Annotated in this window: 37 protein-coding genes, 1 tRNA gene, 1 rRNA gene and 2 pseudogenes (1 of these 41 running past the window's edge); 25 read left to right on the plus strand and 16 right to left on the minus strand. The window is 65.1% G+C overall.

Annotated elements, in window-relative coordinates:
• The 3 genes in view from THIMADRAFT_RS04235 to THIMADRAFT_RS04245 are tightly spaced (at most 53 nt apart) and all read right to left on the minus strand, a layout consistent with a single transcriptional unit that may run on beyond the window.
• Positions 1-2234: the 5' portion of an arylsulfatase gene (locus THIMADRAFT_RS04235; RefSeq protein WP_007191736.1), read on the minus strand. 142 nt of this gene lie to the left of the window's left edge; 2234 of the gene's 2376 nt are visible here — the first part of the coding sequence; its start codon is at positions 2232-2234; the stop codon falls past the left edge of the window.
• Positions 2235-2287: 53 nt separating this feature from the next.
• Positions 2288-3883, minus strand: coding sequence for an arylsulfatase (locus THIMADRAFT_RS04240; RefSeq protein WP_007191737.1), 1596 nt, complete (start codon positions 3881-3883; stop codon positions 2288-2290).
• A gap of 53 nt (positions 3884-3936) precedes the next feature.
• Entirely contained in the window at positions 3937-4923 is a 987-nt protein-coding gene (locus THIMADRAFT_RS04245; protein ID WP_007191738.1) for a SphA family protein, read from the minus strand.
• Positions 4924-5028: 105 nt separating this feature from the next.
• Between THIMADRAFT_RS04245 and THIMADRAFT_RS04250 the strand changes: the two genes are divergently transcribed.
• Positions 5029-6105, plus strand: a complete 1077-nt coding sequence (locus THIMADRAFT_RS04250) for a helix-turn-helix domain-containing protein (protein WP_007191739.1) — start codon at positions 5029-5031, stop codon at positions 6103-6105.
• Positions 6106-6619: 514 nt separating this feature from the next.
• Here THIMADRAFT_RS04250 and THIMADRAFT_RS28495 read toward each other — a convergent pair.
• The 3 genes and pseudogenes from THIMADRAFT_RS28495 to THIMADRAFT_RS28195 form a co-directional block, all read right to left on the minus strand.
• Positions 6620-8244: pseudogene (locus THIMADRAFT_RS28495) on the minus strand (phosphoketolase family protein); the annotation flags it as partial.
• Complete coding sequence (locus THIMADRAFT_RS04260) at positions 8238-9959, minus strand: SulP family inorganic anion transporter (RefSeq protein WP_007191742.1); 1722 nt, start codon at positions 9957-9959, stop codon at positions 8238-8240. The gene THIMADRAFT_RS04260 and the pseudogene THIMADRAFT_RS28495, both read right to left, overlap by 7 nt.
• Before the next feature lie 42 nt (positions 9960-10001).
• On the minus strand, positions 10002-10388 hold the full coding sequence (locus THIMADRAFT_RS28195) for a hypothetical protein (protein WP_199484204.1): 387 nt from the start codon (positions 10386-10388) through the stop codon (positions 10002-10004).
• Positions 10389-10942: 554 nt separating this feature from the next.
• Here THIMADRAFT_RS28195 and THIMADRAFT_RS04270 point away from each other — a divergent pair.
• From THIMADRAFT_RS04270 to THIMADRAFT_RS24420, 4 genes are read left to right on the plus strand one after another with little or no spacing between them, the layout of a single operon-like run.
• Complete coding sequence (locus tag THIMADRAFT_RS04270; protein ID WP_050799473.1) at positions 10943-12040, plus strand: ABC transporter permease; 1098 nt, start codon at positions 10943-10945, stop codon at positions 12038-12040.
• A gap of 31 nt (positions 12041-12071) precedes the next feature.
• Positions 12072-12881 carry an ABC transporter ATP-binding protein gene (locus tag THIMADRAFT_RS04275; RefSeq protein WP_007191745.1) on the plus strand — a complete coding sequence of 270 codons (810 nt, stop codon included), beginning with the start codon at positions 12072-12074 and terminating at the stop codon, positions 12879-12881.
• On the plus strand, positions 12878-13957 hold the full coding sequence (locus tag THIMADRAFT_RS04280) for an MlaD family protein (RefSeq protein ID WP_083829203.1): 1080 nt from the start codon (positions 12878-12880) through the stop codon (positions 13955-13957). The genes THIMADRAFT_RS04275 and THIMADRAFT_RS04280 overlap by 4 nt, the downstream gene beginning before the upstream one ends.
• Positions 13958-13980: 23 nt before the next feature.
• Positions 13981-14595: an ABC-type transport auxiliary lipoprotein family protein gene (locus tag THIMADRAFT_RS24420; RefSeq protein WP_158308357.1), complete on the plus strand. Its 615-nt coding sequence runs from the start codon at positions 13981-13983 to the stop codon at positions 14593-14595.
• A gap of 34 nt (positions 14596-14629) precedes the next feature.
• Here THIMADRAFT_RS24420 and THIMADRAFT_RS27375 read toward each other — a convergent pair whose 3' ends face one another.
• A complete protein-coding gene (locus tag THIMADRAFT_RS27375) occupies positions 14630-15502 on the minus strand; it encodes an HlyD family secretion protein (protein WP_007191748.1) in 873 nt (290 codons plus the stop codon).
• 45 nt (positions 15503-15547) lie between these two features.
• Entirely contained in the window at positions 15548-16540 is a 993-nt protein-coding gene (locus THIMADRAFT_RS04290) for an FUSC family protein (protein ID WP_007191749.1), read from the minus strand.
• 227 nt (positions 16541-16767) lie between these two features.
• Between THIMADRAFT_RS04290 and THIMADRAFT_RS04295 the strand changes: the two genes are divergently transcribed.
• Positions 16768-18438, plus strand: coding sequence for an amidohydrolase family protein (locus THIMADRAFT_RS04295; protein ID WP_007191750.1), 1671 nt, complete (start codon positions 16768-16770; stop codon positions 18436-18438).
• A 945-nt stretch (positions 18439-19383) separates the two neighbouring features.
• Positions 19384-19731, plus strand: a complete 348-nt coding sequence (locus THIMADRAFT_RS04300; RefSeq protein WP_007191751.1) for a M48 family metalloprotease — start codon at positions 19384-19386, stop codon at positions 19729-19731.
• Here THIMADRAFT_RS04300 and THIMADRAFT_RS04305 read toward each other — a convergent pair.
• A complete protein-coding gene (locus tag THIMADRAFT_RS04305; protein ID WP_199484205.1) occupies positions 19728-20159 on the minus strand; it encodes a winged helix-turn-helix transcriptional regulator in 432 nt (143 codons plus the stop codon). The genes THIMADRAFT_RS04300 and THIMADRAFT_RS04305 overlap by 4 nt on opposite strands.
• Positions 20160-20212: 53 nt before the next feature.
• Between THIMADRAFT_RS04305 and THIMADRAFT_RS04310 the strand changes: the two genes are divergently transcribed.
• Positions 20213-20449 (plus strand): thioredoxin family protein, encoded by a 237-nt coding sequence (locus THIMADRAFT_RS04310; protein WP_007191753.1) that lies wholly within the window; start codon positions 20213-20215, stop codon positions 20447-20449.
• 92 nt (positions 20450-20541) lie between these two features.
• On the opposite strand, the gene THIMADRAFT_RS04315 is transcribed toward THIMADRAFT_RS04310, so the two are convergent.
• Both THIMADRAFT_RS04315 and THIMADRAFT_RS04320 read right to left on the minus strand, forming a co-directional pair.
• Positions 20542-21411 carry a sulfurtransferase gene (locus THIMADRAFT_RS04315; RefSeq protein WP_007191754.1) on the minus strand — a complete coding sequence of 290 codons (870 nt, stop codon included), beginning with the start codon at positions 21409-21411 and terminating at the stop codon, positions 20542-20544.
• Between the two features lie 2 nt (positions 21412-21413).
• Positions 21414-22460: pseudogene (locus tag THIMADRAFT_RS04320) on the minus strand (homocysteine S-methyltransferase family protein); the annotation flags it as partial.
• Between the two features lie 72 nt (positions 22461-22532).
• Between THIMADRAFT_RS04320 and rlmH the strand changes: the two are divergent.
• The 12 genes from rlmH (at position 22533) to serB (ending at position 38757) form a co-directional block, all read left to right on the plus strand.
• Entirely contained in the window at positions 22533-23006 is a 474-nt protein-coding gene (rlmH, locus tag THIMADRAFT_RS04325) for a 23S rRNA (pseudouridine(1915)-N(3))-methyltransferase RlmH (protein ID WP_007191756.1), read from the plus strand.
• A gap of 97 nt (positions 23007-23103) precedes the next feature.
• Positions 23104-23757: a Maf family protein gene (locus THIMADRAFT_RS04330; RefSeq protein WP_007191757.1), complete on the plus strand. Its 654-nt coding sequence runs from the start codon at positions 23104-23106 to the stop codon at positions 23755-23757.
• A gap of 81 nt (positions 23758-23838) precedes the next feature.
• A complete protein-coding gene (rng, locus tag THIMADRAFT_RS04335; RefSeq protein WP_007191758.1) occupies positions 23839-25293 on the plus strand; it encodes a ribonuclease G in 1455 nt (484 codons plus the stop codon).
• 22 nt (positions 25294-25315) lie between these two features.
• A complete protein-coding gene (locus tag THIMADRAFT_RS04340; RefSeq protein ID WP_007191759.1) occupies positions 25316-29332 on the plus strand; it encodes a YhdP family protein in 4017 nt (1338 codons plus the stop codon).
• Positions 29333-29557: 225 nt separating this feature from the next.
• Positions 29558-30388 (plus strand): carbon-nitrogen hydrolase family protein, encoded by an 831-nt coding sequence (locus THIMADRAFT_RS04345; protein ID WP_040729803.1) that lies wholly within the window; start codon positions 29558-29560, stop codon positions 30386-30388.
• Between the two features lie 88 nt (positions 30389-30476).
• Complete coding sequence (tldD, locus tag THIMADRAFT_RS04350; protein ID WP_083829208.1) at positions 30477-31919, plus strand: metalloprotease TldD; 1443 nt, start codon at positions 30477-30479, stop codon at positions 31917-31919.
• Positions 31920-31994: 75 nt separating this feature from the next.
• On the plus strand, positions 31995-33344 hold the full coding sequence (pmbA, locus tag THIMADRAFT_RS04355; protein ID WP_007191762.1) for a metalloprotease PmbA: 1350 nt from the start codon (positions 31995-31997) through the stop codon (positions 33342-33344).
• Positions 33345-33429: 85 nt separating this feature from the next.
• Entirely contained in the window at positions 33430-33714 is a 285-nt protein-coding gene (locus tag THIMADRAFT_RS04360; RefSeq protein ID WP_007191763.1) for a hypothetical protein, read from the plus strand.
• A gap of 112 nt (positions 33715-33826) precedes the next feature.
• On the plus strand, positions 33827-35179 hold the full coding sequence (locus THIMADRAFT_RS04365; protein ID WP_007191764.1) for an NAD(P)/FAD-dependent oxidoreductase: 1353 nt from the start codon (positions 33827-33829) through the stop codon (positions 35177-35179).
• A gap of 35 nt (positions 35180-35214) precedes the next feature.
• Positions 35215-35943, plus strand: a complete 729-nt coding sequence (locus THIMADRAFT_RS04370; protein ID WP_040729806.1) for a DUF1365 domain-containing protein — start codon at positions 35215-35217, stop codon at positions 35941-35943.
• Positions 35943-37169: an SAM-dependent methyltransferase gene (locus THIMADRAFT_RS04375; RefSeq protein WP_007191766.1), complete on the plus strand. Its 1227-nt coding sequence runs from the start codon at positions 35943-35945 to the stop codon at positions 37167-37169. The genes THIMADRAFT_RS04370 and THIMADRAFT_RS04375 overlap by 1 nt, the downstream gene beginning before the upstream one ends.
• A gap of 319 nt (positions 37170-37488) precedes the next feature.
• Positions 37489-38757, plus strand: a complete 1269-nt coding sequence (gene serB, locus THIMADRAFT_RS04380; protein ID WP_007191767.1) for a phosphoserine phosphatase SerB — start codon at positions 37489-37491, stop codon at positions 38755-38757.
• A 145-nt stretch (positions 38758-38902) separates the two neighbouring features.
• Here serB and THIMADRAFT_RS04385 read toward each other — a convergent pair whose 3' ends face one another.
• Positions 38903-41686: a bifunctional diguanylate cyclase/phosphodiesterase gene (locus THIMADRAFT_RS04385; protein WP_007191768.1), complete on the minus strand. Its 2784-nt coding sequence runs from the start codon at positions 41684-41686 to the stop codon at positions 38903-38905.
• A gap of 249 nt (positions 41687-41935) precedes the next feature.
• Between THIMADRAFT_RS04385 and THIMADRAFT_RS04390 the strand changes: the two genes are divergently transcribed.
• On the plus strand, positions 41936-43267 hold the full coding sequence (locus THIMADRAFT_RS04390) for an MFS transporter (RefSeq protein WP_007191769.1): 1332 nt from the start codon (positions 41936-41938) through the stop codon (positions 43265-43267).
• 110 nt (positions 43268-43377) lie between these two features.
• Here THIMADRAFT_RS04390 and THIMADRAFT_RS04395 read toward each other — a convergent pair.
• Positions 43378-43454, minus strand: a tRNA-Pro gene (locus THIMADRAFT_RS04395).
• Positions 43455-43464: 10 nt separating this feature from the next.
• Positions 43465-44433, minus strand: coding sequence for a polyprenyl synthetase family protein (locus THIMADRAFT_RS04400; RefSeq protein WP_007191770.1), 969 nt, complete (start codon positions 44431-44433; stop codon positions 43465-43467).
• 262 nt (positions 44434-44695) lie between these two features.
• Here THIMADRAFT_RS04400 and rplU point away from each other — a divergent pair, with 262 nt between their 5' ends.
• The 4 genes from rplU (at position 44696) to proB (ending at position 47643) form a co-directional block, all read left to right on the plus strand.
• Positions 44696-45010 (plus strand): 50S ribosomal protein L21, encoded by a 315-nt coding sequence (gene rplU, locus THIMADRAFT_RS04405; protein ID WP_007191771.1) that lies wholly within the window; start codon positions 44696-44698, stop codon positions 45008-45010.
• Between the two features lie 13 nt (positions 45011-45023).
• Entirely contained in the window at positions 45024-45302 is a 279-nt protein-coding gene (gene rpmA, locus THIMADRAFT_RS04410) for a 50S ribosomal protein L27 (RefSeq protein ID WP_007191772.1), read from the plus strand.
• 91 nt (positions 45303-45393) lie between these two features.
• Positions 45394-46500: an Obg family GTPase CgtA gene (cgtA, locus tag THIMADRAFT_RS04415; RefSeq protein WP_007191773.1), complete on the plus strand. Its 1107-nt coding sequence runs from the start codon at positions 45394-45396 to the stop codon at positions 46498-46500.
• An 18-nt stretch (positions 46501-46518) separates the two neighbouring features.
• Positions 46519-47643 carry a glutamate 5-kinase gene (gene proB, locus THIMADRAFT_RS04420; RefSeq protein WP_007191774.1) on the plus strand — a complete coding sequence of 375 codons (1125 nt, stop codon included), beginning with the start codon at positions 46519-46521 and terminating at the stop codon, positions 47641-47643.
• A gap of 134 nt (positions 47644-47777) precedes the next feature.
• Here the strand turns inward: proB and THIMADRAFT_RS04425 are convergent, their stop codons facing one another.
• Both THIMADRAFT_RS04425 and rrf read right to left on the minus strand, forming a co-directional pair.
• Entirely contained in the window at positions 47778-48911 is a 1134-nt protein-coding gene (locus THIMADRAFT_RS04425) for a DegT/DnrJ/EryC1/StrS family aminotransferase (protein ID WP_007191775.1), read from the minus strand.
• Positions 48912-49094: 183 nt separating this feature from the next.
• Positions 49095-49210 (minus strand): 5S ribosomal RNA (rrf, locus tag THIMADRAFT_RS04430).

Genomic DNA, 49210 nt, shown 5'->3' on the forward strand with positions numbered 1-49210 from the left:
CGCGCCACCTCGGTGCGGGTGACCTCGGCGCCGTCGACGCGCAGGATCACCTCTGCCGCCGCGCCCGGCTTGGCGATGGTCGTGTCCACCTCGATGCGGTGTCGGCCCGCCGGGATCTTCTCGGCGCTGGCGACGCCGTAGCGCTCGATGACCAGCATGTTGTACTCGTAGACGAGCCGGCCCTGGTCCATGTACAGACTCAAGCCCCCGGAGGCGCCACCCAAGGCGTAGAGCACGCCCGAGGCGTTCTCCGGCAGGTCCGCGTCGATGACCACATGGGTGCTCTCGCGGCCGAGGCCGGGCGCGGTGAATTCAGGCATGCGCGTGGTGGTCGCGTCGAACTGCCAGCTGGTGTAGGGGGTCTTGATGCGGTCCTCCGGGTGGATGCGAAGCCAGATGCCGGCACCGATGGGGAAGGCCTTGTTCGCTTCCGCAACCTCGAGGAACTCCGCCTTCATCGCGGCAAGGCGCTGCGGTTCGCGGTCTGCCAGGTTCTCGGCTTGGGAGAAGTCTTTGCCCAGGTCATAGAGCTCCCAGACGTCCTCGCTCGAATCCCAGGTCGCAAGCCCCGGGCTGACCGTGAGCCAGGGCGTCAGGGGGCCGAAGGTGCCCGCGAACCAGCCGTCCTTGTAGAGACCACGGCTGCCGTTGTTGTCGAAGTACTGCTTGGTCTTGCGCCCCGGCGCGTCGGCATCGCTGAAGGTGTAGGCGAGGCTCACGCCGTCGATGGGGTCCTGCGCGAAGCCGTCGACGACCTCGGGCGGCGTGATTTCGAGGATGTCGTAGATGGTCGGGACGATGTCGTTGACATGGTGAAACTGGGAGCGCGGCGTCTTGTCCGCGGCGATACTGGCAGGCCAAGACACAGCCATGGGGTTGCGCGTGCCGCCAAAGTGGGAGGCGATCAGCTTGGTGTGTTGGAACGGCGTGCCTCCCGCCCAGGCCCAGCCAGCGTGGTACATGTTGTCGACCTTGGGTCCGCCGAGCGCGTCCAGGCCTCCGAGCTGATCGAGCGCGGCCAGGTGCTGGTCCAAGGTGTTGGGTATGTTGTTCTGCGCCAGCAGCTCGCTGATCGTGCCGTTCTGGCCCTCGGCGCTGGAGCCGTTGTCGCCGAAGATGTAGAAGACCAGGGTGTTGTCGCGGACACCGAGCCGGTCGAGCTCGTCGATGACCTTGCCGACCTGGACGTCCACATGCTCCACGAAGCCGGCGAAGACCTCCATCAGCCGTGTCTGGAAGGCGCGCTGGGACTCGGGGATGCTGTCCCAGCCCGGCATGCTCTCGGCGCGCGGCGTCAGTTGTGTGTCGGGCGGAATCCAGCCCAGAGCCTTCTGACGCTCGAAGGAGCGCTCGCGAAGCGCGTCCCAGCCGTCGTCGAATTGGCCCTTGTACTTGTCCGCCCATTCGCTGAAGACATGATGCGGCCCGTGCGCCGCGCCCGGCGCCCAGTACATGAAGAAGGGCTTGTCCGGGGCAAAGGCGCGGTGCTTGCGCAGCCAGGTGACGGCCTTCTCCGCCAGGTCTTCGCTTAGATGATAGGTCGCGTCGTGGGGCGGCTCGACGGGGTTGAAGTTCTCGACCAGCCGCGGCTCCCATTGCGAGGTCTCGCCGGCGAGGAAGCCGTAGAAGTAGTCAAAGCCGATGCCCTCGCCGGACGGCCAGAGGGTGAAAGGCCCCATGGCGGTCGTCTGGGTAGCCGGGGTGTTGTGCCACTTGCCGAAGGCCGCGGTCTTGTAGCCGTACTCGCCCAGCACCTTGGCCAGGGTCGCGGAGGTGCGCGGGATGACGCCGGTGTAGCCGTCCCAGTCCACCGCACGCTCGGCGATGGTGCCCGAGCCGACCCGCTGGTGATTGCGGCCGGTCAGCAGCGCGGCGCGCGTCGGCGAGCAGATGGCCGTGGTGTGGAAGGCATTGTAGCTGATGCCTTCGTTGGCCAAGCGGGAGAGTGTCGGCGTGTGGATGGGGCCGCCGTAGGTGTCCGGCAGGCCGAAACCGACGTCATCGAGCAGGATGATGAGGATGTTGGGCGCGTCCTCGGGCAGATGGCTCTGCTCGACTCGGCGCTGGTGCTTGCTCTCTTGCAGCGTCGGCCCGGCGATGCTAGCCGAGGGCGTCGGCGGGAAGGGCAGGACCGAGCCGTCGTCCGGCATGGACGCCGGATCGGCGGCCCTGGCGATCCCACCCGGTAGGGCAAGCGCGAGGGTCATGGCGAGGGAAGGCAACACGCGTTTCATGAATCGATTCTCCAATGAATGCAATACCGGCCAACGGCCGTGCGAGCGGGTGCCTATTGCCCGAGACCGATGTCCTTGGGCGGGTACTTCTTGAAGGTCGCCGCGTGCGCCTTCAGCTCGGCGGCCATGGAGGCGAGCCAGGCGTTCATGCGGTGCCCGACGGGATACTCCTCCTTGGGATCGATGTAGAGATTGAACAGCCAGGGGGCGATGCCGACGTCGCTGACCGTGGTCATGTCGATGTCGAGCCATTGCGCCTGGGTCTGCACCACCTTGAGGTGGATCTTGTACTCGTACATGCGCATGGCCATCAGATCCTGCTCGGACCAGATGTAGACCTTCTCGCGCCGTGAACGGCCGTCGTCGGCGAGCAGGAACGCGGTCTGGTCGATGCCGTCGATGTAGCGGTCCGTCGGGATGCTGTCACTGGCACCGGCGAGGGCCAGCGCGGTGTTGAATAGGTCCATCAGGTCGAACAGCTCATCGCTCTGCCGTCCGGGGGCGATGGTGCCCTGCCAATAGGCGATGCCGGGCACGCGCACGCCGCCCTCCCAGGCCGACGCCTTGGCGCCGCGAAAGGGGGTGTAACCGCTGTCCGGCCAAGCGTCGAGCTGGGGGCCGTTATCGGATGTGATGAAGACGAAGGTGTTCTCCAGCACCCCGGCATCGGCGAGCGCCTGCACGATCTCGCCGATGTAGGCATCGACCTCGACCACCGCGTCCTTGTAGGCATACTTGCTGCCGCTCTTGCCCTCGAACGCCTTCGACGGGAAGTTGTCGGCGTGGACCTTCATGAAGGCGTGCTCCAGGAAGAAGGGTTTGTCGGCCTTGGCCAGCTCCGCGATCTTGGCGACCGTGAAGTCCGTCAGGACCCGATCGGCCTCGGCCATGTCCTCGATGCTCCGGATCTGCGACACCTCCGTGGTCTCACCGCCCTTGAAGCCGTGGATCAGGGCCTCGCTGGCACCGGTCGCGCGCAGCATCGCAAGCCGCTCGGGGTTCAGCACCAGGTCCGGGTAGCGACGCTTGTCGAAGGCCTGAGAGAGCTCCTTCTGCGCCGGGTAGTAGCCGTAGTACTCATCGAAGCCGATATCCTGCGGCCGCATGCCCTCGGCCTCGCCGACGTGCCACTTGCCGGTGAGGACCGTCGTATAGCCGGCCTCGCCGAGCAGCTTGGGTAAGGAGATCTCGTCCGCCCAGGGATTCTTGGCCAGGGTGTCGCCGGCGAGGATCGGGCGGGTGAGTCCCGTGCGCACCGGCAGCCGCCCGGTGAGGATCGCCGAGCGGGTCGGGGTGCAGGTGGGCTGGGAATAGGTCGAGGTCAGCGTCAGCCCCTCTCCGGCCAGCCGGTCGATGTTGGGCGTCGCCGCGCCGATGGCCGCACCGCCCCCGTAGACACCGGGGTCGCCCCAGCCCATGTCGTCGATCACCAGCCAGACAATGTTGGGCGGCTGGCCGAAACGGGTGCGCAGGTCGGCGAGCTTCTTGGCGGTGGCCTGCTCCTGCTCCGGGAAGGACAGCGCCGGCTCCATGCTCTCGCTGGTGCGCACGGCCTTGCTCAGCGTGCTCGCGTGCGTCAGTGTCGCGGCGGCCGGCAGGAGCAGGCAGGCGGCCAGCAGGAAGCGTCTAATCAAGGGGGTCGGGTTCATCTTATGTCCTCGTTGATGGGTGAGATCGGGTGCCGTCGTGCGCCCTGCTCTGCTTATCGCGCGCCTGCGCCCGCGCTGTCCCGCTGCAGTGGGAGCGATAGCGTCAGAAAAACGGCGTCGCCTTCGACGCGATTCTGCGCCGCAAACTCGTGATACCAGCGCAGGTCCAGGCCCATGGTCCGGCCGGCGGCCTGGAACTGATAGCTGATCTCGGGCCCGAGCGCGGCGACGCGCCCCTTGAAGTCGCCCAGCAGATTGGAGCCGCTGTCGGCGGTGAGCTGCTGGTAGTAGTAGCCGGCCAGTCCGATCGCGAAACCCTTGGGCAGGTGCTGGCGGGCGCTCAGCTCCAGGTGCAGGTCGGTGCCGCTGCGGTAACCGGTGTCCGGGTTCTCGCCGTTGAAGGTCACCCCGAGCACCCCTGAGACCTCGCGGCCGGTCCCGAAGTTGGCCATGCTGAAGGCGCTGCCGACATCGAGCCCCCAACGGTTCGCGCCGATGTTGCTGATGCGCCCCACCTCGTAGGAGCCCGCCGGGATGAACAGCGAGCTGTAGAGGTTCCAGGCGCGGAACAGGTCGCCGTTGCGATGCTTCCAGCCCAGCGATGCCGCGAGGACCGGGTCGCCGAAATCGGTCACCCGGTCGGACTTGCCGAGGGCGTTCGGCAGCCCGGGCGGCGTCAGCGCCGACGCCGTCGCCTCGATCTCCACCCGGCCGTAGGGGATCAGGGCGCCGAGGGCGAGGCGCCCGCCGATCAGATCGAGATCGGTGATCCAGGTGAGCTGCAGGAGGTTGATCAGGGCCTCGGCCGAGACCCCTTGATTCACTCGGCCGCTGATCGGAACCAGCTCGCTGGAGCTCGCCGAATAGTCGTAGAGATCGTTGGTGACATACCAGCCGGGCTTCGGAATCAGGCCCGCGAGCGGCCCGCGCTTGCCGAGCAGGTACAGGGACTTGCCGCCCTCGGCGGCGCTGGCGCAAGCCCCCGCGAGGGCAAAGAGCAGGCCGGCGACGAGCGCGGAGGTGGGATGGGGCTTGGGCACGTAGGCGCTCCCGAAGGCCGGTTAATGAGCATGATCAATCAGCTCGCGGAGGCTAGGGTATAATTGCCGGTCTTCGCTATTCACTTTGCGCAAAGGTGGGCCGGCATGAGCGCAGCAGACAAGATCCCGGCGTCCCCGCCGTCCGGAAAGATCAGCGGATACACCGGGCTCGGCATCGTGGGCATCCAGGAGTGCGCGGACCCCTGCCACTGGGAACGGATCTCACAGCCCTGGGAACTGTTGGCCACACCGCTCGGCGCAGGCCCCTTCCACAACCGCAAGACCTTCCTCGCCACCCCCGACTGCATCCTGTATCACGAGTCCTTCGCCAGCCGGGTGAAGGCGCAGGCGCTCTCGCCTGAGGGGATGGTCGCCTTCGCGGTGGTGGTCCGCCCCGGCGCGCGGACCTCATGGTTCGGCCGGCCACTGCATGAGCGCGGCGTGCCCGTGACCTTGCCGGGCGGGGTCGAGGTGCTCCTGGAAGCCGGCCAGGAGCACATCATGCTGCTGATCCGCAAGACGCTGCTGCGCCGGCACCTGTCGGCGGAGGGTTACGCGGCGCTGGAGGCCGCCGCATTTGGCCGTCTGCTCCCGGCCGATGCCGAGACCCTGGGTGCACTGGCGGCCCGGCTCACGGGTCTGCTGACGCGCACCCATGGCGCGCCCGAGATGCTGCGTCATCCGGCTGTCATCGCCACCTTGGAGACCGAGCTGGTCACCGGACTCGCGCAGGTGCTGAGCCTGAGCGGGGGCGAGCCCCGTGCGCCCCTGTCGCTGCGCCGACGCGGATTCGATCGCGCCATCGCGTGCATCCGTCACGCGGATCTCGCCACGCTGGACACGGCGGCGCTCTGCGCCGCAGCTGCCGTCAGCGCGCGAACCCTGGAATACGCCTTTCGGGAGGAATTGGGCCTGTCGCCCGCGGCCTTCATCCGCAGGCTGCGCCTGCATGCGCTGCGCCGCGCCCTACTCGCTAGCGCCCTGGGTGAATCGACCGTCACCGAGCTGGCCTATCATCTCGGTTTCACGCAGCTCGGCCGCCTCGCCGGGACCTACCGGCGCACATTCGGAGAGGGCCCGTCAGCGACACTCGCCCGCCCCAATCGCGACGAAGCGCCACGACTGTGGGCGACACAGCCTGTGCAGACCGCCGATGGCACAGGCATCGCCGCCCGAGGATGAACGACTGCTGTTCATCTCGCCGCGGCGACTCGGGCGACGGCGCCTAGTCCTCGCTTCGGACGGGCCGCCGGCTTCTGAAGCCACGGGATCGACGTTCCGCTCCCGTCGTCGAACCCCTGTTCGGGATCAGTAAGCAGCGTTCGAGAGCGTTCGGTGGACGCTTGCGGTCCATGAGTGATACGTAGGCTTGTCACCTTTTAACCATAGTAAGGATCGCCGATGCGCTCTCATTTGATCCGCTCTTGGCCGACAGCGGACGCCAGGGCAGACATCCGGCATGGCCAGCCCGGATCAGCCTGAGAAATGTTCGCAGAATAAAGCGAGCGACAACAGCTGGCCCGGACGAAGCCGGCCTACATCGCAAATGCAGCCGGACGTCCTTCCGCAGACCCCGGTGGATCGGCTTCCGTGACCCACGCCGTTCGACTTGTGCTGGCGCGCAGTGATGACGACCGAGCCAACCGGCCACAACGGGCCGGTCCGGCTCGGCGTCACGTTCACAGACGCGGCCAGCTCAATAGGGCCACACCCAATCGTCGATCTCGGGCTTGTCGATGCCGTGCTCGTAGGCGTAGTTGCGGCACTCGATCTGCATATCACGGAGCTTCTCCTTGACATGCGCCCCGGCGACCTGGAGGCGCGGGACCCGGTTGATCACGTCGATGGCCAGGCTGAAGCGGTCGATCTCATTCTGGATCGCGAGCTCCATCGGGGTGTTGATGTTGCCCTTCTCCTTGTAGCCGCGCACGTGCAGGTTCCTGTGATTGGTGCGCCGGTAGGCGAGCCGGTGGATTAGCCAGGGATAGCCGTGGAAGTTGAAGATGATCGGCCGATCCTTGGTGAACAGGCTGTCGAAGTCGGCATCCGAGAGCCCGTGGGGGTGCTCGCCCGCGGGCTGGAGCTTGAAGAGGTCCACCACGTTGATGAACCGGATCTTGATGTCGTCGAAGTGCTCGCGCAGGAGCGCGGCGGCGGCCAGGGCCTCCTTGGTCGGGATGTCGCCGCAGCCCACCAGCACCGCGTCGGGCTCGCTGCCCTGGTCGTTGCTGGCCCATTCCCAGGTGCCGATGCCCTTGGTGCAGTGCTTGATGGCGGCGTCCATGTCCAGGTACTGCAGGTGGTTCTGCTTGTCGGCCACGATCACGTTGATGTCGTCGCGGCTCGGCAGGCAGTGGTTCACCGTCGAGAGCAGGGTGTTGACGTCCGGCGGCAGATAGATGCGCGTGACCTCCGGGTTCTTGTTCACCACCGCAGAGCCAGAGCTTCTTGCTGACCTCGTAGACCGCGTCGAGCTTGGTCGAAGTGTTCTCGTCCGGGCCGAAGATCCGGAAGTTGCCCATGTTCTTCGCCATGATGTCGCGCAGCAGCGCGCCGGATGGCTTGGTGTTCATGGCTCGGCTCTTGGCCGGCTCGGGCACCTCGAGCGCATAGTCCCGGAAGTCGGGCATGCGCAGGGCCCGGCGCAGAAGTCCGCCGTTGGTGTGGGGGTTGGCGCCCATGCGCAGGATGCCCTTGGGCGCCAGTGCCTTGAGCTCCGGGATCAGCCGGCCCGACTGGTCGAAGAGCTCCTCGGGTTTGTAGCTCCGCATCCAGTCCTCGAGCTGCCTGATGTGGGCTGGGTTGTTGCGCATCCCTGACAGGGATACCTGATGGGCACGCCAGAAGCCCTCGACCTTGTGGCCGTCGACCTCCTTCGGCCCGGTCCAACCCTAGGGGGTTCGCAGCACGATCATGGGCCAGTGGCAGCGGGTCGCCTTGCCGGAGCTGCGCGCCTCGTCCTGGAAGGCGCGGATCTCCGCGTAGCAGGCGTCCATGGTTGCCGCCATCTGCTGATGCATGGTCATCGGGTCGTCGCCCTCGACGCAGTGGGGGGTCCACCCGTAGCCGCGCATCAGCTCCGCCAGCTCCTCCTGAGGGATGCGCGAGAGCAGCGTCGGGTTGTTGATCTTGTAGCCGTTGAGATGAAGGATCGGCCAGGAAGATCGCCTCCTGCTCGTGGGCGTTGATGATCCGGTTGAGATGCACGCACATGAACGACAGGCCGGGGCTCGCGCCCCAGTGGCCGAGGAGCCGCTTCTTGATGTGCGCTTCCTTGAGGGGCTCGCGCAGCAGCGGATTGTCGAGCAGATAGATCATGCCCGCCGTTGCTCGAATGCGCGTATCGCCGATTTGACGGTCGGGTAGACGCGATCGGCAGTTAACTCACGACGCGCGTCGACCCAAGCGCCTTGAAAGGGTCGGTCCAGGCTGCGCTTGACGTTCGCGCTCGCGAGCACGACGCCGCGGGCGGCCAACTCTTCGCTCAGCCGATCGATGGCATCGATGGCCGTGCCGTCGACCACGTTGATGGAGCTCGCATCGATCACGACCCATTCCACGGGCGTCTTGGATGCGGCGATCAGCGCCAGCACCCGCTCGCGGAAGTAGTCGACGTTGTAGAACACCAGACTGGCCTCGAAGCGATACAGCAGCAGGCCGGGGATGGTCTTCGCCTCCGGGTAGTCGTCGATGTCGTGGAAGCCCTTCAGCCCCGGCACGCGGCCCAGCACGGCATCCACCGGCCGCGAGCTTTGCGCGAGCAGCTGCAGCAGGCTCAGGATCACGGCCAGCAGGACGCCGGGCAAGGCGCCGAGCACCAGCACGCCCAGGGTGGTGCCGACGGAGAAGGCCAGCTCGACGCGGCTGATCGAATAGAGCTTGCGCAGCATCGCACCATCGAACAGCCCCGCCGCGGCGACGATGATCACCGCCGCCAGCGCGGTCATCGGCACGAAGGCGAGCGGCGCGGTCAGAAAGAACAGCACCGCGAGCATGGCGCCGCCGGCGACGATGCCGACCAGCTGGGTCTTGCCGCCCATGGCGTCGTTGACCGCGGTGCGCGAATCCGCGCCGGTGACCGGGAAGCCCTGGGCCAGTGCGGAGGCGAGGTTGGCCGCGCCGAAGCCGAACAACTCGCGGTTGGGGTCGATCGGGTAGTGATTGCGCTGGGCGAAGCCCTTCGCGGTCAAGATACCGCTGGTGAAGCTCACCAAGACCAGGCCGGCCGCATCACGCAGGATCAGCGGGTAGTCCGTGGCCGGCAGCAGCGGGATGTGGAAGAATTCCGGCAGGCCCGCGGGCACCGCGCCGAGCACGGCGACGCCGTGCTGCTCCAGGCCGAGCGCCGCGGCCAGTGCGATGCCGACGACGACCACGACCAAGGCCCCCGGCAGCCGCGGCGCGAAACGGCGCAGTGCCAGCAGCCCGACCAGCGAGCCGAGCCCCAGGAGCAGCGTCGGCAGATGGGCCGTGGGCAGGCGTTCGACGTGCTCGGCCAGCTTGCCGAGGAAGTCCGGCGCCTGGACCGAATAGCCGAACAGCTTGTCGAGCTGACCGACGATGATGAGCACAGCGATCCCGTTCATGAAGCCGACCAGGATCGGCTGCGACAGGAAGCGTGCGATGAAGCCGAGCCGCGCCGTGCCCGCCAGCAGATAGATGATGCCGGCGCCCAGGGTCATGGCGGTCACCAGCGCCAAGTAGCGCTCTGTGTCGCCGCCGGCGAGCGGTGCGAGAGCGGCGGCCATCAGCATGCAGGTGGCGGCGTCCGGCCCGGTCATCAGCTGTCGCGATGAGCCGAACAGGGCGTAGGCGAACAGCGGGAAGATCGCCGAGTACATGCCGATCACCGCCGGCACGCCGGCGATGTCGGCATAGGCGATCCCCACCGGCAGCGCGACGGCCGCCACCGACAGGCCCGCCGCGATGTCGCCGGGCAGCCAGGCGACGCGGTAGCGGGACAAGCTCTCGACGCCGGGAGCGACCCGGCCGACGACACGGCGAATCCGACCCGGCGGCTGCTCGGCGTCAGTCATGTTTCGGTCTCCGGGATGTCTGCAAGGATGATCAAAGGTTTCTCAACCGGCCGCGCCGGGGCGCTTGCCCGCCTGCTCGTTATCCAGCGCCTTTTTCGTGATGCTTTGAATCACCAGGTTGAAGATGGCCACCTGCCCCTTGCTTGGCGTGTGCTGGTGATAGCGCCACAGGAAATCGCGGGCCGCCTCGTCCTTGCTGGGCACCTTGAAGCCGGTGACCGTGCAGCCCTGCGGGTTCATCGCGCCGAGCACATGGTTGATGGTCTGCGTTTGTGGAGGTGACAGGTGCGATGGTTGCCTTGCTCGCCCGGAAGTCGGAGCGCCGATCCGGGCAGCAGCGATGCGCGGGTTAGGCGGCGACCTTGGCGGCCTGGGCAACGCCGTGCGCCGCATGCCACCCCTTAGAGAAACCGCTGATACCAAACACATATCAAGCCTTCCACAATCCGGTCGGTGGTGAAATCCAGGTAAGAGGTCTTCTGCATGTCACCCGGTAACGGCGAAAAAGTAGAGTGGCGCTTGGCATCACACAACCGTCCCGAAAGGGACTCTACCTTTCCGTCTCGATCCGACTTACGCTCGCCTGTTTAAGCAGATTTCCGGAGATCACCCCGTCTACGGGGGACGATTCGGGTCGAGGAATGCAGCGCGCCTCTGCGCGTGCTGAGGCAATGAGGTCGTGCAGCAGGGCGCGCCGCCAGCCGGGTGCAACACCGGCGATGCCGGCTAAGATCTCCAACGAATTGCAACGAGCGACGCCCGCTGGGGGTCGGACGGTATCGACAGCAACGGGCTCCTAGCCCGGCGCGAACAGATCCGCCGAGATTCGCCGGCTGCGCGCGCGCGGTGGTCGATGACCCGGATGGTCGGCGTATGCGCTTGCCCGGGTACGTCGCCCTCGGCTTTATCGACCTCCATCGTCTGGCACTTCCTGAATGACAACCCTGGAAATCAGATTGTGAGGAGACCCGGGTTTGGCCGCCATGAGCGATGATTCGATCAAGACTGAAGATCTCTCGTTCGCGCTGGAGGGTCGCCTCACGGCGTCGAACATCGGTCCGATTTGGGCCGAAGCGGCGCAAACCCTGGAACGCAACCCGGATCGGCGGGTTGTCGTGGATGCGTCGCGCTTGGACTACGTCGACAATACCGGCATCGCACTGCTGTTCGATCTGAAGCGACGGCGGCGACCGAAAGGTGCCGAGATCGAAATACAGGGCCTGGCGCCGAACCTCGCGACACTGGTTCCCGACGATGACCCGGAGGACCTCAGCGGCGCGGCGCCGCAGGCGCCGTCTGTCGGTCTGTTCGAGCAGATCGGTCGCGCGACGGAGCAGCAGATCACCTATACGCAGCGGATGCTCGCGTTCCTCGGCGACTGCGGCGCGGCCTTTCTGCTGGCAACCCGTCGCCGCGGTGTCGTCCGCTGGAGCGAGACGCTGAGCGTGGCCACCGAGGCCGGTGCCAACGCGGTGCCCATCGTGCTCCTGATTGGTTTCCTGATGGGGGTGATCATCGCCTTCGAGATCGGGCTGGTCGCACGGCAATTCGGCGCGGTCATCTTCGTCGTCGATGGTGTGGGCGTTGCCATGTTGCGCGAACTCGGGCCGCTGATGACCGCCATCGTCTTCGCCGGGCGCACCGGGGCCGCCTTCGCCGCCCAGATCGGCACCCAGAAGGTCAACGAGGAGATCAACGCCATTCTCACCTTCGGTCTCGACCCGATCCATTTCCTGGTCTTGCCGCGACTGCTGGCGGCGGTGCTCGTGGTGCCGCTGCTGACGGTGTTCGCCGATGTCGTCGGGTTGTTCGGCGGCGCGCTTGTGTTGGTCAGCTTCGACATCGGCTTCGTCCAGTTCTACAACCACCTGCTCGGCGCCGTCGGCATGAACGATCTCCTGGTGGGTCTTCTGAAGGCCGCGGTGTTCGGGTTTGCGATCGCTGCCATCGGCTGCGAGCGCGGGCTGTCCACGGGTGCCGGAGCGACCTCGGTGGGCCTCTCGGCAACGAGCGCGGTCGTGACCAGCATCGTGTGGGTCGTCGTGCTCGACGGCCTGTTCACCGTGCTGCTGTCCGGTTGACCGGCAGATGATGACGGCAGGTCAAGCAACGATGGCGCCGGCTGAAGCCGCCACCGCGGTCCACGCCGAGCCGGCAATCAGCGTGCGCAACCTGCGCATGGGCTACGGCACCAAGGTGCTGCTGGATAAAGCATCCTTCGATGTGCAGCGGGGGGAGATCGTGGTGATCCTCGGCGGCTCGGGTTGCGGCAAGTCGAGCCTGATGAAGAACATCATCGGCCTCTACCCACCCATGGCGGGTGATGTGCTGATCGCCGGGGACAGTATCGTCAGCGCGCGCCCAGCGGATAAGGCGCGTATCCAGCGCAAGCTCGGGATCATGTACCAGAGCGGCGCACTGTTCGGGTCGCTGACGGTGCTGGAGAACGTCCGCTTCCCCCTGGACGAGTTCACCGACATCGGCCCGTCGCAGAAAGACCTTGTCGCGCGCCTGCTGCTGCGTACCGTGGAGATGGGGTATGCCGAGTCGCTGATGCCGGGCGAGCTCTCCGGCGGGATGCTCAAGCGCGCCGGCATCGCCCGCGCCATGGCGCTCGGTTGCGATATCCTGCTGCTCGACGAGCCCTCCGCCGGGTTGGACCCGATCACTGCAGCGAACCTCGACCGCACCATCCTTCGGCTGCGCGAAAACCTCGGCTTCACCTTTGTCGTCGTCACCCACGAGCTCTCGAGCATCTTCACCATCGCCGACCGGGCTGTGATGCTCGACCCCGTTTCGCGTCGTATCATCGCGCAGGGCAAGCCCTCGGAGCTGCGCGATCAGAGCAAGGATCCGCGGGTGCGGCAGTTCTTCAACCGCGAGCCGGATGCGCTGCCCGACGCCGGCACCAAGAGGACATGAGCCCAGAGGACATCAGCATGGCCGAGAAGCAACGCTATCGCCGGCTCGGGTTGTTCGTGGTCCTGGCGCTGACCATTTTGGCCGGCCTGCTGTTCGTGCTGGGCGGTCGCTCGCTGTTCGCCCCGACACTGGTGTTCGAGACCTACTTCGACAAGTCGGTCTCCGGGCTGGGTGTCGGCGCCCAGGTGAGCTTCCGCGGGGTTCCGCTGGGGCAGGTCAGCGAGATCGTCATGTCGACCGTCGCCTACGAGAACGGTGTGCCGTTCGAGCAGCGAGCCGCCTTCATTGTCGTTAGAACGAAGCTCAGCGCAACGTCGGCGCAGGTCGAACAGTGGCAGGCCGAGCTCCCCGAGTATGTTCGACGGGGGCTACGGGCACAGACCCAGCTCGCCGGGATCACCGGCCAGCAGTACCTGGCGCTCGACTACTTCGATCCGGAGAAGTACCCGGAACCCACCGTTGCCTGGACGCCGGACTATCCCGTCGTGCCTTCGGCGCCCAGCATGACCGGTGAGATCATCGGATCGGCCCAGCAGTTTCTGGCCAGCCTGAACGAGGCGGACATCGGTTCCCTCGGCCAGAACCTCGATCGTCTTGTGCTGACCCTTGACGACAAGATCGGGCGCGTGCCGGTGGACGCGCTTTCCGCCGATGCCGACAGCTTGATCAAGGAAGCGCGCACCCTGGTCGAACACCTGGACGAGGTGATCACCCAGGCGCCGATCGACGAGGCCGTCGGCGACATCGCGTCTGCCTCTGCCCGGTTGAACGCGCTGCTGGCGTTGCCGGCCTTGGAGCAGACCCTCGACAACACCGCCGCGCTGACGAACCGTCTGCGCACCTTGGCCGCGCGCGAGGAGCTCGACACCATGATTGCGAGTCTCGCGCGCGCCGTGCAGCGTATCGATGCCCTCGTCGGCGACAACCAGTACGACGTGCGCGTGGTCGTTGAAGACCTCCGCGCGACAGCCGACAACCTGCGAACGCTTTCGGAGACCGCGAAGCGCTATCCGGCGGGCGTCCTGTTCGGCGCTCCGCCCAAAAAGGCCGACTTTCCATGGAATCGAACCAAATGAAACGGCAGTGCACGGCTTTCCGGTTGCCGGCGATCCTGACGGGCGCCCTGTTCGCCGGGACGCTGATCCCGGTGTGGCTGCTTGGCGGCTGCGCCATCGGCAAGCCGGTGCCCGAGGCCGCTCTCTACGCGATCGAACCAACACCACCAACATCGAGCCTGCCGCGCAAACCGCAAACCCTGACCATGGGCCGGGTGCGCGTTGCCCCGGTCTACGCCGGCAAATCTTTGGTGTTTCGGGTCGATGACGTTCGCTATGCCAGCGACTTTTACAATGCGTTCATCGCCGAGCCAGACGACATGCTCGCCTCGCGCATCGCGGCGTGGCTTGATCGGGCGGGCCCGTTCCAGTCCGTCGCTCAGCCGGGTAACCGCCACGGTTCGAGCTATGTGCTCGACGCCGTGGTCAACGAGCTGTACGGCGACTTCCGGGCCGGTCGGGCGCCGGAAGCCGTGATCACGATCCAGTTTCGGTTGATGGACCTGACCGGAATCAGCCCCAGCCCCATTCTGGAGCGGACCATCGGCCGGCGAGTGCGCTTGCCCGAGCAGAGTCCCGAGGCCCTGATCCGCGGGTATGGGGAGGCACTCGGCGAGATCCTGGCTGAACTGGCAATCGCCCTTGCCGATGCGCTTTGATCGTGGCCTTGCAGGGGCTGGTCGGGATAGGTCATCAGGGTGATGACGGCAGGGTCGCCGGCGCGCATGTCGCCGACCAGGCTCTCGCGGAAGTAGCCGTGCACCCGTGCACCCAGAAGCTCGCTGCGTCAACCAGCGCCAGCGCCGGCTGGTTGGAGACCGCCTGGCTGCCGAGGCGCAGGTTGAGGTTGGTGACATAGCCGTCCACCGAGGCGCGCACCTGCGTGAATTCCAGGTCCATCTGCGCCGTCTCCAGCGCGGCCTTGGCGGCACGTAGTTGGGCGTTGTCCTCGCCCGGGGCGCCCAACTCGGCCCTGGCCCGCGCCAGTTGGGCCTGGGACTGGAGCTTCGCCGAGTCGGCCTGGGTGAGCTGCGCCTGGGCCTTGGCGAGGTCGGCCTGGGCCACGTCGTTGGCGGCCACGGCCTCATCATAGGTGCGCTTGGCGACGTCACCCTTCGCCACCAGTTTAGTTGCGCGCTCGAAGTCGGCCTTGGTCTTGACCACGGTGACCTCGGCGCTGTTCACGGCGAATTCGGCCTGCTTGATACCGGACTCCGCCTGTTCCAGGGCCGCCTCGGCGGACTTGACCTGCGTCTCCAGGTCCTTGATGCGATCGCGGGTCTGGTCGAGGTTGGCCTTGGCCTGGTCAAGGGCCGCCTGATAGGTGCGCGGGTCGATCTCGAACAGCAGATCGCCCGCCTTGACGAACTGGTTGTCCTTGATCGGCAGGGCAACGATCGGCGCCGACACCCGCGGCGCGATCTGGATGACGTTGGCACGCACCTGACCGTCGCGGGTCCAGGGGTTGGTGACATAGACCCAGTATTTCCAGAAGACCAGCCCGACGGCGACCAGGACCACGACGCCGGTCAGGACGTATCTCAGCAGTGCGGGGATTTTGCTCATGACGGGATGACGAGGCTTCCGATGATCACGGTATAGATCACCGGGTTAAAAACGTGCCTCGCGCAGGCGCTGCCAGTCGATCACGGCCGTTTGTTTCGCGAACGCGATGACCGCCTCGGAGAGGCCCCGGTGGGTGCCGAGGAGGCCGTAGGCGCGCTCGGCCTTCGCTGCCGGGATGCTGATGGTGTCTGCTTTGTTCAGCGCCGCTTCGATGTGCGCCTCCAGGCGCTCGAGCTTGGCGTCCAGCAGGGCGCGGAAGCCGGCATGATCCGCCGCATCGGGATCGAGCGATAGGCGCCGGAAAATCTCTTTCAGACCGGTGCGCCAGGTGTCGATCTCATTTTGCACCTCCGGCCCCGTGGACACGGAGCGGACCGCGGCGCGCGCTTCGAGGGTTTCCTGCATCCGGTAGCCGAGCGCCTGGATATCGGTGGCGAGGGCCTGTAGCTGCTCAGGCGTGGTGCCGGCCAGCAGCTTGGGGTCGATGGACTTGCCCCAGAGCGAAATCGTTTGTGGCAAGGTCGCGATCTGTCCGGCATGGTAGGACCGGCGCCAGCGCTGCAGCCGTGTCGGACGGCGGGCTGAATCCGAATCCGGGTCCCAGCCCAGGGTCGAGACCAGGTACTCGCAACTGCGGAAGAAGCGGCGCAGGAGGCGAACAAACGCCTTCTCCGGTTGCGGCGAGAACGGCACATAGGCCGCGAGGGCGAGGATCATGAAGACCAGCACAAACATCAGGGCCGTGTTGGCGAGGGACAGAAAGCTGTAGCTCTGCGCATTGGAGATGCCCGCCATGGTGAAAAAGATCGCCAACCCGGCCACCCGCCCGAGGATCTGCTGCGGTTTGTAAAACAGGTAGCCGATGGCGAAGGTCACGGCGAAGATCAGCCACCCGAGCTCGGTGAAGCTCGACAGCCGCGGCATGACGAAGATGTACAGGATGCTCGCGAAGGCGATGGACAGGGCAACGGGCTTGAAGGCGAGGCGCATGGGCAACTGCGGGTTCGTGGCCAGGGTCACTCCCAGGGAGCCCGTCATAATGACGCGAGCCTGGCTGTTGCTTGGGCGCTGGTGCTTAACAGGACTGCCGAAAGGACTATGGCTACCCTGGCGCAGAGAAATTCCGATTTATCAGCGTATTCCCTGGGTAAACTTCGGAGCCTACTGCACCCTCCTTGCGCGCGCCACTGTCCCGAAAGGGACTCTAGTCAGCCGTGTCGCAGCACGGTAGCGTGAGGCGCCGCGCCAGCCAAAGGAGCATCCAGATGCAACGAACATCAAGCCTATTGAGACGCCTTGGCAAGGCCAGCCTCGTCTGCGGGCTCCTCGCGGCCGCGCAGGTTGCCGCAGCCCAGGACTACGACCTGGTCATTGTCAACGGTCGGGTCATGGACCCGGAGACGATGTACGACGCCCTCGCCAACGTCGGCATCAAGGATGGCCGAATCAGTGTTATCACCAACGACGACATCACCGGCGCCGAGACGATCGACGCCACAGGTCATGTGGTTGCGCCTGGGTTCATCGACACCCACTGGCACTCCGACCGGCCCTGGACCAACAAGTTGGCCCTGCGCGACGGCCGGACCACCGCGCTGGATCTGGAGCTCGGTACCCATGGGCCGTTCATCGCGCAGTGGTACAAGGAGCGTGAAGGCAAGAACCAGCTGAACTACGGTCAGGCGGTGGCGCATGAGTTCGCCCGCGCCGAGGTGCTCGACGGCTTCCAGGGTGCACAGGATATCTACAGCGCCATCGAGAGCCGTAAGGCGGATGGCTGGTGCTGCCGCAAGCCCACCCTGGAGGAGGGCAATCGGATCCTTGCGCTGTTGGACGAGGGGTTGCAGGCCGGCGGTCTCGGCCTCGGCTCGACCCTCGGTTACATGCGCACCGGCGTTTCCGCGCGCGAGTTTTTCGAGCTACAGCGCCTTGCCGGACACTATGGTCGGCAAACCGGCGCCCACTTTCGCTATACCCCGGGTGACGAGGTCACCGAGAGCAACGGGATTCAGGAATTGCTGGCCAACGCGGCGGCCCTGGGCGCTCCGGCGTTGGCCTGCCACTTCAACAACCCCGGCTACAACCTGGTGCACGAGCTGCTGGTGCGGATGCGCGAGCGCGGCATGAATGTCTGGGGCGAGATCTACCCCTATGCCGCCGGCTCCACAGCCCTGAACGCCGTCTTCCTTGAGCCGGAGGTCTGGGTCAATCAGCTCGGCTACAGGTACGAGGACACCATTCAGGATGTCGCGACCGGGGAGTGGTACACCCAGCAGAGCCGCGAAGAGATGCTCAAACAGGAGCCGACGCGGGCGGTGCTCGTGTTCAAGATGCCCGAGTCGGCGATTCTCGATTGGCTCAGGCTGCCGGACGTGGCACTGATCACGGACGGCATGCCGCTGATTCCCTATGACGGTCTGAGCTGGGACACCCCCTACGATCAGCTGCCCAACACCCATCCGCGGACGGCCGGCACCTATGCCAAGGCGCTGCGGCTGGCCAGGGAGAACAACATCCCGCTCATGCAGATCGTTGCGATGTCCAGTTACAACTCCGCCCGGCCGCTGGGCAAGATGGGCCTGAAGGCCATGCAGGAGCGGGGCCGCCTGCAAGCAGGCATGGTCGCGGACATCACCATCTTCGACCCGGAGACGGTCACCGACAATGCGACCTACGAACAGGGCGCACAGCCATCCACGGGCATTCCACATGTCATCGTCAATGGCCAAATCGTGGTCAAGGACTCGACGGTGCTCAAAGGCGTCAATCCCGGGCAACCGATTCGCTATGAGCCAGAAAAGAGCCGATTTGAGCCGCTCACCCTTGAGCACTGGACGCAGCAATTTTACACCTCACCGGTGGACTTCGGCGGCGGCTTGCCCGGTGATCAGCCGCGCAAAGTCGGAGTGCCTGAGGTAGAGCCGCACATCCATTGAGGTGCTGGCCAGCGGCTTCGCCCTCGCAATGGATTGGCCCAAGCCGATGTGAGCCGGCATGGCGGCAGCTTTGTGCGGTCTGAGCGCGGCTGGGGAATCCTTCAACAAAGGGACTCTGCCGCGTTGTGGGGACCTGGCTCACAGTACCCCTGGCTGGTGCTGCTTCTGATCGGATTGTTCGCCTAGGATCGTTGTGGGCATGCTTGAACGCATCCAGTGTCGGCAATGCGACGAATCCTGGCTTCCAAAATCTAGGCGTCGATGACCAGATTCACCGTTCAGGAGAGGGTCGAGGATTTCCCGCGGATTGGAAAAACTACCGACCACACGTCTTCCGCTGCGGACCCAAATAGCTGGAAACAAAGGTTGCAGTGGTGAGCCACAGTCCGCCTCCTGAATGTCTCTTATTGGCCGACAACGACCTTTCAGGACGGCAAGACTGAACGGCCGCGACTGACCGCTGATGGGGCCCAGCCGCCGCCTGCACCGGCGACTCGACTGACAGGAATCCGTGCATCGGTCGCCGGATTTTCCAGTGTCGAGATCCGGTCTTTGCGGAGGCCTATCTGTTGCAGCAGGTTCCGAGGCCTCGGCGTTTTGCGGGTAATCAAGGCGCGCACCGTTTCTTGAAGGCTCAAGCGGCGTGTGGACACCCTCACGAGAAGCGAAGTCATCCGACGGAATTGGTCAGCGGCACCCAATCTGCGGACCTTTCATCGAAGCCCCGAATCAACGCCATCACGAGATGCACACTCGACGCCCCCATCCGTTGCGCTCCCTTTTTTTGCCCGTCCTGCCGCCGGCCGCCCCTGTTCGGTACCGGATGCGAGGAGTCCCCCACGGGCCGCAAACAGGTCGCGCCGGTGCCGGAGGCGCAGATGACTGCGCTCGGTGAACGCGGCTTCGAGGAGCTGCTTCGGACCCCGCCGCTAAACGCCGATCCGCGTGCGTGCCGACGTGGGTCGCGTCGCCGAGGCGTTGGTGGAGGCCCTGCCGCAGCCGTATGGGCGTTGGTCCATCGCCGTCTTCGACGACCCCACGCCCAACGCCTTCGCACTGCCCGGCGGGAAGATCGGCGTGCATGCCGGCATGCTGGCTGTCGTCCGCACGCCGGATCAGCTCGCCGCCGTCATCGCCCATGAGATCGGGCATGTGCTGGCGGACCACTCGAACGAGCGCTTGACTCAGGAGCTCGCGGTCCAAGGCGGGCTGATGCTGGTGGATCTGTTCGCGGATGAACCGGGGATACGGCGTTTGGCGGTAGTGGCTTCCAGTCGAGATATCGACGTCTAGCTATCCGGCAGATCCCCTTTATCCGCTTTTCCCGGTTCCTCGTCCAAGGTCCTGATCCGATCGATGATGTCCACCAGCTTCCGACCCTTATCGGTGAGTCTGTACTCCGTCCGGGGCGGCGACTCGGCGAAGATCTGCTTCGACAGCAACTCGTATTGGGTCAGCTTGCGCAGTCGTTCCGACAGGACCTTGGTTGAGATTCCGTCGATATGGCGTTCCAAGGCGCCGGGCCGTGCGATGCCGGCACCGACGGCTTGCAGAACCGAGACCGACCACTTGCAGCCGACCACGTCTTCGAGTTTTTTGTAGGTCGATCGAAGCGGCGGCGATGATTTTTTTATTCGTTTTTGCATCAGTAAATTACACCAAAAAGTGCTCCGCTCACCGAAAAGTGCCCGCTGTTCGATCCAGCCTGATGCGCCCAACATCCATATCAGGCTTCTGCAGCATGCCGAGGCCATCCATCCAAACGGAGACCAAGATGAAGAGCAAAGCGATCTTCTATCATGCCGGTTGCCCTGTCTGCATCGCGGCCGAGCAAAATCTCGCCAGTGCGATCGACCCTGCGAGGTATGAGGTCGAGGTCGTCCATCTCGGCAGCGATCGTTCGCGCCTGGAGGAGGCGGAGGGATTCGGAGTCAAATCGGTGCCGGCCCTGGTCTTGGACGGGGCCGCATTTCATATCAATTTCGGAGCCGGGATCGACGCGCTGAGATGATCCTTGCGACGGATCTCGTGTCCGGAGGGCACGGAGACGCCGGCAACCCCGGCACCGGCAATGCCGTCGCCGGGGATCCGGCCCGCACCGCGTCAGTCCGATCCGGTCGCCACCGATCGCTCGGGGGACCGGATCCATTCGCTCCATGAGCCTGCATAGAGTCGTGATCCATGCAGCCCTGCGAGCTCCATCGCCAAGAGGTTGTGGCAGGCATTCACGCCGGAGCCGCAGCTGTGGACGATGGATGACGGCGGAGCCTGGCCGATCGATCGCGTGAAGCGTTCGCGAAGACGGTCCGCGGAGAGGAACCGGCCGTCCGCGTCCAGGTTCTCCGTCAGCGGCAGATTGATCGCGCCGGGGATGTGGCCCGCCACCGGATCGATGGGCTCTTGTTCACCGCGGAAACGCTCGGGTGCACGGGCGTCGATCAGGGTCAGCCGGCCCCCGGTCGGATCGGCGGCCAGCTCGGCGGCGAGCGCCTCGGTGGTGATCCATCGGGTGTCCTCGGGCCTTGCGATCAGCTCCGCCGGCTCGTGACGATGGACCGCACGCGTCAGTGTGCCGCCCGCGGCGATCCAAGCTTGAAGCCCGCCGTCGAGCAGGGCGACCCGATCGTGCCCGATCCACCGCAGTAGCCACCACAGCCTGACGGCGAATCCGCCCCCTGCATCGTCGTAGACGACCACGCGCGTGGTCGCCGAGACGCCGCACTTGCCCAGCCAGTCGGCAAGGCTCGCCGGATCGGGCAGGGGATGGCGCCCGGTGTTCGCACCGATCGGGGAGGACAGATGCGCGTCCAGATCGGCGTAAGCGGCCCCCGGTAGATGGCCCTCCGCATAGGCTCGACGTCCCGCATCGGGATCGGCCAAGGAGAAGCGACAATCGAAGAGTCGCAGATCCGGATCGACGATCCCGGCGAGCAAGGTCGAGGCGTCGACGAGGTTCTCTCGGGCGCGGTTCAAGCGTTGAATGCCTCGAGTCCGGACAGGCGCATCCGGTGATCTTCCTTCACCGGGCTGCGCGGTCTTTTCCCGTCCACGGCATGCGCGATGGCGCGGATATGATCGGGCGTGCTCCCGCAGCAGCCGCCGATGATGTTGAGGAACCCCGACTGTGCCCACTCCTCGATCTGCTCGGCCATCTGATCCGGCGTCATGTCGTAACCGCCCATCTCGTTGGGCAATCCGGCGTTCGGATGAAAGGTGGTATAGGACTCGGCCACGCGCGCCATATCCTCGACATGCGGTCTGAGCAGATCCGGGCCCAAGGCGCAGTTGAGTCCGATGGCGAAGGGTTTGACGTGGCGCAGGCTGTTGTAGAAGGCCTCGACGGTCTGGCCGGAGAGGGTGCGCCCCGAGGCGTCCGTGATGGTGCCCGAGATCATGACGGGCAGGATGACGCCGTCTTCCTCGAAGACCTGTTCCACCGCGAACGCGGCGGCCTTGGCGTTGAGCGTGTCGAAGATGGTCTCGATCAGGATGATGTCGACATCCGCTGCAATGAGCGCCCGGGTCGCCTCGGCATAGACCGCGACGAGCTCGTCGAAGTTGGTGTTGCGTGCGCCCGGGTCGTTGACGTCCGGCGAGATGCTCGCGGTCTTGCTGGTCGGGCCTAGGACACCGGCGACGAAGCGCGGCTTGTCGGGGGTCTTGGCGGTCCAGGCGTCGGCCACCTCGCGCGCGAGTCGTGCCGCGGCGGTGACGATCTCTGCGGTATAGTCCTGCAGACCGTAGTCGGCCTGGGACAGACGATTGCCGTTGAAGGTGTTGGTCTCCAGGATGTCGGCGCCGGCCTCCAGATACTGGTCGTGGATCGCGCGAATCACCTCGGGCTTGGTCAGCGAGAGCAGATCGTTGTTGCCCTTCAGATCCGAGGGCCAATCCTTGAAGCGCTCGCCGCGATAATCGGCCTCGTCGAGCTGGTGACGTTGGATCATGGTCCCCATGGCGCCGTCGAGGATGAGGATGCGTCGGTCTGCAAGTTCGGTGAGTCGGGTGCGTGAGTCTGGCATGATGGCGATCGTTCGAGAATCGATGAAGATGGCGTTCGAGTATAACGGCTCGTTCCGAGCGGTCGCGAGCCGATGCGCATTCGTCTGATCGCTGTCGGGCGGCGAATGCCCGTTTGGGTGGAGTCCGGTTACGCGGAGTATGCCAAGCGTCTCCCCTCCGAGTGTGCGTTGTCGTTGGCCGAGATCGAGCCGGGCCAGCGCGGCAAGGGCAGCGGGGCGGAGCGTGCACGCGCCGACGAAGGCGCCCGCATCCTGAAGGCGATCCCGAAAGGCGCGCGGGTCGTGGCGCTCGACGGTGCAGGCGAGCCTTGGAGCACCGAGGCACTGTCCGAGCAGTTGCGAAACTGGCTGGCGGGCGGGCGCGATCTGGCCTTGCTGGTCGGCGGTCCGGACGGTTTGGCCACGCCCTGCCTGGCTCGGGCCGATCAGCGTTGGTCCCTGTCCCGGCTGACCTTCCCGCACCCGCTGGTGCGTGTCATCGTCGCCGAGCAGCTCTACCGCGCCTGGACGCTGGTGCAGGGGCATCCGTACCATCGCGGAGATTGAAGCCGCCAGCCGCCAGCCGCCAGCTTTACATTGGCTGAGAACACGAGGCGGGAGGCAGGACGCAGGACGCCAACCGCAACCCTTGAACGGAACCACCATGCCCCAAACCCGAGCCGACGTCGGAGCCGATCACCACCTCTATCTCGCCTCGCGCTCGCCGCGGCGGCTTGCGCTCTTGGGGCAGATCGGCGTGCGGGTGGCCCTCGTGGAGGCCGAGACGGACGAGACGCGGCGGCCGGGCGAGTCGCCCGAGACCTATGTTCGGCGTGTCGCCTTGGAGAAGGCGCGCGCCGGTCGCGCCGCGGTTCCCGAGGATCGACGGCGGCCGGTGTTGGCGGCGGACACCGCGGTCGTCCTCGGAGACGTGACACTCGGGAAGCCCACGGACCGGGCGTCCGCGGCGCGTATGCTGGGCAGCTTGTCCGGTCGCTCGCATCGGGTCCTGACGGCGGTGGCGCTGATCACCGGCGAGCGCGAGCTCACCGAGCTGAGCGAGAGCCTGGTGACCTTTCGCGTCTTGGAGCAGTCCGAGATCCTGAGCTACTGGGAAACCGGCGAGCCATGCGACAAGGCCGGCGCCTACGGCATTCAGGGCATCGGAGCGCTCTTTGTCTCGAACCTGCAGGGCAGCTACTCGGGTGTGATGGGGCTGCCGCTGTTCGAGACGGGTCGACTGCTCGACGCGGCCGGGATCCAGGTGATCGGGGCGGCGTCCGGCGTCGTCATGAGCGACGTCTCCCCGCGCGTCTGAAAAACCACCGCCGCCTGTCTTTCCGCGACGAACGCAGGTAGGCTCGATTCGAATCAAGACAGGCCAACGAGCGATGTTCCCGTGAGCGAAGAGATCCTGATCAATGTCACGCCGCCGGAAACCCGGGTCGCCGTGGTCGAGAACGGCGTGGTGCAGGAGATCATCATCGAGCGCGCCGAGCGTTGCGGTCTGGTCGGCAACATCTACAAAGGCCGGGTCTGTCGAGTCCTGCCGGGGATGCAGGCGGCATTCGTGGACATCGGCCTTGATCGGGCCGCCTTCCTCCACGCCTCCGACATCATGGGACCGCACGGCGAGCCGCGCAGCGATCAGATCCACGAGCTGGTGCACGAGGGCGATCGGCTCGTGGTGCAGGTCGTGAAGGATCCCTTGGGCTCGAAGGGCGCACGGCTGACGACGAACATCTCGGTGGCCTCGCGCTACCTGGTCTGCATGCCCGCTCTGGCGAGCACCGGGGTCTCGCAGAAGATCGAGGACGAGGACGAGCGGCGCCGTCTGCGCGACATCCTGCAACGTTATGTCGATGCGCACGAGGGCGAGGGCGGTTTCATCGCGCGCACCGCGGCGGACGGGGTGTCCGAGGAATCGCTGTTTCGGGATATGGCCTTCCTCGCCAAGCTCTGGCGCGGGATCCGCGAGCGCTGTGCCGCGGCGAAGGAGATCGGACTGGTCCACGACGATCTGCCGCTGGCCATGCGTGCGCTGCGCGATCTCGTGACGCCGGAGGTGGAGCGCGTGCGGATCGACTCGCGTGCGATGGTCGACAAGGCCATGGCCTTCGCCACTAAATACATCCCCGAGATCAAGGAGCGCATCGACTACTACCAGGGCGAGCGCCCGCTGTTCGATCTCTACGGGGTGGAGGAGGAGATCCGCAAGGCGCTGCAGCGCAAGGTCCAGCTCAAGTCCGGTGGTCATCTGGTGATCGACCAGACCGAGGCCATGACCACCATCGACATCAATACCGGCGCCTTCGTCGGCCACCGCAATCTCGAAGAGACGATCTTCAAGACCAACCTGGAGGCGGCCCAGGCCATCTGTCGACAGCTGAGGCTGCGCAACCTCGGCGGCATCATCATCATCGATTTCATCGATATGTCCGAGGACGAGCACAAGCGCCAGGTGCTGCGTGCCTTGGAGAAGTGTCTCGCACGCGATCACGCCAAGACCCACATCACCGAGGTCTCCTCGCTGGGTCTGGTGGAGATGACCCGCAAGCGCACGCGCGAGTCGCTCGAGCATGTGCTCTCCGAGCCTTGCCCTTATTGCGGCGGCCGCGGCTCCGTCAAAACCGCTCAGACGACCTGCTACGAGATCTTCCGAGAGATCCTGCGCGAGTCGCGCCAATTCGATGTCGAAACCCTGCTGGTGCTGGCCTCGCAAGAGGTCATCGACCGTCTCCTCGACGAGGAATCGGCCCATCTCGCCGAGCTCGAGGCCTTCATCGGCCGTCCGATCCGCCTCCAGGCCGAGGCGCTCTACACTCAAGAGCAATACGACGTGGTTCTGATCTGAGGTCCGTCATCGACCGTTCGGCATGTCTGTCTTGAAATCCCGCACAATCCGTCTAGTTCGACGTCTCGTCTGGGTTGCCGTCTTGCTTGCAACGGCGGGGTTGGTGCTGTCCGCACTTGCTGTCACGGCCGCGCGCTATGCCCTTCCTCTGACCGAGGCTGACAACCGCTGGGTCGCCGCGATGCTGGGGGAGCGGCTTGGCTATCGGGTGGAGTTGGGTTCGGCATCCCTGCGTCTCTCGGGGCTCGGTCCGCGCCTGAGCGTGCGCGACATCCGCCTCTCGGATCCCCGCAGCGACAAGGATGTCCTGGTCCTCGATGGCCTGGAGATCGGGATCGATCCTCTCGCATCCCTGCGTACGGGCGTGCCGCAGATCACCACCCTGACCCTGGTCGGCTCGCGCCTTGCCGCGCGTTTGGATCCGGATGGTCGTCTGCAGCTCGATGGTCTGGAGCTGCTGAGCGGCGGCGACCCGCGGGCGCTGGAGTTTCTGCTCACGCAAGCGCAGGTCGAGCTGGTCCTGGGCGAGATCCCGATGCGCGACGATCGACCCGAGACGATGCTCGAGGGCGTGCGTCTGACGAACGCCAGGCTGCGTCTCGTCAACGACGGCGATCGCCACACCTTGAGTGCAAGCGCACGAATCCACGCGCTCGGTTCCGCCGTGGACCCGAAGCACGCAGATCCAGGCCGGAACCGTCTGAGCCTGATCGCGGAGCTGTCCGGTCCCGCGGCCGATCCGCTCTCCTGGAGCGGACGCCTCTATGCCGACCTCGATGCCGGTGACCTGGGCGGAATCCTGCGCGGCAACGGTTTCTCGGCGGTCGATGTGCGCAGTGACCGTGTCGCGCTCGAGGGCTGGTCGCAGATCGGCTTCGGGCGTTTGGAGCAGGCCGTGATTCGGGCTCATCTGGCCGGCGTGCGTCTCGGGCCGCCGGGGCGGATCGACGCGCCTGCGCTGCACATCGAGCATCTGGAGGCGATGGTTCGCGTTCAGCCGAGCGGCGATGGCTGGTTCCTGCAACTCGGCGGCCTGCGCGGGCGTACGGCGGACGGCGATCTGCCGCGGCTCGATCTGGACCTTATCTTGGACGCGGACCTACGGCCCGAGCGATTGGCCCTCGCGAGCGCGCCGCTGGACCTGGCCGCCCTGGCGTCCATGCTCGCGGTGTCGCCTTGGACGCTGCCCAAGCCATTGTCCGACCTGCTGGTCCTTGAGCCGCGGGGGCGTGTCGAGGATCCGATGCTGCGGGTCGACCGGGCTCCCGGGTTACCGCCGCGCTGGCAGGCAAGCGCGGCGGTAACCGAGCTCGGCTGGGATCGCTCCGGGTCACTTCCGGGGGTCGACGGGCTTGCCCTGCGCGTGCGCGCCGATCGCGAGGGGGGGGAGGCCCTTGTGGGCTCGGCCGGGCTCACGCTGGATCTGCGTCCGCTCTTCAGCGAGCCGCTCGGGCTCGACCGGCTGTCCACTCGTCTCGACTGGCGGATCGACGCGACGGGTGCGGCTCGGATCTCGGCGCGAAATTTAACCTTCGAGAATGCGGATCTGGCCGGCCGGGCGAGGCTCGCGTTGGACCTCCCGGCGGACCGATCCGGTCCGAAGATGGATCTTCGCGCAAGTTTTTACGACGGCGATGGCTCGCGCGTGCGCCCTTATCTGCCGGTCGGCATCATGCACCCGGATCTGGTGAGCTGGCTGGAGCGCGCCGTGGTTTCGGGGCGTGTGCCGCAGGCCGATCTGATCTTTCGTGGTCCGCTCGCGGCCTATCCGTTCAGAGGGCATGACGGGCGCTTCGAGCTGCTGATCGAGATCGAGGATGCGGTCCTCGACTATCTGCCCGACTGGCCGGAGATCCGAGAGGCGGCGGGGCGGCTTCGGTTTGTCGACCAATCGCTCGCCATCGAGCTCGACCACGGTCGCATCCTCGACAGTCGACTCGTCCGTGCGCGTGCCGAGATTCCGGAGCTCTGGGGCGTGCAGGGCATGGCGATCGTCGGCGAGACCGAGGGCCCCTTCTCCGACGGTCTACGCACCTTGACCGAGACCCCCTTGGCGAAGGATCTGGGTCAGCTCGCCGGGAGTCTCCAGGTGAGCGGCAACTCACGGCTGCGGCTCGCGATCGATCTGCCCTTCATCAAGGGCAGAGAAGTCGGGGTCGAGGGTCTTCTGTCTTGGCCGAAGCCGGCGACCCTGGCGATTCGAGGCACCCCGGTCGAGCTTTCACGCCTCGGCGGCGAGGTGACCTTCACCGAGAAGAGCCTTGCCTCGGAGGGGCTCGAAGCAGTGCTCTGGGAGCGGCCTCTGAGCCTCTCGATTACGACCCTGGAGCCGGGCGTTGCGGACGCCTCGGCCACATTGATCAAGGCGCGGGCTCGGACCGGTGCGACGCAGCTCGAGCGGCTCTTTCCGAGCCCGTCTTGGAGGCTCGCGAGCGGCGAGATCGACTGGACTCTCGACGTGACCATCCGTAACCGCGATGTCCGCTCCGCGGCAATGCCGCTCGAGTATCGTCTGGCCTCGCGTCTGAAGGGGTTTGCGATCGACCTGCCGTCGCCTTTGGGCAAGCCTGCCGCGGCGAGCCGCGATCTCGACCTCTCCGGTACGCTGGTGCCGGGGCGCGACCTGCGCGTCGCCGGTCACTTGGGCGCGGTGGCCGGCGATCTGGCGCTCGATCTCGGCGTGGCGCCGGTGTCCGCGATGAGGGCCCATGTGCGTCTCGGCAGCGAGGCCGCGCCGGCACCCGAGGGTGACGGTCTCTTCTTGGACGGGCGGGTGGCCGATCTCGATCTCGCCGCCTGGTCGGAGCGACTGGATGCGCTCTCGATCGCGACTCGGGACGCCGAGTCGCCTCGGGCGAGGGGGCCGGCGGCCTGGTTTCGCGGCGCGGATCTGCGGGTCGATCGCATCGCGCTGGGCGGCCCCGAGCTGACCGGCGTCGATTTGCGTGTGACGCCGCTCGAGGGCGGGCCGTCGCGCAAGGGCTGGGAGGTTGCCGTGCGAGCCAATGAGCTCTCGGGCGAGATCGAGATCCCGGCGGCGGACGAGGCGGCCGTGCATATCGACCTGGAGCTGCTCGATCTGCGCGCCCTTCAGGAGGTCCCCGAGCGAGGTGAATCCGAGCCCTCGGCCCAGACTGTCGACCAGCCGTTCCGCGGATTTCCGCCTATCGACGTTCGCATCGCACGCCTGGCTTGGGGCGACGCCTTGCTGGGAACGCTGGAGCTCGAGCTGCGCTCGGATCTGCTGGGCCTCCGGCTTCCGAGTATCCGGCTGCTCGGCGACGGGCTGGTCTCGGCCGAGGGCACGGGTGCTTGGAGGGAGTCCGGCGGTGGTCGCAGCGAGCTCTCGATGCGCGTGAAGTCCATCGACACGGGTGCCTTGCTCCAGGCGTTGGATTCCCAGAACCGGCTCGAGGGTGCACCGATGCAGACGCAGCTGGTGCTCGAGTGGCCGGGTGGATTCGGTGACTTCGAGCTGGCGCAGGCACTGGGTGTCGTGGATGTCGAGGTGGGCCCGGGCCGACTGCTGGAGGTCGAGCCCGGCGTCGGTCGAGTGCTGGGGTTTCTCAACCTCAGCGCCTTGAAACGTCGCCTGTCGATGGATTTTACCGATCTCTACGGCGAAGGCTTCGCCTTCGAGGAGATGCGGGGCCGGATCGAGATCGCCGAGGGCGAGGCGAGGATCGACGCCTTCACCATCGACGGTCCGGCGAGCACCTTGATCCTCGGAGGTTCGAGCGATCTGGTCAATCGGCGTTTCGATCAACATGTCGTCGTGGAGCCGAAGATCGGCTCGAGTGTTGCCTTGGCCAGCGCGGTCGCGGGCGGACCGATCGTCGGCGCTGCCGTCTATCTGGTGGATCGAATTGCGGGCAATGCCATCGACCGTCTCGGGCGTTACCGCTACCGGGTGACCGGGGCTTGGAGCAATCCCGATGTCGACCGCGTCGGGTGGGATCCGTCGGTCAGTACGGACACCTTCCCGGTGCCGATGCCCGACGAGGCGCCCGAGCCGCCACCGAATCATTTCCTGGATTGAGCCTGATGGAGCGGGATTGTTTCGGACGACCGGCAGCGGTGGTATCGTTCCGGATCGATCCGGTGACGGCGTGGCGCCTCGGGCCGCTCGGGCATACGCGAGCGGATGTCTCGTCCACGACCGCTTCCCCCGTTTCTCCGAGGCGGCCTTCGGATCACATCGCAGGCCGAATCGGACTGGCCCGCCCCTCGCCCTGTCGGGGCAGCAGTGATTGCGGTAGAGACCATGAAGACAAAACCGAAGGTCGGAGCGGTCCAGATGGCGACCGGTCCAAACGTGAACGCCAACCTCTTCGAGGCGGAGCGCCTGATCAAGGCGGCGAAGGAGCGGGGGGCGAGTCTCGTCGTGCTTCCCGAGAACTTTGCCTTCATGGGCAAGCGCGATCAGGATCAGCTGGCGCTGCGCGAAGAGGACGGTGACGGCCCCCTCCAAGCATTTTTGGCGCGGGTGGCCAAGCAGCAAGGCGTCTGGCTCGTCGGCGGAACCATCCCGCTGGCCGCCCATGATGCAAGCAAGATTCGAGCGGCCTGTCTGGTGTTCGACGATCGCGGCGAGCGGGTGGGACGCTACGACAAGGTGCATCTGTTCGACGTGTGTCTGCCCGAAGGCGGCGAGCGCTACCAGGAATCGGCGACGATCGAGCCGGGGGACGAGATCGTCGTCCTCGACACGCCGTTCGGTCGCATGGGTGTGGCGGTCTGCTACGACCTGCGCTTCCCGGAGATGTTTCGTCGTATGCTCGACAGCGGCATGGAGATCCTGGCGCTTCCCTCGGCGTTTACCGCCATCACCGGGAAGGCGCATTGGGAGACCCTGGTGCGCGCACGTGCGATCGAAAATCTCGCCTATGTGATTGCCGCGGCCCAAGGTGGGTTTCATATCAACGGCCGCGAGACCCACGGCCACAGCATGATCGTCGATCCATGGGGCACGGTGCTCGCTCATGTGCCGAGAGGTTCGGGCTTCATCTGCTGCGCCCTGGACGACGATTATCAGGATTCGGTCAGACGCAACTTCCCGACGATCGAGCATCGCCGTTTGAAATGCCGTCCTTGAGACCGCAGCTTTTGCGCATCCCGACAGCTCCGCGCCCGCCTACGCGCTTGGTTCTGTCTCCCCCGACGGAGTCCGACAACACCCGATGATGACCGACCCGATTGCGATTGCACGTACGAGTATTCTCGAGCCCGCGGGATTGACCGAGCAGGACCTCGATCGTCTGCTCGGTCTTCTGGCCGGTTCGGCGGTGGATGCGGCCGACATCTATTTCCAATCCAGCCGGCTCGAATCCTGGGTGCTCGAGGACGGCATCATCAAGGACGGCAACTTCAGCATCGAGCAAGGCGCCGGGCTGCGGGCGATCAGCGGGGAGAAGACCGGTTTCGCGTACTCGGACGAGCTGCGCTTCCCGGCGCTGGCACAGGCGGCCGAGGCCGCCCGAGCGATCGCGCGCATCGGCCAAGGCGAGCAGGTGCGCATCGGCGAGGTTGCGAACAAGCGCAGCCTCTACGACCCCACCAATCCGATCGCGAGCCTGCCCGATCCGGACAAGATCGCGCTCCTGCAACGGGTCGATGCCGAGGCACGGCGTGCCGACCCGCGCGTGCGCGAGGTGGTCGCCAGTGTCGTCGCCGTACAGGACACCGTCCTGGTGTTGGGCGACGACGGCGCCTTGTCGGCCGATGTGCGTCCGCTGGTTAGGCTGAACGTGAGCGTCGTGGCCGAGGATGGCGGGCGTCGCGAGCAGGGGTCGAGCGGGGGCGGTGCCCGAGCCGATCTGGATTATTTTCTCCTCGAGGACCGGGCGATGTCCTTCGCACGCGAAGCCGTGCGTCTGGCCGTGACCAACCTCGAAGCCGGCGATGCGCCTGCCGGGACCATGACGGTCGTGCTCGGATCCGGCTGGCCGGGTGTGCTGCTGCACGAGGCGATCGGGCACGGACTCGAGGGCGACTTCAACCGCAAGGGCAGCTCTGCATTCGCCGGGCGGATCGGCGAGCGTGTGGCAGCGCCGGGCGTGACGGTCGTGGACGACGGCACCTTGCCGGGTCGGCGCGGGTCGCTGAACATCGACGACGAAGGGACCATGACCCAAAATACGGTCCTGATCGAAGACGGCATCCTCTGTGGCTACATGCAGGACAAGCTCAACGCGCGTCTGACCGGGACGCACTCCACGGGCAACGGTCGCCGTGAATCCTACGCGCACCTGCCGATGCCGCGCATGACCAACACCTACATGCTCGCCGGCGAGCGTGATCCCGAGGAGATCATCGCCTCGGTGGACAAAGGCTTGTACGCGGTCAATTTCGGCGGTGGACAGGTGGACATTACCTCGGGCAAGTTCGTCTTCTCGGCGAGCGAGGCCTATCTGATCGAGAACGGCAAGGTCGGACGGCCCGTGAAGGGTGCGACCCTCATCGGCAACGGGCCGGATGTTCTGACCCGCGTGAGCATGATCGGAAACGATCTGCGACTCGACCAAGGTGTCGGGACCTGCGGAAAGGAGGGTCAGAGCGTCCCGGTCGGGGTCGGCCAACCGACCTTGCGGATCGATGCCCTGACCGTCGGCGGGACGAGCGCCTGACGGGGAGTTCCGCTCTCTCGACACGACCGCACCACCTCAGCCGTGCCCGGAACCTCTCTCACTCAAGGACTTGCCATGTCGATTGCCGCCACCGAAGACACCGCGGAACGCCTCGCGCGCTTGAAACAGACGATCGAGGATCTCCTCAAGGAGGCGAAACGACGCGGTGCGACGGCCGCCGAAGCATCGGTGGGCAGCAGCGCCGGGCTCGAGGTCTCGGTCCGGCTCGGCGAGGTCGAAACGGTCGAGCATACACGCGACAACGGGCTGGGGATCACCGTCTATTTCGGAAACCGCAAGGGCTCGGCGAGCACGTCGGATCTGAGTACCGGCGCGTTGCGCGATGCGGTGAAAGCGGCCTGCGCCATCGCCGAGCACACCCAGGAAGACCCCTGCGCGCATCTCGCCGACGCCGCCCTGATGGCCGCCGAAATCCCGGATCTGGATCTCTACCATCCCTGGCATCTGGGAGTGGAGGACGCGATCGAGATCGCGGCGGCCTGCGAGGACTCGGCCCGCGGCTATGATCCGCGGATCGTCAATTCGGAGGGCGCGAGCCTCTCCACGCACACCGGGATCCAGGTCTACGGCAACAGCCACGGGTTCGTCGCCGGCTACCCGACCAGTCGGCATGGGCTCAGCTGCGCCGTGATCGGCCAAGAGGGCGAGAGCCTGCAGCGCGATCACTGGTGGACCAGCGCTCGGGCGGCGGCCGATCTGGATTCGGCGCGTATGGTCGGAGAGCGTGCGGCGGAGCGGACGGTTGCGCGGCTCGGGTCGCGCCGAGTCCCGACCTGTCAGGTTCCGGTCCTGTTCCGTGCCGAGGTCGCGACGGGTCTGATCCGCAGCTTGGTCTCGGCGATCCAAGGCGGCAGTATCTACCGGCGCACCAGCTTTCTGCTCGACTACCTCGGCGAGCGTATCTTCCCGGACTTCGTGCGGATCCACGAGGAGCCGCACCTTCCGCGGGGGCTCTCGAGTGCACCGTTCGACGGGGATGGTGTTGCGACGCGTGCGAAGGACCTGATCACCGACGGGGTCTTGCAGACCTATCTTCTCGACGCGTATTCCGGTTGCCGGCTCGGCATGCAGACGACCGGCAACGCCGGCGGCGTGCGCAACCTGCGCATCGGTATGGGCGATCTGGATCGCGCCGCCTTGCTGCGCGAAATGGGGACCGGGCTGATGGTCACCGAGCTCATGGGGCATGGGGTCAACCCCGTCACGGGCGATTACTCGCGCGGTGCCGCGGGCTTCTGGGTGGAGGGCGGGGAGATCCGACATCCGGTCGAAGAGATCACGATCGCAGGCAATCTCAAGCAGATGTATGCGGGGCTGCTGGCGGTCGGCAACGACTGCGATTATTCGGGCAGCACGCGCACCGGCTCCTGGCTGATCGACAAGATGACGATTGCGGGCGAATAGGATGGCGGTTGCAGGTGCTCGGCGCTCCTGCGGCCGCGATCGGGATGCATGAGGCAACCGTCGATCCAACAAACACGTCCGAACCATGGATACACTCGACCCGCTCGACCAAACCCTGACGCTGATCGCGTCCGCACCTGAATCCGCCTCCGCGCTCACGCTCTACGCCCTTGCCTGCACGCTCGAGCATCAAAAGGCAGGCTGCTTGTTCAAGCTGACCAAGCTTTTTGATCTGCCCGCCGATCAACGTCGGCTCGCCTATGGCCTGATGGAGCTCTTGGCCGCCGGCGAGGTCGGCACTCAGCGCTGGATCGCCGCGAAGTCGACGATGGATGATCTGATCCGCGGAACGCCTCGGCATTCGGTCTGATTCGCTCGGGCTCTTGAGCTGTTCGAGAGTCGCTTCAATATTGGACGAAACATGAACAGTCTTGGTGCTGTCGTCGGGCCAAGACCAAGGAATTATCGAGGGATCAATTCGGATGTCAGTCAAAACAATCGGGATCGTCGGCGGCGGTATTGGTGGACTGGGCGCGGCCTGGCTGCTGGATTCGCGTTACGAGGTGACCCTGCTCGAGCGCAATGCCTACGTCGGTGGTCACAGCAATACGCTCGAGGTTCCGGATCCGCGCGGGGCCTTTCCGGTCGACACCGGCTTCATGGTCTTCAATCGGCGCAACTATCCGCTGTTGACCGCGATGTTCAAGCATCTCGATGTTGCGACCTACCCGACGAGCATGTCGTTCGCGGCCAGTCTGGAGGGCGGGCGGATCGAGTACGGCGGGGACAGCCTGAATACCCTGTTCGGCGCACGCTCGAATCTGTTTGATTGGCGCTTTCTGTGGATGATCAAGGAGATTCTGAAGTTCAACGCAGCGGCGAAGAACTTCATCAACTCCAACCCCGGCGATACCCTGACGGTCGGAGATTTCCTGCAGCGTGGTCGTTTCTCGGAGCGGTTCGCCAACCACTACTTGCTCCCCATGGCGGCGGCCATCTGGTCCTGCCCCACCGAAGACATGCGGGACTTTCCCTTCCTGAGCTTTGCCCGATTCTTTGCCAACCACGGTTTGCTCGATCTGGTCGATCGCCCGGATTGGGAGACGGTACGCGGCGGCAGTCGTGCCTACGTGCAGGCGCTCCTGGCGCGCTTCCGGGGCCGTTGTCTGGCCGACACGCCGGTGAAGCGGGTGAGGCGTCTCGAGCAGGGCGTCGAGGTCGAGACCGCTGCAGGCGATCGCTTGCAGTTCGACGCGGTCGTGATGGGGTGCCATGCCGACGAGGCGCTCTCTCTCATCGAGACCCCGACGCCGCTCGAGCGCGACATCCTCGGCGACTTTCGGTATCAGACCAATCAGGTCTTTCTGCACACCGATCCCGCCCTGATGCCGAAACGCCGCCGGGTCTGGTCATCGTGGAATTACATCCAGCAGCCGGGGGAGGGTGCCGATCGTCCGGTGACGGTGACCTATTGGATGAACAGCCTTCAGGATCTACCGTCCGACCGCGATGTCTTCGTCAGTCTGAATCCCGGCACGGCGCCGAGCCGCGATTCGATCCTTGCCGAAATGACCTACGAGCATCCGATGTTCGACGCGAGTGCCACCGATGCGCAACGGCGGATCGGCGAGATCCAAGGCCGCGACCGGATCTGGTTCAGCGGGGCTTACCTGGGATACGGATTCCACGAGGACGGTCTGCGTGCCGCGGTGGACGTGGCGCGCGCGTTCGATGTCCCTCCGCCCTGGGAGACGGCATCATCGCCCGTTTGCGACGACGGGGCCGTTGTCGATTCCGTCGCCGGACGGAGCCGCACGGCGGTGTTGTCCTCGTGAGTGCGGTTGCCGGTCGAATCATCTTCGGCGATGTCATGCATCGGCGACTCTTTCCGGTGCGTTATCGCTTCGTCTATCGGGTGTTCAGCATGTTGCTGGATGTCGAGCGGGTCGGAGAGATCGCGCGCGATTGCCGCTGGTTCTCGCACAATCGATTCAACCTCTTCTCCTTTTACGATCGCGATCACGGCGGGCGCGACGGTCGTGCGCTCAAGCCCTGGTTGATCGAGCGACTGCGTTCCCGCGGTCAAGAGATGGAGATTGCCCGCATCGAGTTGCAGTGTTTTCCGCGGGTGCTCGGATTCGTCTTCAATCCGCTGAGTGTCTGGACCTGTTTCGATCGGTCGGAGAGGCCTGTCGCGGTGCTGTGCGAGGTCAACAATACCTTCGGGGAGGCCCACAGCTATCTGTTGCACGAGAACGGCGCGCCGATGCACTGGCCGATCCGACACGCGCATCGCAAGGACTTCCACGTCTCGCCCTTCGTGGATATGAACGCCGACTACCACTTCCGGTTTACCCGGCAAGGCGATCGACACGCGATCGTGATCCGCGAGTATCAGGACGCGTCATTGATGTTGGTGGCCGTCCAGCAGGGTATCGCGGAGACGATCACGGACACGAAGCTGCTACGCGCCGCGTTCGCCTATCCCTTCCTGACACTGAAGGTCGTTCTCATGATCCATTGGCAGGCATTGAAGATCTGGCTCAAGGGAGGGCGCTACCATGCCAAGCCGACTCCACCCCTAGAGGAGGTGTCCTGATGTCCGCAGAGGAGTTGATCGAAGAACCCCTTTCCCGCCGATCGAGCTGGTCGAGCCGGCTGATCGGCGGGTTTTGCCGGCACCTCGCGTTCGGCCAGCTTCTGGTGCGTTTCCCGGACGGGAGCGCCACCCTGCACCGCGGCCGTTTCCCGGGCGCGAGCGGCGTCATGGAGGTGCAGTCGCCGCTCAAGATGGCGGGTCGGCTGCTCACCCGTGGCGAGGTGGGATTCGGCGAATCCTACGTGGAAGGGCATTGGACGACGCCCGATCTCGCCGGATTGCTCGAGGTTCTCTACGACAATATGGAGCACCTGGGTGTCGGGCCGCGCGGGATGCGATGGTCGCGGCTTTGGGATCGACTCTCTCATCGGCTGCGCGACAATCATCCCATCAACAGTCGTCGCAACATTGCCCATCACTATGACCTGGGCAACGACTTCTACAGGCGCTGGCTCGATCCGAGTATGACCTACTCCTCCGCGCTCTTTGCCGACACGGCGCGGGACAGTCTGGAATCGGCCCAAGAACGTAAATATCTGCGCTTGCTCGATGCGCTGGACGCCAAGCCCGGCGAGCATATCCTGGAGGTCGGCTGCGGATGGGGCGGTTTTGCGGAGCTGGCGGCACGGCGCGGCCTGCGCGTGACGGGCGTGACCCTCTCGCGCGAGCAGCTCGCCTATGCGCGCGAGCGCCTCGAGGCCGCCGGTCTTGCCGATCGCGTCGACCTGCGGCTTCAGGATTATCGCGACATCGAGGGTCGCTTCGACCACGCGGTCTCCATCGAGATGATGGAGGCGGTGGGGGAGGCCTTCTGGCCGACCTACTACCGGGCGTTGCGGCGGCTGGTGCGGCCGGGCGGTCGAATCGCCTTGCAGGTCATCACCATCAACGAGGATGATTTCCCCGTCTATCGCAAGCAACCCGACTTCGTTCAGCTCTATATCTTCCCGGGCGGGATGTTGCCCACGCCCGAGCGCATGACGCGCGAGGCGGAGGATGCGGATCTTCTGATTCGCGAGACCGCGTGGTTCGGCCTCGACTATGCCGAGACCCTGCGACGTTGGCGTCTCGCCTTTCATGCGGTCGATCAGGAGGTGGCTCGGCTCGGCTACGATGCCCGTTTCCGCCGGATGTGGGACTACTATCTGGCCTATTGCGAGACCGGCTTCAAAACGGGTTGCATCGATCTGACCCAAACGATCCTCGAGGTCCCGCCAGGGTCTTGATGTCGGTTGCGTGGGAGCGCGGGCGCAGTCCGACGAATTTTGCACCGTTGCGCGTGCCGGAGCAGTTAGACTGCCCGCGGCCGGTTAGACCGCGTCCGGAGCGAGATGCTGAATTTCGAGCGAGGTCGGCCTTCGGTGCATCTACAGCCGTTAGCGGGGGCGCGGTTTAAAATGGTCTATTTTTTAATATCTTAAACCGCGCCGTCTCCAGCGCCCGTCAAGTCTGCCGGGGCCGATCCCGTCCAAAAACATCCCATACCGCGCAGGGCGCGGTTTACGAGCCGAAGCCTCCGTAGAATCGACGCGCAATGGAAACCGCATGAGCGAGATCGTCCTCATCAACGTCTCGGGCGAAGACCGTCCGGGGATCACCTCGGCCCTCACCGCGATTCTGGCACGGTATCGGGTGCCGATTCTCGATATCGGCCAGTCGACCATCCACAACGCCTTGGCGCTGGGTCTTCTCGTCGAGCTTCCGGCCGACAGCGCATCCTGCCCCGTGTTTCGCGATCTCTTGTTTACTGCCCATGGAATGGGGCTGGATCTTCGGTTTACGCCCATCGATTCCGACGCCTACGAAGACTGGGTTGCCGAGCAAGGGCAGCCGCGGCATATCCTCACCCTGCTGGGTCGCGAGATCGATTCTGAGCACATCGCGCGGGTGTCCGCCGTGGTCGCCGAATACGGTCTGAATGTCGATCGGATCACGCGGCTGACCGGGCGCCTCTCTCGGCGTGTGGCGGAGCGCCATCCGCTTGCCTGCGTCGAGCTCTCGGTTCGCGGCGCGGTCGCCGATCTCTCCGAGCTGCACGCGGGTTTGCTGGCGCTCGGGCAGATCCTGGACGTGGATGTTGCTGTGCAGGAGGACGACATCTTCCGGCGCAACCGGCGTCTGGTCTGTTTCGATATGGACTCGACCCTGATCCAAACCGAGGTGATCGACGAGCTCGCCGCGGCAGCCGGTGTCGGGCCCGAGGTCTCGGCCATCACCGAGGCCGCGATGCGCGGCGAGCTCGACTTCAAGGAGAGTTTCCGCCGCCGTATCGCGCTGCTCGAAGGGCTCGACGAGTCGGTGCTCGGCGAGATCGCGGAGCGCCTGCCCATCACCGAGGGCGCCGATCGGTTGATCGCTAGCCTCAAGCAGCTCGGCTATCGCATCGCCATCCTCTCGGGCGGCTTTACCTATTTCGCCGAGCACCTGAAGCGTCGCTTCGGAATCGACGACGTCTATGCCAATTCACTGGAGTTTCGCGACGGCAAGCTGACCGGCACGGTCTCGAGCGAGATCATCGACGGGGCACGCAAGGCCGAGCTGCTGCGCGAGATTGCTGCCCGCGAGGGGATCCGCCTGGAGCAGGTCATCGCCGTGGGCGACGGCGCGAACGATCTGCCGATGCTCGCGATTGCCGGCCTGGGGATCGCGTTTCACGCTAAGCCGATCGTGACCAGGCAAGCACGTCACGCCATCGCGAACGTCGGGCTCGACGGGATCCTCTATCTGCTCGGGATGCGCGACCGCGACCTCGAGCGTCTCTCGCGAGGTGTGTCGACGGCGAGCGACGAGGCGCTCGCAGCGGCGTCCGTCTAGCCGAGCGTCCGTCCGAAATCCCGCGCGGGGCGGCCGATCAATCCAGTCGGATCGCTGCTCGGGTCGGCTTGAGTCATCCAAGCCCCCGCGCGAACCTGCCAGCGGTATCGCGCTCGTTGCGCCATGTCGGCGCCCGATCGCCGTCTCATTCGGGTCGAATGAATCCCTCTCTCAGGTGCCGTTCGATGGCGTTTGCCTCCATCGGAGGTGCGAACCACATCCCTTGTGCGCACCGACAGCCCATTGCCGCCAAGCGCGCGGCCTGTTCGCGGGTCTCCACGCCCTCCGCCACCGTGTCGAGATCGAGTGCCTGCGCGACGGCAAGCAACGCCCGAACCGTTTCGACTGCGTCGGTGTTGTCGTCGAGCTCGAGGACGAATTGGCGGTCGATCTTGAGCGTGCTGACCGCGGAGCGACGCAGATAGGTCAAGGAGGAGAAGCCGGTCCCGAAGTCGTCGAGAACCAGCCGAACGCCGAGATCCCGGAGCACGGCAATCTGGGTCCGATAGTGCTCGCCGTACTCCATCATCGCGGTCTCGGTGAGCTCGAGCTCGAGCCGGGCGGGATCGAGACCCGTCTCCTCGGCCGTTGCGAGGACATCATCTGCGAGACAGCCGGCGCGGACCTGCTGAGGCGAGACATTGATACTGACACGGCCGAAGGCGAGGCCTTGGTCGTGCCAACGACGTGCCTCGCGCGCCGCCGTGCTCAGCACCCAACTGCCGAGGACGTGGAAGAGTCCGCGGCGTTCCGCGAGATGTACGAAATCACCCGGCGGGAGGATTCCCTCCACCGGATGGCGCCAGCGCACCAGTGCCTCGACCGCCGTGATGCGTCCGCTCGCGAGCTCGACCTGCGGCTGATAGTGCAGAAAGAGCTCGCCGCTGCGTACGGCCTGATCGATTCGATCCGTCAGGGCGGCATCGCGGCGGACCTGGCGTGTCATGGCGTCGGTGTGGAATGCGTAGCTGCCGCGTCCGTTGTTCTTGGCCTTGTAGAGGGCGACATCGGCACGGCCGAGGAGGGTTTCCAGGTCGATATCCGGCTTCGGTACGAAGACGACACCGACGCTCGCCCCGCAGGTGACGGCATGTCCGTCGATCGAATAGGGCCGACTCAGGTGCTCGACGATCTTTGCCGCCAGGGTGGCGGCATCCGAGATGCTCTGCGCATCCGGTTGAATCACGGCGAACTCGTCGCCGCCGAAGCGCGCGACCGTGTCCATGCCTCGAACGAGGCTCGACAGGCGTTGGGCGACCTCCTTCAGGAGCAAATCGCCTACGGGGTGACCAAGGGTGTCGTTCACCTCTTTGAAACGGTCGAGATCGAGAAAATGCAGCGCAAAGCCCTTATCGGCGCGCCGGACCGAGGTGAGTCGCTTGGCGAGCTGGTTCTTGAAAAGGGTTCGATTGGGCAGGCCGGTGAGGCTATCGTAGTAGGCGAGTCGCAGAATCTGCTCTTCGGAGCGTTTGCGTTCGGTGATGTCGTGGAAGGTGACGACGACACCCGTGGCGGAGTCGCCGACGCGGATCGGCGTGGCACGGTATTCGACCGGAAACGCCGTGCCGTCGCGTCGCTGCAGGATCTCGTCGCTGACCACGATGTCCTTGCCCGTGTGCATCACCGAGAGCATGCGGCAGGCGGGGGCGTCGCGGTCGCCTTCGTCGGCGGCGTCGTAGGTGGCGGCGGGACAAGGTTTGCCGACCAGCTCGTTTGGGTCGTATCCCAAAAGGCGCGCGCCGGTGGGGTTGATGAAGGTCGTCACGCCGTCGGGATCGAGCCCGAATACCCCTTCTCCGGTCGCCTCGAGAAGGAGCCGAGCGCGTTCCTCCGCGGCGATGCGTGCCGCGCGGTCGCGCACCTGCTGCAGGGCGACCGCGACCAGCGCAGCGCCTTGAGCGATATACATCAGCTGTTCCGCATCGGGTTTGCCGGGTGCCCGCGAATAGATATCGAAGGTCCCCAAGATATTCCCGCCCGCATCGCGAATCGGCTCGGACCAGAAGCCGCGGACACCGCTCTCTTGGGTGATTCCTGCCAGCGCCTGCCAATAGGGGTCATAGAGGACATCCGCGATCACCAGAGACTCGTCGCGCGGGCGATGGGCCGTCCCCGTGGTCGGTTCATCCGCCAGGCGATCGATCGCCTCGACCAGCCGATCCGGAAGGCTCGGTGCCGTCCCGACGCGTAGGCGGTGTGTCGTATTGTCCATCAGCATGATCGAGCACATGAGACCCGGGTCGAGCGTCTCGATCGATGTGGCGATCGCGTCGAGCGCCTCCTGCACGGGAGCGCCGTCCGCGATCAACTCCATGACGCGAATGCGGCTTTCCTGAAGCATCCAGGCGCGTCGCGTCTCGGTGACATCCCGCACGGTTCCCGTCATAGACGCCGGGCGTCGGTGATGGCGGGTCAGCGTCGCGCGCTCATGGAGGTAACGCACCGCCCCGTCGGGCAGCAGGATCCGGTGCTCGCAGTCGTAATCTAGGTTCCCCACGATGGCGGCCCGAACCGCGTGCTCGACCCGAGCGCGGTCATCCGGGTGAACGCAGTCGAGGAAGCCTTTGTAGTTGCCGGGAAAGCTCTGGGGCGGGACAGCGAAGATGCGGTAGACCTCGGCAGACCACTCGAGTCGATCGTTCTCCGCATCCCACGTCCAGGTTCCGAGGTGCCCGAGCCGCTGTGTCTCTTCGACCAAGCGCTCGCTCCGCGTCAAGCGCTCTTCGAGCGCGGCGTGCGCGTCTCGCGCCTGCGCGAGCTCGGCGGCGATCTCGCGATACCGGTTCCCGAAATGCCGGGCCGCACCGACGGCAACGACCGCTAGGAGCAGCAGTGCGGCGACGGCTCCCGCCACGATGGACGCAGGCGGCAACGACGCGGGATCGGCCGCGAACGCGACTGCGGGGCTGTATGCGGTGGGCAGCCACATCCATCGGGTCCTCGGGGGTGAACCGGTCGGTCGCTTTGGCCTCATGTCCATTCGGGCATTTACGGTGGTTGTCGGGCGTGCGGCGCGATGTCGGAACCGCGCGCTGTTCGTGCTGCCCGGCTCATGGCAGGCAGCATGATTCGTCGTTGTCGTGCCGATCGGCAAACGGAGTATCCGCATCCAGCGCCTGATGTGATAATGCCGGCCCGACACTCCACACTGCAATGGCCCCTCGCCGGAGATCCGCAGATGCCCGACCTCGACCGGACCTACCGGATCGGCCCGATCCACTTGGCGCCGTCCGTTCTGCCTCGGAACGGATGGACCTTTTTGGCCGCAGCGTTTTTCTCGATCGGGCTGATGATCTTCATCTCCATCGGTCAGACCTACATCCTCAACGAGCATCTCGGGGTTCCGGAGTCCGAGCAAGGCGCGATCAGCGGCAACCTTGTCTTCCTGACCGAGATCGTCACCCTGCTCCTGTTTCTGCCGGCCGGTGTCCTCATGGACCGAATCGGTCGCCGCGGGGTCTATGCCGCTGGCTTTCTGGTCCTGGCTCTGACCTACGTCCTCTATCCGCTCGCGGAATCGGTCGAGGCGCTCTATGTCTACCGGATCCTCTACGCGATCGGCGTGGTCGCGGTCGCGGGCGGGTTGTCGACCGTCCTTGCCGATTATCCGGCAGAACGATCGCGCGGGAAGTTGGTGGCCATCGTCGGTGTCATGAGCGGCTTGGGTGTCGTACTCATCAGTCAGGGTCTGGGCGCCATGCCGAAGGTGTTCACCGGTGCGGGCTTCGATGGCGTCACCGCGGGCAGGTTGACTCATTTTATCGTCGCGGGTCTCGCCGTTGCGGTGGCCCTGTTGCTCCTTTGGGGCCTCAAACCGGGTGTGCCCGTTCGGCTCCAAGATCGTCCGAGCGTACGTGAGCTCTTGGTCGGCGGGTTTGCGCACGGGCGCAATCCGCGCATCCTCCTCGCCTACTCATCTGCATTCATCGCGCGCGGCGACCAATCGGTCAACGCGATCTTTCTCGTCCTCTGGGGCACCTTGGCGGCCAAGGCGACCGGCATGGAGTCGGCGTCGGCGGTGATGAGCGGCACCCTGATCTTCGTGATGGCCCAGATCTCGGCGCTCGTCTGGGCACCGGTTCTAGGTCCGTTGCTCGACCGAATCGACAGGGTCACCGGGCTTGCGATCTGCATGGCGCTGGCAGCACTCGGCAACCTGAGTCTGTTGGTGCTCGAGGATCCGCTGTCGTCGTACGGTCCGATCTTCTTTATTCTGCTTGGGATCGGCCAGATCAGTGTCTACCTCGGTGGCCAATCGCTGATCGGCAAGGAGGCTCCGGTCGGACAGCGGGGATCCGTGCTCGGTGCCTTCAACGTCGCCGGGGCAATCGGTATTCTTTTGATTACGCCGGTTGGCGGGTATCTGTTCGATCGGATCGATCCCCGCGCACCCTTTATCGTGGTGGGCGTCATCAACGTCATTCTCGTATTCGCGAGCATCTATGTGCGCATCAGGCATTCGCCGCAACCGTCGAGTGCACACGCGGAGAATCAAGCCTCGCTGAAATGAGCGGGTGGCCTCGAGCACCGCGGCGTGCATCGCCCGGGTGGCGGATCGCAGCCATGAAAAAGCCGGCATTAGCCGGCTTTTTCATTCGGATGACTTTGAGCTCACGAATTTGGTCGGGGTGACTGGATTCGAACCAGCGACTTCTGCCTCCCGAAGACAGCGCTCTACCAAGCTGAGCTACACCCCGAAACGGATTGTCAATGCTTGCGGTCGACCGAAAAATCCGCCAGCGTCGCCAAGGCGTCCGTGGAGGGGGAGGGCGGAAAGGCGCTCAGTGCGCGCTTTGCTTGATCCGCGTAGTCTTCCGCAAGCCGCTTAGTATAGGTAATGGCGTCCGTCGACGCAATCACCTCGACGACCGATTCCATGTGCTCGCGGCCGCCTTCTTCGATGGCTTTGCGCAGCAGGATTTTTTGCTCGGGTGTCCCGACGTCCATCGCCCGAATCACCGGAAGGGTCGGTTTACCCTCGTCGAGGTCGTCGCCGACGTTCTTGCCGAGCTCGGCGTTTGCCGGGCTGTAATCGAGCGCGTCGTCGATGAGTTGGAAGGCGATCCCGAGATTCAGGCCGTAGCTCGCGGCGGCTTCTTCGACACGGGGGTTGGATCCGGCGAGTACGGCACCGAGTCGCACGCCCGCTTCGAACAGCGTTGCCGTCTTGCGCGTGATGACTTCCATATATCGGCTCTGATCCGTGTCGGGGTCGCGCGTGTTCAGTAGCTGGAGCACCTCGCCCTCGGCGATCCGGTTGGTCGCGTGGGAGAGGATGTCCATGACGCGCATATTGCCGACATCGACCATCATCTCGAAGGCGCGGGAGTAAAGGAAGTCGCCGACCAGCACGCTGGCGTCGTTGCCCCAGACCACATTGGCCGTTTCGCGGTTGCGTCTGAGCTCGGAGGCATCGACGACGTCGTCGTGCAGGAGGGTCGCCGTGTGGATGAACTCTACGACGGCGGCGAGATCGATGTGGCGATCCCCGCTGTAACCGCAGGCTCGAGATGCCAGGAGCACCGAGAGCGGGCGCAGTCGCTTCCCGCCGCTGTTGACGATGTAGTGGCCGATCTGGTTGATGAGCACCACGTCCGACCGGAGTCGACGCAGGATCAAGGCGTCAACGGCCTTGACGTCTTCGGCGACGGGTTGTCTGAGCGCGGTGATATCCATGAAGTGTCGATGGACTGACTGATCGTGGCCGCGGATGCTAGGTGCGGGATGGGGGGCTGTCAAGTCGGAGGCGGGCTGAGAGGCTCGTGTCTTGCGGATCCGGTGCGGGTTTGCCCGCCGATGGGCCAAGGCCCGGGTGCCGTTCTCGGACCGGACTCGCGACAAGGTCCTTGACCGGGGGCTGCTCGTCGAGTAGCATTCCGCTTCTTTTGTTTCGGCGCCTGTCGCCGACCTCGCCGAATGGTTTTGGGGATCTTCAGACATGTACGCGGTCATTCAAACCGGTGGCAAACAGTACCGGGTTTCGGAAGGCGACACCGTTAAGGTGGAAAAGATAGTGGCGGAGCAAGGCGCTGTTGTCGACTTCGATCAAATTCTGATGGTGGCCGACGGAGACGATGTCAAGATCGGCAAGCCTTACGTCGAGGGCGGTAAAGTCAGTGCGACCGTCGAAGGTCATGGCCGGGCGAAAAAGGTCATGATCGTGAAGTTTCGGCGTCGCAAGCACCATCTGAAACGCCAGGGCCATCGCCAATCGTTCACGGCCCTGAAGATCACGGCGATCAGCGCCGGCTGAAGAGGAGACTCCCATGGCACACAAGAAAGCTGGCGGCAGCTCGCGCAACGGGCGTGATTCGGAATCCAAGCGGCTCGGCGTCAAGGTCTTCGGCGGGCAGGTCGTGAAGGCCGGCTCCATCATCGTTCGGCAACGGGGCACACGATTCCACAGTGGCGTGAATGTCGGCTGCGGACGTGATCATACCCTCTTTGCTCTTCGCGACGGGGTCGTGACCTTTGTCGAGCAAGGCCCGAAAAATCGGAAGTTCGTGACGGTGGTCGAGAAACCCGCCGACGTCGGCTCGGCCTGATCGTTCCGGGCGCCGACCCATCGCAACGGGCTCGCGAGCCTCGTCGTTTCGGCGGGGCTCTTTTCGTTTTGGCGATGAGGTCGTTTGAGTTATGAAATTCGTCGACGAGGCGTTCATTCGGGTCGAGGCAGGCGACGGCGGTAGCGGCTGCGTCAGTTTTCGTCGCGAGAAATATATCCCCAAGGGCGGACCCAACGGCGGGGACGGCGGCAACGGCGGCAGCGTCTACCTGGTCGCCGATGTGAATCTGAACACCCTGGTCGATCTGCGCTACCAGCGCGTGCATCGCGCGGAGCGAGGGCAGAACGGGAGAGGGCGGGACATGACGGGTCGTGCCGGCGCGGATCTCGTCATTCGTGTCCCGGTCGGGACTCGCATCCTCGAGCGCGAGACCGGCGAGTTGATCGGCGAGCTCCTGGAGTCCGGGCAGCAGATGTTGGTGGCGCAAGGCGGCTTTCACGGTATCGGAAACGCGCGCTTTAAATCCAGCACCAACCGAACCCCGCGACAGTTCACCCCGGGAACGCCGGGCGAGCGTAGAGATCTCCAACTCGAGTTGATCCTGCTTGCGGACGTCGGCTTGCTCGGTTTTCCGAATGCCGGTAAGTCCTCGCTCATCCGCCAAGTCTCGAGCGCGCGCCCGAAGGTCGCGGATTATCCCTTTACGACGCTCTATCCCAACCTCGGCGTCGTGCGGCTTGGCCGGGACCGGAGCTTTGTCATTGCCGATATCCCCGGCGTGATCGAGGGTGCTGCGGACGGTGCAGGTCTCGGGAGTCATTTCCTCAAGCATCTGTCGCGTACACGTTTTCTGCTGCATTTGGTCGATGTTGCCCCGTTGGACGAGGAGGTCGACCCCGTCGAGCAGGTTCGCAAGATCGAGGCGGAGCTCTCCGCGTTCGGTGAAGGACTCGCGCTCAAGGAGCGCTGGTTGGTGCTGAACAAGATCGACCGCCTCCTCCCCGACGAGTACGCGGCACGGCGCGAGGAGATCATCTCCCGACTCGAGTGGTCGCTGCCCGTCTACGGCATCTCGGCGATGACGGGGGAGGGTACGGCCGTGCTGATGGGCGATCTGATGAGTCGACTGGAGGCTTTGGCTGCGGAAGCCGCCGCCGAGCGTGCAGGAGCAGATCGCGATACGGACGGCGCCTCCGATTCTGCAACACCCGAGACCGATTGGCACCCCCTCGACTGACCTGGTTGGATCTTTCCTATGATTTCGCGCTCCATGATCCCCTTCACGCGTCGATGGGTCGTGAAGATCGGAAGTGCACTCTTGACCCGCGACGGCGCAGGACTCGAGCGCAGCATGTTGGCCCCGTGGGTGGAGCAGATCAGTGCGCGTCGCGTGGCGGGCAACGAGGTCGTTCTGGTGTCTTCCGGCGCTGTCGCCGAGGGTATGGCGCGGATGGGCTGGCAGGCGCGTCCCAAAGCCCTCCATGCGCTGCAAGCGGCCGCCGCGATCGGACAGATGGGGCTCGTGCGTGCGTATGAAGACTGTTTTCAGGCGCGCGGACTGCACACCGCACAAGTGCTCCTGACCCATGACGATCTGGCCGATCGCGCCCGGTATCTCAACGCCCGCAGTACCATTCGAACCCTGCTCAAGCTCGGTGTGATCCCCGTCATCAACGAGAACGATACGGTTGCAACGGACGAATTGCGCTTCGGCGACAACGATACATTGGCGGCCCTGGTCGCGAACCTCATTCAGGCCGACCTCCTGATCCTCCTGACGGATCAGGATGGTCTGTTCGACCGGGATCCACGCGCGCACGCCGATGCCTGCTTGATTCCCGAGACCCGGGTGGACGATCCGCAGCTCGATCAAGTCGCGGGCGGCAGCGTCACGGGGTTGGGTACCGGTGGCATGGTGACCAAGGTTCGTGCGGCGCGGCTCGCAGCGCGCTCGGGGACGCCGACGGTGATTGCCCCCGGGCGCGGCGAAGACGTTCTAGGGCGGATCGGCGAAGGGGAGAGGGTCGGCACCTTGCTGGTGCCCTTCCAGGGACCTCAGGCAGCGCGCAAGCAGTGGTTGGCGGGTCACCTCCAGGTGCGTGGTCGTGTCACGCTCGATGCCGGTGCCGTGAGCGCACTGCGCGAGAAAGGGACGAGCCTGCTCGCCGTCGGTGTCAAGAAGGTGCAGGGCACCTTCAATCGCGGAGAGGTTGTCGCGTGCGTCGATGAGTCGGGCTGCGAAGTGGCGCGCGGCTTGATCAACTACGATGTCCAAGAAGTCGAGAGGGTCAAGGGTCAGCCGTCGAGCCGATTCGAGGCGATCCTCGGCTATCTCGACGAGCAGGAGCTGATCCATCGCGACAATTTGGTGTTGCTCTAAACCGCGCCCCGAGTGATCAGAGTGATCAGGGTGAGTCCCGGGGTGACTTGATCTCTCCTCCATCAACACGCGTCTCCGCGGACGCGGTTTAGACCGTCGATTATCCTCCTTCAACCCTCCTCCATCGCCGGACTTTAGGGGGTGCCGAGTCCGGCGGCTTTTGCGACGGCATCAACGATCCGGGTTTGATCCTCGTCCGACAGATAGGGGTGCATCGGCAAACTCATCACCCGTTTCGCCACGCGGGCGCTGACAGGCGTTCCAAACCGCTCCAGGCTAGGCTGGAACACCGGTTGATCGTTCAACGGCACGGGATAATGCACCGCCGTCGGAATCCCTTCGGCAGCCAACGCCTCCGCGACCCGGTCGCGCTCTTCGACCTGAATGGTGTATTGCGCATAGACCGATGCGTTGCCCGGCGTGATGAACGGGGTCAACACTTTGCCGCTGCTCGCCTCGCTGGAGACTGCTCCTCGGGCCTGGAGCAATTCGGAATAGCGTGCCCCGAGCCGACTCCGTGCATCGACCTCGTTGATGAATAGGGGGAGTTTCGCAAGGAGGATCGCAGCCTGAAGCGTATCGATGCGGCCGTTCAGACCGAGACGCGGGTGGTGGTAACGGCGATCTTGACCGTGGTTCCGGATCTCCTTCAGCCTTTTCGCCACTTCGTCGTCGTTTGTGAAGCAAGCCCCCGCGTCGCCGTATGCACCCAGCGGCTTGGAAGGGAAGAATGACGTGCAGCCGATCGAAGACAGGGCACAGGACCGCTTCCCCTTGTAGGTGGCTCCAAAGCTCTGGGCTGCGTCTTCGATCACGGGCAGGCGGTGCCTTGCGGCGATCTCATTGATGGCATCCATGTCCGCGCATTGGCCGTAGAGCGACACCGGCATGATCGCTCGGGTCCGTCCGGTGATGGCCTCTTCGATGCGCGCGGGATCGATGTTGTAGGTCACCGGGTCGATGTCGACGAAGACCGGCCGTACGCCGAGCAGCGCAATCATCTCGCCGGTGGCGATAAAGGTGAACGGGGTGGTGATGACCTCGTCGCCTCGACCGATCTCCAGTGCCATCATGGCTGCGAGCAAGGCGTCGGTCCCGCTTGAAAGACCGATGCAGTGCCGCGCGCCTACGAAATCGGCGAGCGCAATCTCCAGCGCTTCGACCTCGGGGCCCATGATGTATTGCCCGTGCTCCAGGACCGCATGAATCCGGGCCTTCACGTCGTCTTCGATCAGTCGATACTGTGACTTTAAGTCGATGAATTGCATTCGTTCCGCCTGAAACCGCGCCCGGCGCGGTATGCGATGTGTTGGATGGGATCGGCTCCGGCAGACTTGACGACTGCCGAAGTCGGCACGGTTTACGATCAGGATACCGGGTTTCTGTCGAGCCGTCTTTTTCCCGATCATAAAAAAACCCCCGCCTGTTGAGGCGGGGGTTTGGGTGTAAGGCCCTGGCGGTGACCTACGTTCGCATGGGGAGGCCCCACACTATCATCGGCGAGACACCGTTTCACGTCTGAGTTCGGGATGGGATCAGGTGGTTCCAGTGTTCTATGGCCGCCAGG

Source organism: Thiocapsa marina 5811 (assembly GCF_000223985.1).
In the GTDB taxonomy this organism is placed as follows: Bacteria; Pseudomonadota; Gammaproteobacteria; order Chromatiales; family Chromatiaceae; genus Thiocapsa; species Thiocapsa marina.

Bases quoted from the DNA above. Each gene is read 5' to 3' on its own strand.
- THIMADRAFT_RS04240 (WP_007191737.1), bottom strand. From the start codon at position 3,883: ATGAACCCGACCCCCTTGATTAGACGCTTCCTGCTGGCCGCCTGCCTG.
- THIMADRAFT_RS04250 (WP_007191739.1), top strand. From the start codon at position 5,029: ATGAGCGCAGCAGACAAGATCCCGGCGTCCCCGCCGTCCGGAAAGATC.
- THIMADRAFT_RS04260 (WP_007191742.1), bottom strand. From the start codon at position 9,959: ATGACTGACGCCGAGCAGCCGCCGGGTCGGATTCGCCGTGTCGTCGGC.
- THIMADRAFT_RS28195 (WP_199484204.1), bottom strand. From the start codon at position 10,388: ATGTGTTTGGTATCAGCGGTTTCTCTAAGGGGTGGCATGCGGCGCACG.
- THIMADRAFT_RS04270 (WP_050799473.1), top strand. From the start codon at position 10,943: ATGAGCGATGATTCGATCAAGACTGAAGATCTCTCGTTCGCGCTGGAG.
- THIMADRAFT_RS04275 (WP_007191745.1), top strand. From the start codon at position 12,072: ATGGCGCCGGCTGAAGCCGCCACCGCGGTCCACGCCGAGCCGGCAATC.
- THIMADRAFT_RS04280 (WP_083829203.1), top strand. From the start codon at position 12,878: ATGAGCCCAGAGGACATCAGCATGGCCGAGAAGCAACGCTATCGCCGG.
- THIMADRAFT_RS27375 (WP_007191748.1), bottom strand. From the start codon at position 15,502: ATGAGCAAAATCCCCGCACTGCTGAGATACGTCCTGACCGGCGTCGTG.
- THIMADRAFT_RS04290 (WP_007191749.1), bottom strand. From the start codon at position 16,540: ATGACGGGCTCCCTGGGAGTGACCCTGGCCACGAACCCGCAGTTGCCC.
- THIMADRAFT_RS04295 (WP_007191750.1), top strand. From the start codon at position 16,768: ATGCAACGAACATCAAGCCTATTGAGACGCCTTGGCAAGGCCAGCCTC.
- THIMADRAFT_RS04305 (WP_199484205.1), bottom strand. From the start codon at position 20,159: ATGTTGGGCGCATCAGGCTGGATCGAACAGCGGGCACTTTTCGGTGAG.
- THIMADRAFT_RS04310 (WP_007191753.1), top strand. From the start codon at position 20,213: ATGAAGAGCAAAGCGATCTTCTATCATGCCGGTTGCCCTGTCTGCATC.
- rlmH (WP_007191756.1), top strand. From the start codon at position 22,533: ATGCGCATTCGTCTGATCGCTGTCGGGCGGCGAATGCCCGTTTGGGTG.
- THIMADRAFT_RS04330 (WP_007191757.1), top strand. From the start codon at position 23,104: ATGCCCCAAACCCGAGCCGACGTCGGAGCCGATCACCACCTCTATCTC.
- THIMADRAFT_RS04340 (WP_007191759.1), top strand. From the start codon at position 25,316: ATGTCTGTCTTGAAATCCCGCACAATCCGTCTAGTTCGACGTCTCGTC.
- THIMADRAFT_RS04345 (WP_040729803.1), top strand. From the start codon at position 29,558: ATGAAGACAAAACCGAAGGTCGGAGCGGTCCAGATGGCGACCGGTCCA.
- tldD (WP_083829208.1), top strand. From the start codon at position 30,477: ATGACCGACCCGATTGCGATTGCACGTACGAGTATTCTCGAGCCCGCG.
- pmbA (WP_007191762.1), top strand. From the start codon at position 31,995: ATGTCGATTGCCGCCACCGAAGACACCGCGGAACGCCTCGCGCGCTTG.
- THIMADRAFT_RS04360 (WP_007191763.1), top strand. From the start codon at position 33,430: ATGGATACACTCGACCCGCTCGACCAAACCCTGACGCTGATCGCGTCC.
- THIMADRAFT_RS04365 (WP_007191764.1), top strand. From the start codon at position 33,827: ATGTCAGTCAAAACAATCGGGATCGTCGGCGGCGGTATTGGTGGACTG.
- THIMADRAFT_RS04370 (WP_040729806.1), top strand. From the start codon at position 35,215: ATGCATCGGCGACTCTTTCCGGTGCGTTATCGCTTCGTCTATCGGGTG.
- THIMADRAFT_RS04375 (WP_007191766.1), top strand. From the start codon at position 35,943: ATGTCCGCAGAGGAGTTGATCGAAGAACCCCTTTCCCGCCGATCGAGC.
- serB (WP_007191767.1), top strand. From the start codon at position 37,489: ATGAGCGAGATCGTCCTCATCAACGTCTCGGGCGAAGACCGTCCGGGG.
- THIMADRAFT_RS04385 (WP_007191768.1), bottom strand. From the start codon at position 41,686: ATGTGGCTGCCCACCGCATACAGCCCCGCAGTCGCGTTCGCGGCCGAT.
- THIMADRAFT_RS04390 (WP_007191769.1), top strand. From the start codon at position 41,936: ATGCCCGACCTCGACCGGACCTACCGGATCGGCCCGATCCACTTGGCG.
- THIMADRAFT_RS04400 (WP_007191770.1), bottom strand. From the start codon at position 44,433: ATGGATATCACCGCGCTCAGACAACCCGTCGCCGAAGACGTCAAGGCC.
- rplU (WP_007191771.1), top strand. From the start codon at position 44,696: ATGTACGCGGTCATTCAAACCGGTGGCAAACAGTACCGGGTTTCGGAA.
- rpmA (WP_007191772.1), top strand. From the start codon at position 45,024: ATGGCACACAAGAAAGCTGGCGGCAGCTCGCGCAACGGGCGTGATTCG.
- cgtA (WP_007191773.1), top strand. From the start codon at position 45,394: ATGAAATTCGTCGACGAGGCGTTCATTCGGGTCGAGGCAGGCGACGGC.
- proB (WP_007191774.1), top strand. From the start codon at position 46,519: ATGATTTCGCGCTCCATGATCCCCTTCACGCGTCGATGGGTCGTGAAG.
- THIMADRAFT_RS04425 (WP_007191775.1), bottom strand. From the start codon at position 48,911: ATGCAATTCATCGACTTAAAGTCACAGTATCGACTGATCGAAGACGAC.